The sequence below is a fragment of the Helicobacter pylori genome (genome assembly GCF_017594925.1).
GTDB lineage: Bacteria > Campylobacterota > Campylobacteria > Campylobacterales > Helicobacteraceae > Helicobacter > Helicobacter pylori_DP.
Map to the genome: position 1 here is coordinate 1 of NZ_JAALNT010000007.1, position 57,671 is coordinate 57,671.

Genomic DNA, 57,671 nt, shown 5'->3' on the forward strand with positions numbered 1-57,671 from the left:
CCTGTGTATATTTCAAACAAATCCCCTAATCTGAAGCTTTGCCATGTTAAGCCGCATGGGGTATTACCCCCCCCCCCCAGAATTGTTGTTATTGAAAACATTAAGGGCGTTTTCTTCATCGCTAGAAAGGGTGGTGTTTTCTAGCCCTGTAGCTTTTAAGTAAGCCTGAAGTTCGGCGAGCCGACACTGCTCAAGTTCGGCGAGCCGACACTGCTCAAGTTCGGCTATGAATGTTTCCATGAAATCAAAATCAATATCCTCAAGGGTTTGAGTTTTAGCGGTGGGTTTTAGGGGTAGAATGACTTTATCGTTTTTAATTTTTGCCCATGAACACATGTTTTCATAGCCGAATTTTTTAGGGTAATCAAAAAATAGCGTGGATAAAAACAAGCCGATTTTATGGTTGATTTCAAATTTAGGTTTGAGAGAAAACACCCTAGCGTGTGTTACCATTTTATAAGGAAAACTGCGATAAAACGCGCAACCAAACATGTCAATAGTAATGCTATGGCTTTCAAAAACTTTTGCTTTTATATCGCTTTGCCCTAAAACGCCATTATTGCTAAGCCCTGCGGTAATGACAAATTCGCCCTTATGATTGATATGGCGTTTTTGGATGTCAAAATCGCCGTTACTCGCTTCAAACAAATCCCCTAATCTGAACTCGCCCCACTTAATAGCGTTGAGTTGGCTACTAAGGGGGCCTATCACTTTGGGGGCGTTTGGTTTTTTAAAATCAAACCCACTTCATAAGAAAGGTAATCGGCTATCGTTCTTTTAAAATCCTCTAATTCGGGTTTGGTGTCGGTGGGTTTGTTTTGGTTCCAATCGCTCCCGTTTTTGGGGTCTATGGTGTTTTCATAATAGTCATCTTCGCTTAAAAATTTCAAACATGATTGGCCAATATGGACTAAATCCACGACTTCGTTGTAGCGCTCTTTGGCGTTATGCGTGTCTTTTAAATTGTGGCTGGCTTTGGCTTTTTTGCGATTCGCTCTAGCGTAGCCGTCGTTACTGAAATTAATGAATTTCACCCTTTGCTTAGCGTCATGCTTTTCATTGACCCTAAAAACATAGATGTGGGTTTGAACGCTGCTTTTGCCGATGAATAAATCTGAAGGCATTTTAATGCTCGCTAAAAGCGTGTGTTTTTCTAAAATCCTTACATTGTATTCTTTGGCTTTGCCGCTGCCGGCACTTGATCGGATGATCACGCTCGCATAACCGCTTTGCATTTTTGCTAAAGCCTGCTCCACAAACACCATGCCACTACCGCTAGCGGAATAAGGCGGGTTTAAAACAAAGGCGTTAGCTTTAAATTCTTTATTATTGACTTTGCCATCAAAACCGCTCAAGCTGTTTTGGTTTAAGATTTGACTGCTCCCATCGCCCATTAAAATCATGTTTAACACCGCTAAAATATAGATTTTTTGTAATTTTTCTATGCCTAAAAGTTGCTTGGCTTTAATATGGGCGATTTTTTGCTCTAATTCCTCTGGATTAGTGATACGCTTTTTAGCGTCTTCTATCATTAAATTCATGCTTGCGACTAATAACCCAGCGCTCCCGGTAGCAAAATCCCACACGAAACTATCCTTATTGACTTTGGAGAGTCTGGCTAAAAGCGTGGCGACATAAGGGGGTGTGAGCACCACATCGTTTAATTGGTCTTGCGTGAAACCCAGCCAGCGATACATTTCATTGAACAATTTACCGGTAAAATCCGTGCTAAGACCGATTTTATAATAAATGCCCAAATTATCCACGATTTCACTAAAACAGCGCTTCAAACGGCTTTCGCCATCAATGGCTTTGTTGTCGTTTTCGTTTTTTAATAAAGGCTCTAATAAAGAAATAATGCTTTGCTTTTTTTCTTGGGGCAAATGCTTATGCTCTAAAAAGGATTGGATTTTTCTGAGCATGATGTCGCCATCTCTTTGATGGACCTCATCGCTAGATTTTAAATCTTCTTTTTTTAGGGGGGCTACCAAATTAGAGATGCCTAAATTAGCGATAATGCTTGCAACAACTAAATACAAGCGATCTTCTTCGCTTAAAGAAAGCTTTTCTTTTTTATAAATATCATTATTGAGACGAGTCAAGCAGTCTTCTATTTCTTGGTTTTTCTTTTCTCTAATGCGTTCCAAATCTTCATCGCTTAAAGAAAGGGTGTCTAATCGTTTAATAAAGTCGTTAAAATGCTTAGGGCTTAAAAAAGATAGATCGCTATAAGTTTGCTCGCCTTTTGAAACATCTATCCCCATGCCCAAATTGCTTTTATTCACATAATAGACAGCGATTTGAGAGCATATGCCGCCTTTATTGTCTTTATAGCCTGTGATGCCTATGGCGATGCATTCAGTGTAGCTCGTGTGGTGTAAAATCGCATTAGCGTAATGCAAAGCCCCATTTAGGGCGTATTCTCTAATGTTTTTATAATGAGGCTCATGGTTTTTAAAGTTTTCTACCAGTTTGTTTTTGTCTAATTTAATAAGCTTGTCTTTTAATCCTTTGTATTCTATTAAAATAGGGATTCTTCTGTTAGGGTCTTGTGTGTTTAATAAAGATTTCACATCAGGGCGGTTACCCCCTAAACCCCCACTTTTAGAAGCGTAATTTTTTAAAGCTTCATCAATTTCTTTATTCAGGCTTTCTTGCTCTAGTTTATAGTCTAGGTTATAACTTCTTAACTCGTTGTTGAACTTATCAGCGATTAAAGGCTCAATGGATTGAACTTTATTCATGGGTATCCTTTTTAAAAAACAAAATTATAACTCATTCATCCGCGCTGCAAAGCGCGATCGCAAAGTGCGCTTTAATGTTTAAAGCTTTAAGGTATTTTAGGGCTTCTTTTAGGGTGGTGCCGGTGGTGATAATGTCATCTAATAAAAAATAATCTAAATTCTCATCGCCTTTGAAGGTGAAATCCCGTGGGTTATTGGCGCGAAATTCCAGGCTTTTCCCGGCATACGAAACAGCATTATTAGCCCTTAAACGCCCGTAAGTGGCTTTTAAATTGCCTTGACAAAAGCCTTTTAAAAGCGCGGCTGAATGCGAGTAAAAGGATTTGATTTTATCATCAATGGCGATGCCATAAAGGGGAATATTCAAGCCTTGTTCTTGCAGGATTTTCACAAATTCCGCGCCGGCTTTTTGAGAAAGCAAGGGCAAAATGCGAGAGCCAATCAGCGCGTATTTGCTTTTAATGAGCTCTTCTATTTCGCTATAAGCGTAAAAACTATACACGCTCACGCCCTCTAAAACCCTTACCTTTAAGCTTAAGGGCAAATCGTTTAGGCAATTTGGGCAAAGGGGCTTAAAAGAAAGCTTCAAACAAGTTAAACAACGCATTCAATAAAGGCGGCGATTTTTTCGTGCAAGTTTTTAGTGCTTTCTTTAGCGTTTAGTTCCAAAACTTCGCACCCGAATTTTTCTCTTAACGCGTAAGCGTGGGTTTTGAGCTTTTGCTGGATGGTGAGCAATTTTTCTATGCCTTGGTTTTCTATTTTGTCTAAACTTTTAAGGCTTAAGCGCTCTTTTAAGCCCTCTTTGTCTATGAGTAACAGAATGATTTTGTCAGGCAAGACGCTTTGAGTGGCGAGTAGGTTTAATTCCAAGCTTGAAAACTCGCTATAAGCCATGCCAGAAATCAAACTCCTGTCGCTAATGATGAGCTTTTTTTCTTTCAATGCCGGTTTTATCACGCTTTCTGCATGCTCAGCCCTATCGCTTAAAAATAAAAACGCTCTAGCCAACTCGCTGATATTTTCATTCAAAGCGATACGCCTTAAACTCTCGCCCATTCTTGTCCCCCCTGGCTCTTTGGTAAAAAGGGCGTTTTTAAACCTGGTTTTTAATAATTCCACTTGAGTGCTTTTGCCTGCGCCATCAACGCCTTCTAACGCCACATACATTTTAAGCCTTTGAAATCAAAGGATAAATTTCTTTAGGCACTAAATGGCTCGCATCGCCCTTATGCGCAATAATGGATCGCACGATAGAAGAGCTTATGAAAGCGTTTTGTAAAGTGGGCATGAAATACAAGGTTTCTAATTCGTGGTTTAAGGATTTGTTCGCATAACCCATTTGCAATTCGTATTCAAAATCGCTCACCACCCTTAAGCCCCTAACTAACACCTTACAATCGTATTCTTTAGCTAGATTGGCTAACAGCCCTTCAAACGCAACGCATTCTACATTTGTAAAACTTGTAGTGGCCAGTTGCATCATTTTTAAGCGCTCATCTAAACTAAACATGGGGTTTTTAGCGCTTGAATGCGCCACAGCGACAATGAGCTTTTCAAACAATTCGCTAGAGCGGTGGATGATGTCTATATGCCCGTTAGTGACCGGATCAAAAGTGCCCGGGTAAATGCCGATTTTTTGCATCAGTTCATTCCCCATCGTGGGTATAAGTCATTTTCTATCCCTAAGCTGTCAAACCATTTCCCCACTAAAAAATCTTGCATCGCTTCTAAAGTCTTGCTTTGGGTGTAATAAGTCATCACAGGCGGCGCAATGATCGCATTAGAATGGGCGAGTTTGAGCAAATTTTCTAACATGATAGCACTTAAAGGCATTTCTCTAGGGGCAATGAGTAAGGGGCGCTTTTCTTTAAGCATCACAGACGCGCTCCTAGAAATCAAATCCCCCCCAAAGCCATGCGCGATTTTAGCCACCATGTCCATGCTCGCTGGAATGATCGCCATTTTATGGATACCATAGCTCCCTGAGGCAATGCTCGCATGAATGTCTTGCTCGTTGAAAAAAGTAGCGCTAGGCCGTAAATCTTTCATGGCGTTTTTAAGGTTGATGTTAGATTCTTCTAACGCCACGACATGCGCATTTTTAGACGCCACGACAAAAACTTCAATTTCTTTGGGTAATTTTTCTAAAAACCGCAAGGCTAGGGGTATCCCGCTCGCCCCGCTGATGCCTAAAACTAATTTCATGAATATCCTTTATAAGATTTGCGCTTTAGAGCTGCTCAACACTTTTGCTTTGAGTATTTTATTGCTTTCTAAATTTTTCGCTTGAATGATTTGATTAAGCGCGCCATTTTCTAGGGCTTTTAGGCTTATTTCTATGCTGATTTGCCCCTCTTCATACACCCCGGTGATGATGTCGTTTTTACGCACGATGATTAAGGCTTGGGTTTTATCCGTGCTTAAAAGCGTGTCAGGGGGGATAAAATGTTTCGCGCTCACTTTATCGATCGCGCCCTCTAATAAAGGATTAGAAAGCGCGCCAAACAAAACGCGCTCTTTTTTAGTGTTGTTAGCGGTGATGTTTTCATCTTTTTTAATCGCGCTTATGCTTTTAAAAGCCTGCATGCTGCCTATCACGCTATAACGCACCGGTAGGCGTAAATTAGGCTCATTTTCCAACCTTAAAAACACAACCCCATCTTTTTTAAGCTTGTTAGAAGCGTTCAATTCATAGCTTAAAATGGAAGCGTGAGAAAAGCGCTCCGGGATTTCTAAGTTAATGGTTTCAATTTCTAATTTTAAGTCTTGGTATTCTTTGAGGTAAATTTCTTTAATTTCTGTTTTAAGCGCGTTTGAATCCAGAGCAAATAGCACACTTAAACAGAACAAAAAAAGGATTAAAATTTTCAAAACCCGTTATCCACTTTTTCTACAAATTTTTCTGAGATTTTATCATAGACATTCCCTCCGCAATTGATTTTCAAGCACAAACCGCTCAAGCCTTTTTCTACGCCTAAAACCCTCCCGGTGCCAAAAATCTTATGTTTGATCAAATCCCCCACTTTAATGGGTGCGTCTTTTTGGTGATTTTGTTTAGGGGGTTTTTCTTGCTTGAGCAACTGGGCTTCTTCTAAAAACACAGAGGGCGAGCAAGAAATTTTCCTCCCAAAATACGAACGCTCTTTCACATAAGAGAGCTGCAATCCTTCTTTAGCCCTAGTGATCGCTACGTAAGCCAAGCGCCTTTCTTCTTCCAAATCGCTTTCTTGATTGAACCCCCTATGCGGGAAAAACCCTTCTTCTAACCCGATCACAAACACATGCTTAAACTCCAATCCCTTACTCATATGCACGCTCATGCAACTCACTTTTTGCGCATTTTCTGTATTATGGGCATCCAGCGCGCTTTCATTCAAAAAATCCAGTAAAGAATGCGTGGGGTTAGTTTTAAAATGCTCTTTCACTAAACTTAAAAGCTCTTTAACAAAGCCCTCTCTTTCTTCGTAATTGTCTTCTTTTTCATAGCTTTTTAAAAGGTTGGTTTCTTCTAAAAACTGAGTGCAAAACTTCTCTACTGAAATTTCAAAAGCCTCCCTCAAACGCCCTATCATAGCGATAAATTTATTCAAAGCGTGTTCGTTTTTAGGGTTTAATTTGCCTTTAAACACCCCAAGTTTTAGCGCTTCTTCTAAATTCAAATCTTCATCATCTAAAAGAGAAAAAATCAACTCTTGAGTGATCTTGCCAAGGCCTCTTTGGGGCTTGTTTAAAACGCGCTTAATAAAAAAGCGATCGTCTTTTTTAGCCACTAAATGCATGAACGCCAAAGCGTCTTTAACCTCTGCTCTTTCATAGAAACTTACCGCCCCAATAAGCCTATAGGGGATATTCAAAGCGTTCAAGCTCTCTTCAATGCTGCGGCTAAGCCCGTTTAAGCGGTACAAAATAGCGATATTTTCTAAATTTTCGCCCTTCTTTAAAAGGGCTTTGATTTGATAAGCCACATCCAAGCTCTCTTCTTTTTGCGTCAAATATTCTTTACAAACCACGCTTTTATGCGAACCCTTAAAACTTTGAAGCGTTTTTTTGTGGCGGTGTTGGTTATGACTAATAAGGGAGTTAGCGCACGCTAAAATTTCAGCACTGGAGCGGTAGTTGGTTTCTAATTTCACCACCTTAGCCCCTTTAAAATGCTTGGAAAAATTTAAAATGTTAGAAATATCAGCCCCCCTAAAACCATAAATGCTCTGATCGTCATCGCCCACCACGCACAAATTATGGTGCGTGAAACTCAATTTTTTTAAAAATTCTAATTGCAAGGCGTTCGTGTCTTGATACTCATCTACCATAATGTAATGGTAGCGCTCGCTAGTCTCTTTGGCGATGGTTTCATGATCTTGCAAAATCTTAAGGCTTAAAAAAAGCAAATCGTCAAAATCCACTAAATTGTCTTTTTTAAGCGCGTTTTGATAAAGCTCATACGCTTTATGACATTCGCTATCTTGCATGCTTAAATCAATCATGCCGTTTTTGATTTGAGAAATACTGGCTCTAAAGCTTGAAATTTTGAGCTGTTTGCACAGCGTTTTTACTTCATCGCTATCTAACACCGAAAAATCGCACGCTCTTTTTAAAAGGCTCATGTGCTGCCTTAAAAACAGCAAACCAAAACGATGGAAAGTGCAAAGCAAGGGGGGGATAAGGGTTTGGTTTTTCAACAATTTCAAAGCCCTTTCTTGCATTTCTTTGCTCGCTTTATTGGTGAAAGTGAGCGTTAAAGTGTTCTCGCTAGGCACGCCACAAGCGCCAATCAAATACGCTAAACGGCTCGTTAAAGTCTTAGTCTTACCGCTCCCAGCTCCCGCTAAAATCAGCAAAGGCCCTTGAATGTGGCTTGCGGCGATTTTTTGCGCTTCGTTTAAATTGCCTAAAATGCTTTTTTCAAAATCCATTATTCTAAAAACTCGCCCTTTTTTTCTTGGTTCAAACGCTCTTTTAAAAGGTTAGCATCAATTTCAAAATCAAAAAAAGGCGAAGAAAAATCAGAGGTTTTAATGGCTAAAAAATGGTTTAATGCTGATTTCAAGTCCCCTTTTCTTTGATACAACAACCCTAAAGCGTAACGGATATTTTCATTATTCGGATCGTCTAATTTCCCAAGCTCTAGCCATAAAGCGGCGTTATTGTAATTGCTTTGCGCGATATAAGTCAAACCCGCTAGGATTTTTAAGCGCACTTCATTGTCCTTAAGCCCGCTAATTAGGTTTTGATACAACGCGCTCGCTTTTTCATACTGGCCTTGAAACAAACTCACTAGCGCTAAATTTTCTAACCAATCGTTAGGGGCTTCGCTCTCTTCTAAACTGGCGATTTTTTGCTCTAGTAATCTTTCTTGATGATCTAAATCATTGACCATAAATCCCATGTAGGTGTAGAAATGGCGCCCTAAAATTGGCCCTTGCATGGTTTGATCCCAACTGATTTTACGCGAATCTAAAAGGGTGTAAATGCTTAAAGTGTGGCGGATGCTCGCATCGTAATACGAAACGATTTCATAAAAGATATTAGAGATGAGATCTTTAGGGAGCATTTTTTTTAAATTCCCAAAAGATTGCACCATCAATTTTTTATCCTTGCTCTCTTTAGCGAACACCGCTTCTAGCGCGTAATAAAAAGGGAGTTTTTTAGGGGCGTTTTTAAGCCAGTCCATATCCCAATTGGTGCGGTAATTCAAATAAGCGATGAGCGAAGAGAGTAAAGCTTTTTGCGTGGGGCTAGAAAAATCATGACTATAAAAATTCTCTGTGATTTCTCTTAAAAACTCCGTGGTGTCTTCGTGGGTGAAATGCGAGGCTAAAATTGCAAAAACCGCGCTCAAATAATCCGCAGAGTTCAAATGAAAAGCCCTTAAAAAATGGAAATAAGCTTTGTGGTAATTTTCTAATTGCGCATAAATCAAGCCCGTATTATAATGGAGGAGCGCGTTATTGGGGCTATTTTTTAAAGACAAATCAAAAAAAGAAAGGGCTTTTTTTAACTGCTTGTTTTCTAACGCTTTCAGCCCTTTGAGTGCGTTTTTATCCGCTATCGCCATCAAACGCCCCCTTTTAAAAGCAAGGCTTGCCCCCTCTAAATCCTTTTGCGCTTCAGAATCCAAAAGAAACAGCCCCTCTTCAATCACGCCTAAGGTTTCTTTAGAGTCTAAAACCTTAAAAGGAGCGTAATAAAACAGCAAGCGGTAGATAAAATCCCTTTTGCCTTCAAAATATTGCGTGTTCCAAAAACGCTCTTTGGCTCTTTCTTTGTCCAAAAAAACAGGGTTGATAGTGGGCTTGATGGGGTAAAAAGAGTTGGTTAGCACGCTATCTTCTTTTGTGTGGCTGGCTAATTTTAAGGCTTCGCTCGCTTTAAGGGTGTCGCCTTTTTTCAAGCTCACCAATTCCAAAGCCATTAAAGCGTTTAAATCTTTAGGGTAGTTGTGCAAATAATGCTGCAAATGCTCCAAAGCCTGCTTGTAATGGCCCAAACGCGCCTGCAAAAGCCCTAAAGCAAGCTCATCTTGGGCGTTCGCGCTTTTTTGTAATTGCTTGTAAGCGTTCGTTTCATCTTTAAACATCAAAAACAATTTAGACGCTAAGCGCGCGTTAGGCTTTAAAAAGGCGTTGGAATTAGGGTGCATTAAAGGCGAAAGGGTTTCAAAATACTCTCCAGCGTAATAGGATTTGAGCGCGTAAGCGTAGGAATAAAAAGACTTTTTGTAATCTTTATACAGAGTGTCTCTCACAATTTTTAGATAATGATAATACAAATCCGCATCTTGCAAATGATAAGCCGTAACTAACGCATCAATCGCGCTCACGCTCGCGTTTTCTTTAGAAGCGATGCTAGAATCAAACAAATCCAACGCCCCATTAAAATCCTTTTCTTTAAACTTAATCACCCCTAAATTATGGCTCGCAATCCCTTGCGAAAAAGAAGCGGCTTTGTCAAACAAGTGTAAGGCTTCATCTTTTTGCCCTTGCTCATACAAAAGGCTCGCTTTTTTCATGATTGCATCCACTTGATTCTCATCGTTTCGTTTGAGGGAATCCTTGCCGATTAAATCAAGCAAGTCTAAATTTTCTATTTGCCCCTCGGCTTGTGTGTTGTTAGCGTTGTTGGTGTTATTAGGCGTTTCGTTATTGGTGGTGGCGGTATTAGTTTGTAAAGAAGTTTGTTTATTTTCTTTTTTATGCCCTAATAACAAGCTCAAAATTACAATGAGCGCGATGAGTGAAAGCAATATTCCAAGCGCGATATAAAGCTTTTTTTTATTGCGTGAAAGCTGTTTAAAAAACTCTTTAGAGCTTTTGATTTTATTGATCGTCTGCTCCAAAGCCTGCTTCAAAGAGGGGATTTTAGAATGAATGCCCTTTAAGGGGGTTTCTTTTTCGTTTTTGTTTTCGCCCCCTTTTTCTTCTAATGAATTTTGCTCTTCATTCAGCACAAACTAGCCTTAAAGGTATTTTTCTAACGCCTTAGGAATATGAATGCTCCCATCCGCTTGCTGGTGGTTTTCCATTAAAGCGACCATTGTCCTGCCTACCGCCAAAGAAGAGCCGTTTAAGGTGTGCGCTAATTGGTTTTTTTGATTTTCTTTGAAGCGGATTTTGGCGCGCCTGGCTTGGAAATCCCTCGTGTTAGACACGGAGCTGATTTCTCGGTAGCAATTTTGCCCGGGCAGCCACACTTCAATATCTATCGTGTTGCTCGCGCTAAAGCCTAAATCCCCACTGCACAATTGCACAAACCGGTGCGGTAATTCCAAAGCCTTTAAAATCCCGCTCGCGCTCTCTAGCATGCACTCTTGCATCGCATCGCTTTCTTTAGGGTGCGTGATAGCCACTAGCTCTACTTTATCAAACTGGTGCTGTCTTATCATCCCCCTTGTGTCCTTGCCCGCGCTCCCTGCTTCGCTCCTAAAACAAGGCGTGTGCGCAGTCATTTTAATGGGGAGGTTTTCAACGCTAATAATGGTGTCGTTGTAGAGATTAGTGAGCGTTACTTCAGCGGTGGGGATTAAATACAAATTTTCATTTTCTATTTTGAAAATGTCTTCTTTGAATTTGGGTAATTGCCCGGTCCCAAAAAGCATTTTTTCATTCACTAACGCCGGCGTGTAGATGATTTCAAAGCCATTTTTTTCATTAAAATCCAACATTAAATGAATGAGCGCGCGATAAATTTTCGCCCCAAAACCCCTAATGACCGAAAAACGGCTTTTGGCGAGTTTCACGCCGCTTTCAAAATCAATCCAGCCGTTTTGTTGAGCGAGTTCAAAATGCTCTTTGGGTTTGAAAGTAAAAACCCTTGGGGTTAAGATTTTTTTAATCTCTATATTATCCTCTTCGCTTGCACCTAAAGGGGTTTTTTCATCCACCAGATTAGGGATTATGGAAAGCTTTAAATCTATTTGTTGCTCCAATTCGCTCACGCTTTTGGAAAGCTCATTCAGTTTGATTTTATTGTTTTCTAGCTCTTTTTTGAGATCGCTTGTATCCGCTTTTTGAGCCATTTTGATACCAAATTCTTTAGAAACCTTGTTTTGAAAGGCTTGCAAGCCTTCTAATTCAATGAGTTGCTTTTTATAACGCGTGATGACTTCGCACAAACGCTCCAACTCATCATCCATCGCATGGTTACGCTTTTTTAAAGAAAGAGCCACCCTGTCAAAATCCTGCAATAAAAGTTTTCTATCAATCATTCAACCCTCTTTAATCGTTCTAAAATGCCATAATTTAGCCCATTCATCAATTTCATTTTTATCCATTTGAGCGCTCAAAGCCCCCATTTTACCCTCTAAAGAATCTTCAATAGTGCCATTAGGCAAAGCCACAAAACTATCCCCATAAAATTTCCACAAAAATTCGTTTTTTTGATTTTCTTCTACAATGATTTGGCGATACGCTCCGATCCTATTAGCCCTAACCACCACGCAAGAAGCACAAAAAGCGCGCATCTGGCACAAAAGCCGCCACCTTTCATTGGATTCAAAGGTGGCCACGCTGCTTAAAAGCACCACATCCACGCCCTGATTTTTAGTCTGAACCCATATTTCATCAAAATGCGCTTCAAAGCCAAACAAAGGGGCGATTTTTAAGCCGTCTCTTTCAAACACGAGCAATTCTTTAAAAGCGCTTTTCTCATTGTCAAAAAAGCTCTCTTCGTCCCAGTGAGGATAGGGGATTAGGCGTTGTTGCGTGTAATATTTCACGCTTTCTTTAGAAATGAGGGCGATTTTTTTATAGATTTTAGAATGTTCTTCTAAAAGCACCGGGGCTGAAACGATCAAATCCAATTCTTCGCATTTTTGAGACAAAAACTCCATCGCTCGCACAGACTGTGCGTTGATTTCATTCACATCTAATCCCATGTTATGGTGGAAAAAGGGGTTGATCACATATTCAGGCAACACCACCACGCTTTGCTTGGGTATGGAGTTGAATAAGGATTGCATGAGGTTTTCTTTAAAAGACTCTAATTGCAAAGCAAACACTCGCATGCTTTAAGCCTTTTTGTCTGGCGTTTGGAGTTTTTCATACTCCAAATAAGCGTTTTCTAAAAGCTTTTGAGCCAAAACCAACTCTTGCATGGCCGTTTTATACAAATCCATCCCGTCTTTTAAGGACAAGTTAGGATCATTCAAGCGATCTATGGCTTGCTCTAGGGAATGAACATGCTCTTCAAAGCTTTTTTTAGGGGCGTTTTTAGCGTTTTTAGTGTTCTTTGGGGGGGCTTTTTCGGTTTCAAATAATTCATCTTGCATAACATTCCTTTAGCTTTTTCTAACAAGCATGGTCGTTGAAATTTGAGCGACAGAATCTTCCGTTCTTAAAATCTCAAACCCTGCGTTTTTTAATTCATGCTTCAAACCCTCTAAACTCAAAAACCCCTCAATGGACTGCGGTAAATAAGAATAAGCGCCATAATTCTTACTGATAGCCCCTCCCACTAAAGGCAAAACCTTATTCGTGTAAAACCCTGAGATTTTATCCAGCCATGTGGGGTTGTCTTTTTTTAAAAATTCTAAAATCACTAAAACGCCCCTGGGTTTTAACACCCTAAAAAACTCTTTTAAAGCCTCTTGTCTTTCCACGATATTACGCAAGCCATACGCAATGGAGAGGATATCCACGCTGTTACTTTCAACGCCCTTTAAATCTTTGGCTTGAGCTTGGATGAAAGAAGCTTTGTTTTCAAGCTCTTCACATTTTTTAATGGCCAATTCAAGCATGTTATTAGAAGGGTCAATCCCCAAACATTCTTTAAACTCTATGCCACAATTGAGAGCGCTTTTTTGCCAAGCCACAAGCATATCCCCTGTCCCGCATGCCACATCCACAAGCCTTAACGCTTTCTTGTTTTCCAAAAACAAAAACGCATGCTCGCAAGCCCTTTGGCGCCATTTAACATCTAAGCCAAAACTCATCAAGCGGTTGGCTTGATCGTAAGAGCTGGCTATATCATCAAACATGTTGATGATTTTTTCTTGCTTGAGGTGCTTTTCTTTCTTCATGACTTTTCTTTTTTCATGGCTTGTCTTTAAAAAGGCTTGACAACCACTAAGATCACAATGAGAATCATTAAAATCGTGGGTATTTCATTAAACACACGATAGAATCTTGCGTTTCTTCTTGTGGGGTCTTTTTCCAACTCGCGCATGCATTTTTTGCAATAAAAATGATAGGCTAAAAGTAAGATCACTAAAGCCAATTTAGCATGCAACCAACCCCCACTTTTAAAGAGCGTGGGCTCTATCAACAACATTAAAATCCCTGTGATAAGCGTGAAACCCATAGCCGGTGAAGCGATAAAGGAATAAAGCTTTTTTTCTTGGATTTTAACCACTCCTACAAACTCTTTTTTATGCGCGTTTTCTGCATGATAGACAAAAAGGCGCGGCAAATAAAATAACGCCGCCATCCACGAAATGACCGCTATCACATGGAAAGCCTTAACCCATAAAAAATACCCATTCAAAAATCCCATACCACTCTCCCTAATTTATCTTATTTTGTTGTAAAAACGCTTGCAAATTTTCTCTTTCGCCGCTGATTTCCACTTCCACGCTTTGGTTTGAAAAATTCTTTTTGCTTAATTGTAAGCTAAATTTCTTAATTTCACGCTGAAGAGCGTCTAATTCTTTGTAAGAATAATGAGCGCTTAAAGTTTCCAACTCCACAAAATCCTCCAAAGCGTTTTCTTTTTGAGCGTTTTCTACGCACAATAGTGCACTAGTAACATAAGCTTTCATTAAGCCCCCCACCCCTAAAAGCGTGCCTCCAAAATAACGCACGCTCACTAATCCTATATTGATTAAATCCTTTCGCTTTAAAACGCTAAGCATAGGCATGCCTGAACTCCCTTTAGGCTCGCCATCATCGCTAAAACCCTCCGTGATTTTGCCCTCTAAAGAATAGCGAAACGCCGTTACAAAATGCACGGCTTTAAAATGCTCTTTTTTCAATTGCAAAAGGGTTTTTTCAAAATCATCAAAAGGCATAAGATACCCTAAAAAGCGGGACGCTTTAATCTGGTGCTTGGAGGTGATGAGGTTTTTAAGCGTTTTCACAAGCTTTCTTTAAAGAGCTGAGTTTAAAGACACTCCCTATAAAACTCGCAATAAAAATCGCAATAAGCGCATAAAAATGGATAGAAACATCTATAAATTCCGCATGCATTTGATTCAATCGCCCTAGCAAACTGATCCCATGATAAGCTGGCACTATTTGAACGAAAACCTGTAAATAAGAGGGCAAGGATTCAAAAGGCCACACAAAACCCATCATAAAAATCAAGGGCAAAGAAGAAATCAAAACGATTTGAGTGGTGTGGGCTTCATTTTTAATCCATGCGCCTAAAAACGACCCCAAACTCAAGGTCGCAAGCATGAAAATCAAACTATTCAAAAACACCATTAAAGCGCTTCCATGCCGTTCGATCCCATAAAAAGAAAACAACACCCCAAAATACAACAAAACAAAAACACTAAACGCCCCCATGAACACCAAGAGTCTTGCGCACAGCCTTAAAGCAATTTCTTTCTTGTCTAAAAGGGCCAATTCCAAACGCCTGGAGCTAGTAAACATGCTGCTTGCAATGAGCATCACCTGGTGTAAGATGAAAATAAACACGCTAGAGAGCGCGTAATTCAAATACCCCTCACTAGGGTTATACAAAGCGATAGGCTTAATCTTAATCCCATCTGTCCCTAATTCAGCTTCTTCCATTTGGGCGTTGCGTTTGAACCTTATTTCATCGTTTAAAGCATTGATGCTCCCCACCACCGCATTCGCTAACGTGCCATAAATCAAAAAGTAATTGGCGTTCGCATAAAAATCTATCGTTACAGGCACTTGTTTATGGATATTGGCTTCAAAATGCGAAGGGATATGCAAGATCCCATAAATTTTTTCTTCTTTTAAAAGCTTTTTAGCTTCCAGCATAGAGGGGCTAAAAAAAGCGATTTCTAACTCGTTGGAGCTTTGCACCATGAAAGCTAATTGCCTAGAAAGGAAGGAATTGTCTTCATCTGCAAGGGCGATTTTTTGCTGCGTTACGATGTCTTTCAAATAAGGCAAAGGGTATAATAAGCCATAGATTAAAGGAGCACCTATAAGGATTAATAAAACGCCCTTATGAGAAACAATGGCTCTTAATTCCATTAAAAGGATTTTAAAAAAATTCATGCGCTAGCCTTATCTTTTTTAAAAGAAAAATAAAAAATCAAAAGCCCTAAAGCTAAAAAAATCAAAAAGAACACAAGCGGCATTAACGAATTTAAAGACTCAGTAAAATCCGTCTTATAATAAGCCTCTTGTAAAAAGAACTTCATAAAATGGCTAATAGGCAAGCAATGGCTCCAAAAATCCCCAAAAATTTCCATGTTGTTTTGCGGGTAAGTAACCCCAGCAAACGCAAAGCTTGGAGCGGTATAGACCCCAATCGCACCCGCAGTTTCAATAACGCTTTTTGAAACGCCATAAACCAGCACCACAAACCCGCTCATAATAAGCGCCATTAAAACTACCGCCAAAAAGACCAATGACAAATGCGCATAATTCCCCTGCATGCCAATGAAATTAAAATAAAACGCCATACCCATCCCCCAAAAACTAAACACGCACACATTCGCTAAAATACTGATCAAAAGCTCGCGCATGTTAGAGGTTTTTTGAATGAAATTGAGCATGCCAATCGCAATGAAAATAAGCCACATGCAAGGCAGCATCACGCTTAAAAGGTATTGCGTGTAATTGTTTTCTTCATTGTATAGGGCATGCAATTGCAAAACAATAGGCATTGCTTGGGCTTTAGCAGAAATCAAATTGGAATCTCGCACTAAAGCTTTGGTGGCTAAGGTTTTAGCGTCTAAGGTCAAAGCGGTTTGTAAGAAGGCGTTTTTGAGCGTTTTCCCCACCAAAACATACTCAGCGTTATAATAAAAGGGCAAATCCACCTTTCGCCCCATTTTGATTTTTTTCTCTAAATCTCTAGGCAAAACTAACGCCCCATACGCTTCAGCGGAATTTAAAAAGCGTTTGGCTTCTAAAAGGCTAGCCACTTGGTGTTTGATTTGAAGCGCGCTCGTTGCACCTAATTCAAACGCTACCTGATGGCTTGTCGTGGTTTTATCCAAATCCACCACCACAATAGGGAGCTGTCTTGGGATTTCTTGTTTAAAGATTTGCGTGCCTAAAACCCCTAAACAAAAAGGCAATATAAAACACACGATAAACAAGAACTTGTCTTGTAAAACCCATGCGCTTATCAATCTGAACAAAACAATCCTTTTTAAGGTTTAATGGTAACCAACACGCTCATCCCCACCCTAAAGTTTTCCAACTCTTCTAAGGGTATGGCTTCCACTTCATAGCTTTTCATGTCGTAAGTGTTGGAGTTATTCGTCGCTTTCCAGGTCGCAAAATCCCCCATCACGCTCAAATATTTGACCCTGAATTTCGCGCTTTTTTTCAACGCCGGGATATAACCTTCAAATTCCTTGCCCACCTTAAACTCATTCAAATACTTTTCAGGCACGCTGATTTTTAACCAACTATCCTTTAAATCAATCATTAAAACCACAGGAAAGCCCTTAGGGCTAAGCTCGCCACCGCTTAAAAGCACATTACTCACTTCCCCATCAATTGGGGCTGTAGCTTTGACATCTTTTAAATAAGACTCCACTTCATTCACTTGCCCTAAAGCCGCACTCTCTTTAGCCTTAGCGGCAATCTTACTTTCAGAGCTCGCCCCCCCTAAAGCCATTTTATACTTTTGGTAAGCCGCGCTCTCGTTGTATTTAGTGCTTTCATAAGCCGCATAGGCTTCATCGCGTTTTTGCAAACTCGCCACGCCATTATCATACAAATCTTGAACGCGCTTATAAGTCTCTTTAGCCAAATTCGCTTGGGATTTTGCCGCTTGCCAAATGTCCCTCGCAGAATTGATCGTTTCATCTCTTGAGCCTCTTTTCACTTCATCGCTAAGCGCTTTAGCGGCTTTATGCCCAGCTTCAGCTTGAGCGAGCTTGGCTTCTAATTCAGGGCTAGAAATGCTAAAAACCAAATCGCCCTTTTTAATGTGATCGCCTTTTTTAACAAACACCTTTTCAATGCGGCCGGGGACTTTGGAACTCACGCTGTATTCTCTGGCTTCCAAAAACCCTTGCAGCACTTCAGCCTTAGGGCGATAAGCTAAATAAAAAAGCACGATTAGCCCTAATAATAAAGCCCCACCCCCTGTAAGAATCGCTTTATTTTTATCCAACATGCTATTTGACATGATTTTTTCCTTTAATAAACAAATTCATAAAATAAATCAATGTGATCGCTTAACGCCATTAAATTCGCTAATGAAACAATGTATTTATAAGCCACGCTTTTTTGCTCCACAATGATAGAAGAAAGCGTGTTCCTCGCATCAATGACTTGAGCGTTCGTACTTAAGCCTTGTAAAAAAGCCTGCTCTTGGAGTTTTAAGTTTTCCTTGGCTAATTCCACGCTAGAAAGCAAGCTTTTGTATTCTTTCAAATAAGAAAGCGTCTCTTTATAAGTCTTATTCACTAATAATTCCATGTTTTTTTTAGCTTGGATTTGCTCGCTACTCACTTGCAACTCCGCTAATTTGCTCGCTTGGTATTTTTGGATACGCCCTGTGGGAGAAAGAATAGGCATGCGCCCGGCTACGCCCACAAACCAACTAGGGATCATGTCTTCAAACACCGAATTGTTTTGTTTCATGAGATAAGAGCCAAAAAAACTCACTTGGGGCAAGAATTTAGCGATCTGTAGTTTCGTGTTTTCTTTAGAGATTTGAACCTGATTTTCTAAAGTCTTTAAAGCCGGGTAGGAATTGAGCGTGGAAGAGACAAAAAAGCTCAAATCGGGCAGATTTTTCTCGGTGTGGATCTCTAATTTGCTTGAAGGCGCTAGATCGTCCTTGCTAGATAAAATGGAATTGAACGAGAGCTGCGAAACTTCTAACACATCTTTAGCCTTAACGCTAGCGATATGGGCCTTATCATAAGCCACTTGAGCACCTAAGGTTTCTACCCTAGCGATTTGCCCTACTTTTTGCATTTTTAAAGCGTTTTGGAAATGCTTATAATGGCCTTTTTCTACCTCTTCTAAAGTTTCAGCCACTTCTGCGTTTAACACCATGCCGTAATACACGCTCACAAGCTCTTGGAAAGTGGAAAGCTTTTTCAAACGATACACTTCATTAGCGTCTTTTTGCATCAAATCCGCAATGCGCACCATCGTGAATCTTGCCCCACCCATATAAAGGGGGTAAATAATGCTCAACGCCCCAATCACGACATTTTGCTTAGAAAACAATAAGGGGGCTTCTAAAGTGCTGCTCAAAGCCCCAAAACCTTGCATCACCCCTTGCATGCCCGCTTGGATTTGAGGGGTTAATACTTGAGGGGGGATATTTTGCTGGATGTTTTGCAAGCCTTGATGGATCTGGTTGGTGGCTTTTTGCACGCCCGGTTGTTTTTGGCTGGCAAAATCCATTTTAATGGGGTTAGAGAGATATACGTAAAAAGCGCTCAAATCAATTTGAGGCAAAAAAGAAAGCTTAGCCGCTAATTTCATTTTACTCGCTCTTTTAATGGCGTATTCTTGCGCATGCAAGCCTTCATGGTTGGATAACACCCTATTCCATGCGTTTTTTAAAGAAAGTTTTTGAGCGTTAGGGTGGTTCAAAGGTAGGCTGTCTTCAGCCAAATTCAAAGAAGAAGGCTCGGTTTGAGAAATCCCATCAACAGCGCTTAAAGAGCTATTGAATAATAAGCCCAATATAAAGAGGGTTGTTTTTTTCATGCTTCATTTTCTCCCTGATCTTGTTTAACCGCTTTCAAGCGTTTTATCCTGGCCCCATCTACGCTTAAGACTTCAAAAGAATACCCATGCGAAACGATTGTATCTCCCTCCATAGGCATGCGCTCTAACAAGCTAAAAACATAGCCCCCAAGCGTTACCTGCTCGCATTCTTTATCAAATTCAATGTGAAGCACTTCTTCTACGCTCTCTAAATCCAGCATGCCCTCTAATTCAAACACGCCCTCTTCAAGCTTGTTCACGCCCTCTTGTTTCAAATCGTATTCGTCGCTAATCTCGCCCATGATCTCTTCAATAATGTCTTCCATAGTGAGCAACCCGGCCGTGCCGCCGTATTCATCAATCACCAAAGCGGTATGGATTTGCTCTTTTTTCATTTTAATAAGGATTTGAGAAATGGAAGCGCTCTCAGGGACGATGATCATTTTCCTGACGATTTGATTGAAATCATGCATTTTGGGGGTAAAAATAGAGCGAGAAAGCAAGTCCCTAATATGCACCATGCCGATAATGTTATCCTTAGAACCCTTACAATAAGGGTAGCGCGTGAAGCGGCTTTTTAAAACAATGTCTATATTTTCTTCATAGCTGTTTTCTTCGTCCAAACACACCATGTCTTTTCGTGGGGTCATGATTTCTTTAGCGCTCGTGTCAGAAAAATCCACCGCGTTTTTAATGATTTCGCCCTCCACCGAATCAATAATGCCCTCTCTCAAACTCTCGCCCACAATGATTTTCAACTCTTCTTCAGAATGCGTGCCATCATGCTCTTTAGGATTGATGCCCACTTTTTTTAAAAAGAAATGAGCGATCACATCAAACAAGCGCACCACCGGGTAAAACACGACCCAAAACACATGCAAAGGGCGTGCGGCAAAAAGAGCGGCTTTTTCAGATTTAGCGATCGCTAAAGACTTTGGCACAATCTCGCCCAACACGACATGCAAAAAAGTGATGCTTAAAAACGCTATGACCACGCTCATTGAATGGATAAAAATAGGATTTTCTCTCAAATCCATAGACTCAAACAGCGCGGCTAACAATTTTGCGATAGCGGGCTCACCCACCCAGCCTAAAGCTAATGAAGAAAGGGTGATGCCTAACTGCGTAGCGCTCAAATAAGTGTCTAGTCTTTGACTCATCTTTAAAGCGAGTTTAGCGTTGGAATTACCGATTTTAACCAGCTCTTCTAAGCGGGTTTTACGCACTTTCACAAGGGCAAACTCTGAAAGCACAAAAAAAGCGTTCAACAGCACCAATAAAAAAGCAACCATCAACATCAAAATCGACTCAGACGGATCCAAATAAGCTCCTTGATTCCTCCCCATGATTTAAACCTAAAACCTAACGATAAATATAAAATAATAAAATCTTAGAATTTTAACATAAAAGATTAAGCCTAACTTTAAAAATCAAGCCTTCAAAAACCCTAGAAATACTTTTCTATAAAACCAAGAGCCACAAACAAAAGCGCCCCCAAAAGCGCAGAAACCGGCACGGTTACCAACCAAGCGGTAACAATCTTTTTTAAAATGGAGCGTTTGATCACTTCTTCTTTATACACTTTTTTAAGCGACTTTTTTTCTTTCTTTTTCAATTCCAAAGCGATGGCGGTGTTCTTGCTTTTTTTCAAGCTCTCTAGCATGAGCGATTTTTCTTTCAAATTGGCTTTATCAAAGCGCTCTAAAAAGCCCTCAATTTCTTCTAAATCTTCCCCAAAGTGCGCCGCTACAATGTTGTCTCTGATTCTGGCAAAACGCCTTCTGGATTGCTCTCTTAAGCGCTCCCTTAAAAAGCCCACCCCAAACACCGCACCCACCACAATATGCGTAGAGCTTACCGGTAAGCCTAATTGAGAGGCTAAAAGCACGGTAATGACTGCTGAAAGCGCGATGCAAAAAGCTTGCATTTTGTCTAATTCTGTGATTTCAGACCCCACCGTTTTAATGAGCTTTGGCCCATACAAGCTCAAGCCTAAAGCGATCCCAGCTGCCCCCACTACCATAATCCACAACGGCACAGAGCTTAAAGTATTCCCCATAGGGCTATTTGCATCTTCTAAAGTTTGACTGATAGCCGCTAAAGGGCCTATAGCGTTAGCCACATCATTAGCCCCATGCGCAAAGCTTAAAAGCGCGGCGGCAAAAATCAAAGGGACATTAAAAAGCTCATTAATGCTTTCATGGCTATTTTCTAATTGCGGGGCTTTTTTTAACACAAATCTTTTAAAAAGAATAAAGATTAGAAGCGCAAGGATGCAACCGCAAGCGAGCTGGATTTCAAAACCCACCGCATAAAGGCGTTTTAAAACCTTAACCATCAAATACCAACTGAACGTTAAGCTCATCAACGCTACCAAATAAGGCACGACCTTTAAAGCCGCGCTCTTTTTATCTTCTTTATAAGCGATAGTCTTTTTAATGAGCATTAAAAAAAACATGGCTATCAAAGCCCCCATTAAAGGCGAGACTACCCAACTAGCCACAATGCCTGATAAAAAATGCCAATTAATAGCAGACATTCCAGCTGCTGCCATTCCAGCCCCCATAATCCCCCCCACTACAGAATGTGAAGTGGAAACAGGAGCGCCAATTAAAGTCGCTACATGCAACCATAACGCCCCACTCAAAAGGCTAGCCAACATGACATTAATGAAAACATGCGCATCATTAATAAATTCAGGCGAAACGATACGGCCCTTAATCGTAGAAACCACTTCCCCCCCAGCAATGATCGCTCCAAGCATTTCGCAAATCGCAGCAATCAAAATCGCCCCGCCCATGCTAATGGCTTTAGAGCCTACGGCAGGGCCGACATTATTAGACACATCGTTCGCGCCAATATTCATCGCCATATACCCCCCAATCACGGCCGCAAAGATGAGCAACAATCCCTTAGAATTAGCCTGCCCAAAAATGAGAGCGAGCAAAGCGGCACCGATGAGAAACAAAAGAGCGAGAGCGATCTTTAAAGTGTCTTTTTGGAGTTTTTTGGAAGCTTTTTCAAACTCTTTGATGTTTTTAATTTCCATACCGTCATCAAAACCTTATTCTAATAGTGGCTCTATTCTATCCAATTAGCCCTTGAGCCACTCTTAAAAAGCGTTGTTTGATAAAAATGGCTCATTATATGGTATCTTAAAGTAAAATTTTAAAAATAAGGTTTTTAAAAATGATAGAATTTAGCGATGAAGATTTACAAAAACCGGTGCGTATTGTGATAGAAAAAATCCGCCCTTACTTGCTCAAAGATGGCGGTAATATTGAAGTGCTAGGGGTAAAAAGCATGAAAATTTATGTGGCTTTAGAGGGAGCGTGCAAGACTTGCTCTAGCAGTAAGATCACTTTAAAAAATGTCATTGAAAGGCAGCTTAAAATGGATATTCACCCCAATTTAGAAGTGGTGTGCTTAGAAAGCGCTAAGGAGTTTGATAAGCTTTAAGGATTATAGGCATGCAGAAGTTTGATTATGAATTTAAAAAGCGTGCGTTGGTTAAAGATGGCTTTTTAGCGTTCAAGCAAGCCCATTACGCTGAAGCGTTACGCCTTTTTTCTGAAGTTTTGTTTTTGGATAAAGACAACCAAAAAGCCAAAGTAGGGGCGTTATTAAGCGACATCGCTAAGGATTTCCCTAAAGAAGCCCATAGCTTTTATGAATTGTATCAAAGCTTGATCGCTATGCAAAAACGGAGTTTAAAAAACCAGGCTGAAGAGCAAATCATCAATTTGATCGCTTCTTTTGATGAGGGATTGAACCAAATGACTGAAAAGATTGATGCGCAAATTTCTCAAAAAGGCGAGGAGTTGAACGGCATTTTGTATGCGGATTTCAAACGCTTGAGCTTGGAGCGCGGTTTTAAGGAAGCGTTTGAAGATTTGATGTTCAGCTCTAGGGTGATTTTTGACAATAAAGAGGATTTTTATGAATTTTTGAAAGAATTGAACCACTATGGCTATTATGAATTGGCGGTAAATTACATTGAAAACATGCATGAAGATTCTTTTATTTACGATAAATTTTTGCGTTCTCTTTTAGAAGACGCTCTCAAATCCAATAAGGCTTAAAGAATGAAGCTTAAAAAAACCCTGACTTATCAAAACCACACCTATTCTTTTTTAAGCGATAACACGAATGAAGTTTTAGAAAACCCTAAAGAAATCCTTTTTGTCAAAACGCCTCTAAATGAAAAATACTCTCCTTTAATTGCAGAAAAAAACCTGGCTATTTTAGATTTTAACGAGCTTAAAAACTACTTTGATTTTAAGATTAAAATTGTAGGGATTACTGGCACTAATGGTAAAACGACCACAGCGAGCTTGATGTATTCCTTGCTCTTAGATTTGAATAAAAAGACCGCTCTTTTAGGCACAAGGGGGTTTTTTATCAACGATGAACGCATCAAAGAAAAGGGCTTGACCACGCCCACTCTTTTAGAGCTTTATAGCGATTTAGAAGAAGCGATGCGCTTGGGGTGTGAATACTTTATTATGGAAGTGAGCTCCCATGCGATTGTCCAAAAGCGCATTGCCGGGCTTGATTTTGCTCTTAAAATCTTAACCAATATCACAAGCGATCATTTAGATTTCCATCAAAATATAGAAAATTACAGGGACGCTAAAAACAGCTTTTTTAAAGATGAGATCTTGAAAGTGATTAACAAAGATGAAGCAAACGCCCTTTTTAACCCCATTAACGCACACACTTACGCACTGGATAAAAAAGCACATTTAAATGTTCAAGCCTTTTCGCTCACCCCCTTTATTAGCGCGTCTTTATGCTACCAACAAGATTTAAGAGAACCTAATCTCAAAGAAATCGCCCTTATGCATTCCCCCCTTTTAGGGCGTTACAACCTTTATAATATTTTAGCGGGCGTTTTAGGGGTCAAATTACTCACTCAATTACCGCTAGAAGTAATCGCGCCGTTATTAGAAAACTTTTATGGGGTGAAGGGGCGTTTGGAAATTGTGCATTCTAAACCTTTGGTGGTTGTGGATTTTGCCCACACCACAGACGGCATGCAACAAGTCTTTGAAAGCTTTAAAAATCAAAAAATCACCGCTCTTTTTGGAGCAGGGGGCGATAGGGATAAAACCAAGCGCCCTAAAATGGGAGCGATAGCGAGTTGTTATGCGTATCAAATCATCTTAACTTCAGACAACCCCAGAAGCGAAAACGAAGAAGACATTATCAAGGATATTTTAAAAGGCATCAGCGATTCTTCTAAAGTCATTGTAGAAAAAGACCGAAAAAAAGCCATTTTAAACGCTTTAGAAAATTTAAAAGACGATGAGGTGTTATTGATTTTAGGCAAGGGTGATGAAAACATTCAAATCTTTAAAGACAAAACGATTTTTTTTAGCGACCAAGAAATCGTTAAAGATTATTATCTCAATTTAAACCAAGGATGAAACATGCAAGAATTCAGTTTGTGGTGCGATTTTATAGAAAGGGATTTTTTAGAAAACGACTTTTTAAAGCTCATCAATAAGGGGGCTATTTGCGGGGCGACGAGTAACCCTAGTTTGTTTTGTGAAGCGATCACCAAAAGCGCGTTTTATCAAGATGAAATCGCTAAACTCAAAGGCCAAAAAGCTAAAGAAATTTATGAAACTTTGGCGCTAAAGGATATTTTACAGGCCTCTAGCGCGTTAATGCCTTTGTATGAAAAAGACCCTAACAACGGCTACATTAGCCTAGAAATTGACCCCTTTTTAGAAGATGATGCTATTAAAAGCATTGATGAAGCCAAGCGGTTATTCAAAACATTAAACCGCCCCAATGTGATGATTAAAGTCCCGGCGAGCGAAAGCGCTCTTGAAGTCATTAGCGCTTTAACTAAAGCTTCTATTCCTATTAATGTAACTTTAGTCTTTTCGCCTAAAATCGCCGGTGGAATCGCTCAAATCTTAGCCAAAGAAGCGCAAAAAAGAGCGGTTATTAGCGTGTTTGTCTCACGATTTGACAAAGAAATAGACCCTTTAGCGCCAAAAAATTTGCAAGCTCAAAGCGGGATCATTAACGCTACCGAGTGCTATTATCAAATCCATCAGCATGCCAATAAGCTAATAAGCACCCTTTTTGCATCCACCGGCGTTAAATCCAACGCTTTAGCTAAAGATTATTACATTAAAGCGTTGTGTTTTAAAAACTCTATCAACACAGCCCCATTAGAGGCTTTAAACGCTTATTTGCTTGACCCAAACACCGAGTGTCAAACCCCTTTAAAGGTTACAGAAATTGAAGCGTTTAAAAGAGAACTGAAAAACCAAAACATTGATTTAGAAAACACCGCTCAAAAACTCCTTAAAGAAGGCTTGATAGCGTTCAAACAATCCTTTGAAAAGCTTTTAAGCAGTTTTTGATTTTTAAGGGTTTTTTGGATAGAATAAGCCCTTATTTTATTTTAAAGGATTGACATGTTAGAAGGCGTTATTAGAGAGAGTATTACTAAAGCTAACGCTAAAGCTTTAAAAAAAGATGGCTATCTAATCGCAAATGTTTATGGAAAGGGCATTGAAAATGTGAATGGCGCGTTCAAATTAAACCCTTTCATTAAATACCTTAAGGAAAAAAAGCATTTGATTTTTCCGGTGAAATTAGGGGATAAGACTTTTGAAGTCGTGGTTCAAGAATACCAAAAAAACCCTGTTACTAACGAGCTTATCCATGTGGATTTGCTCGCTGTTACTAAAGGCGTGAAGTCCAAGTTTAAAGTCCCTGTCAAACACCAAGGCACTCCGGTGGGCTTGAAAAATAAAGGGATTTTGATGCTCTCTAAAAAGCGTATCAGCGTGGAATGCGCTCCAGAGCATTTGCCCGATCACTATTTAGTGGATGTGGCCCCTTTAGATGTGAATGAGTCTATTTTGGTGCGCGATTTAGAAAAACACGAGAATGTTAAGATCTTAGATCATGATTCTATCGCTGTGATCGGTGTGATTAAGGCGAAGTGATTTTAGGCTATGACGCTTTTAGTAGGTTTAGGCAACCCTACTTTGCGTTACGCTCACACCAGACACAACGCTGGTTTTGATATTTTAGATTCGCTCGTTAGCGAATTGAATCTTTCTTTCGCTTTTTCTCCCAAACACAACGCTTATTTATGCGTTTATAAGGATTTTATCTTACTCAAGCCCCAAACTTACATGAATTTGAGCGGCGAGAGCGTTTTAAGCGCTAAAAATTTTTACAAAACTAAAGAGCTTTTAATTGTCCATGACGACTTGGATTTACCTTTAGGCGTTGTGAGGTTTAAAAATGGTGGGGGGAATGGAGGGCATAACGGCCTAAAATCCATTGATTTATTGTGTTCGAATTCTTATTACCGCTTGAGGGTGGGGATTTCTAAAGGGATTGGTGTGATTGAGCATGTGCTTTCAAGATTCCACAAAAACGAAGAGCCTTTAAAAAACGCTGCGTTTGAACATGCCAAAAACGCCTTAAAATTTTTTATAGAAAGCCATGATTTTAACGCTATGCAAAATCGTTTCACGCTTAAAAAACCTTTACAAATAGAAAGTTAGATGCGCTCTATCCAAAATTTTAAGTTTTTATCATGGTTTGAATAAGGGTTTAAAGTGCGTTTGTTTAGATTTGTGGGGTGGTATTATTTCAAATACTTTTTAATCGTGCTTTTGGCTTTGGAATTGTTTTTTGTAGGCATTGACAGCCTGAAATACGCCGATAAAATGCCTGATTCTGCGAACATGATCATTTTATTTTTCACCTATGATATTTTATTCGCGCTCAATTACACCTTGCCCATTTCCTTGCTTTTGGCGATGGTTTTATTTTACATCACCTTCATTAAATCCAACCAATACACCGCCCTGCTCTCCATTGGCTTTTCCAAACGCCAGATTTTAAACCCTATTTTTTTGATTAGCCTGTTTTTCACGGCTGTTTATGTGGGGTTGAACGCGACTCCTTTTGTGTATATGGAAGAAAAAACGCAAAATTTAATCTATAAAGACAATTCTTTGAGCGTTTCAGAGCATTTGTTAGTGAAATATAACGATGATTACGTGTATTTTGATAAGATTAATCCCTTATTGCAAAAAGCCCAAAATATCAAGGTTTTTCGCTTAAAAGACAGGACTTTAGAATCTTACGCTGAAGCTAAAGAAGCTTTTTTTGAAGACAAGTATTGGATCTTGCATGACACTACTATCTATGAGATGCCCTTGAGTTTTGAACTGGGCGCGAACGCTTTAAACACCACGCGTTTAGAAACCTTTAAAACGCTCAAAAATTTCCGCCCTAAAGTTTTAGACACCATTTACCAAAACAAGCCCGCGGTTTCTATCACAGACGCTCTTTTTTCCTTGCATGCTCTAGTGCGCCAAAACGCCGACACGAAAAAAGTGCGTTCGTTTTTGTATGTGTTTGCGATTTTGCCCTTTTTTGTGCCGTTTTTAAGCGTTTTAATCGCTTATTTTTCGCCCAGTCTCGCCCGCTATGAAAATTTGGCTCTTTTAGGGCTAAAGTTTATCATCATCACGCTCGTTGTTTGGGGGCTATTCTTTGCTTTGGGGAAGTTCAGCATTTCAGGGATACTCATTCCTGAAATAGGCGTGCTATCGCCCTTTTTCGTATTTTTAGCTCTTAGTCTTTGGTATTTTAAAAAGCTTAATAAGAGATTATGATTTTTAAATCTTACATATTACTAAGTGGTTTTATCCTCTTAGTTTAAAGGTGGCTAGTGGAAAGATTTAATCTAAAAAACCGCCGGTATATCGGCTCAAAAACCAAGCTTATAGAGTGGGTATTTGGGAATTTAATAAAAGACTCGTTTATTGCGATCATGTTGATTTTTATAGCATTTTTGCTATAGTATTTGCCAAGAAATCAAAATTTTATAGGAATACTTGTTTGTTAACTTATGCAGATTTATTTGCAGGTATCGGTGGCTTTAGACTTGCTTTAGATTCTTTGGGCTTAAAATGTGTTTTTAGTGCAGAGAACAACCCCCATGCTATAGCTGTGTATAAAGCGAATTTTAATGATGACTCCACTTGTGATATTACTATTTTAAATCCAAATACTATGCCAAATTTTGATATTTTATGTGCAGGGTTTCCTTGTCAAGCATTCTCAGTATGCGGCAAACAAAAAGGTTTTGAAGACACAACAAGAGGAACGCTGTTTTTTGATATTTGTAGAATTCTAGAAAATAAAAAGCCAAAAATTTTTATCTTAGAAAATGTAAAAAATCTCTTAAAACACAATAAAGGCAACACACTATTTGTAATGTTACAAGCCCTTAGTAATTTAGGTTATAGTGTTAGTTATAAAATTTTAAACGCTAAAGATTTTTCAGTCCCACAAAACAGAGAAAGAATTATCATTGTAGGATATTTGGGTTCTCAAGTATTTGATTTTAATCCTATCAAAAAAAATCCTATTATTAGCATGCAAAATTTTTTAGATAAGAGTGGTTATTTTAAAATTTTAAAACCCCATGAATACACATTGTTAGATAGCCAATTGCTCAAAAGACAAAATTCAGGACTCATTTTTTGTGGCTATCGTAATAAGAAAATCCGCACTAAGGGCACAAGAGAAAATACGGAACACTTAAGTAGGGTTCATAAACAGCCTAATAGAATTTATCATGCAGGGGGAATACACCCAACACTTGCCAGTCAAGAACAAAGCGGTCGCTACTTTATCTATGTTAATAATTTAGTGAGAAAATTAACCATAAATGAATGTTTTTCTTTTATGGGGTTTCCTAAAGATTTCAAAAAAATCGGTACAAATTCACAGCTTTATGAACGCATTGGTAACAGCATATGCGTTCCTATGGTTAAGGCTATTATAAAAGAAGTGTTAAATCAATTTTACAAACAACCCCTTAAGGAAAATAACATGCAAAATAAAACTTTGGAATTTTTAGAAAAAATTTATAAAGAATGCGTGAGCTTAAAAAATTTAGACAGCTTGGGTTTAAGCGAAATACAACTCCAAAAAACCCAAACGATTGTTGAAAAAGAAGAAACATTTAAAGGTGTTTATACGGTTTTAATTACGAGTTTAGTTTATAAGAGCAACTACCCCAATCAAGATATTAGATTTCATCAAGCAAATATGGATAATGGGTATAGTGGTAGAAGTTTTGATACTAAATTTATCACACCTTTTTTAAAACAAAAACAATTTCTAGGGGCTATGAAAGAGAGTGGATGGCTCACAAGAAGTTTGGAACAAAATTTGCCATATACACTAGACTATCCAGGAAAAATTTCAAATATTGCTGTTAAAAAAGCGTTTTTAGAAATCTTAGATGATATAGAAAAAAATCCAAACTTATCTATACCATACTTAAAAGCCTTATTCTATTTGAGTATTAGAGAAAAAACTAAAAAAGCCATTATTCTTGTTAAACCTACCATAAAGGAATCTAGCTATACTATAGACTTTATTATCAATACACTGCAAAAACATTTTAACTTCACTTATAAAAGTAGGGGAGCTTCTATACTGCCTGTGGTAGCTTTGTTTAGTCTATATGAATGTCTAATTTTGGAATTAGAGCGTTTTACTAATAAAAGCTTAAAACCTTTAGATTCTCATTATAGTTGTGATAAAAGCAGTGGCAATGCCGGAGATATTGTAATTTTAGATGAACAAAAACAATTGTTTGAAGTTATAGAGATTAAATTTAATATTGCTATAGACAGCATTATATTACAAGATTCTTATAAGAAAATTGCTCAAACACCTATTAAAAGATATTATATATTAAGCACTTTACCTATTCAAAATAAAGCAGAATTACAAAAAATTACAAATAAAATTGAACATGAACATGGTTGTCAAGTAATTGTTAATGGGGTTTATGATACTTTAAAATACTATTTAAGACTGATTAAAAACACGGAAAATTTTATAAATAATTATCTTAAAAATATCTCACAAAATACGGAAATCAATGAAGAACACAAGCTTGCATGGAATAGTGTTATTGACTTAAATAAATAATTTTTTAACAAGTCCAACAACGAACTTTTAAAAAATAAAATAGTTGGGGCTATATTTTTAAACGCTCTGTCTAAATATGAAGTAGGAAACCCTTACAAAAAGAATTTAAACCATAACAACCCTTTCAAACTATTGCTCTCGCTTTTAAAACGACTCAAAAATGCCCATCTAACTCCCCTATCTGTCAAAGAAATCCCTATTTTACTTTGTTGGAAAGACGATAACGCTAAAGGGCTTTATAACTACATTATTCGTTTAAGACAAGAAATTGTTACTATCAATAAAACAGAATTCAGTTACTCAGATGAATTTATCTATGAAAAATGCCTAAAACTTTTAGAAAGTGTTAATAAAACACGATTCAAAATGAGCCAAATCACTAACGAAGCCGTTGATGAATACATTAGAAAAATGCGTATTACAGGACTTATTTCATTGCGTGGTAATGGTAGGTTTATTGATATTAATACTAATGAAAATAATAAAATAGATTACATTTTACAAACTCATAAGGCTTTTAAAGGGGATTATTTAAACGACACTCAAGCTAACAAACTCGCCTTTTTTAACTACATGTCAATCGTGGATAGCTTTCTTGTTAGCGTTACTCCAATCAGCGCTAATGAGAGCGTTAAATCAAGCAAATTGAATGAACTAGCAACCACTTATACTAAAGATTTTATCAAGCAAGAATTACTCATTACTTGCAACAAGCAAGAATCAAGAGATAGTTTTTTAAGACTCATTGATAAACCTTTACGCTTGGAATTTTTAAGTGCTATTTTCTTGAAACAACATTTTGAAAATTTAAGCGTGATACCCAATTATAAAAGCGACGATGAAGGCTTGCCCATATACACAGCAAGCGGTAACAAACCTGATATTGTAGCTATGGACACAAAAGCCCAAAGTTATATAGAAGTGAGCTTGATTAGAGATAGAAGTCAAAGCGAAATGATACCTATTGCCAGACATTTAAAAGAATTGATTAAAAATAGCACTGATATTAGAGAAAAATTTAGTGTTTTTGTGGCTCCAAATATCCATGATGACGCCAAAGAATAGGCGGGATTTGCCCATTTCAAAGACAATATTAACATACGCTGTTATGCCATTAATGATTTTATCAAAAAAGTAGAAAATAGTGCAGAATGGTTACAGATCAATGACCATTTGAAAGCTTAAGCATCAAGCTTTCATATCCAAGCCTTGCCTAAAAACCCTACCAAACTTAAAAAGTATAAACATAGCGCAAATACATAGAATACTGACGGCGCAAGGTTTGGGTTAAGCTGAAATTGGTTTCTGCTCCTGTGATAGTGGTTGGTTTGCCGTCTTTTAGCGGGCCTTGGCTTTGTTCTTTGATAGTGGTAGAGCCTTTAAAAAAGTGATTAGGGAGCGTGGGGATTTTGATGCCAAACTCAATGCCATGGTGTTCAAAAATATTAGTTCTAACGCCCACATTCACTAAAAATTGGAAAATCGTGTGATTCACCTTAGCGTTTAATTTTCCTGTGGTATAGACGCTATTAGGGTTAATCCCCACATTGCAACTCGCCGGCGTCGTGTCCCCGCAAGTGATTGTGCCATCAGCGTTAGTCATGTAAGCGTCAGCGTCCGTATTGACGCCATAAACATACCCGTCCTTAAAATACCCCACACGATTATTAGTCCAAGTGTTACCCGCAAAATTCACGCCTAGAAAAAACCCGGCCGTGGCTTTAGGCTTGTCTATAATATTAAAAAGCATGTCTGTGCCAAAACCATAAGTATACATGTCTGCTTTTTGATCGCTCAAATAAAAGGGCGATATGGCGTTAGCGGCCCTAGAGTTAGAGAAATTGGTATGCCCGTAATCAAAAAAGCCATAATAACGCAGCCCAAACCACCTTTTTTTACCCACAAAATGCTTATACCCTGTTATCACGCCTAGCCCATACATCGGCTGGTTACGGCCAGGAATGTCCTTATTGGTGCTAAGCATGGTGCGAGAAGTCCAATTGACCACGCAGTTAGCTTTAGTATAGCCTGGCGTTCCTGGCGTCCCTGAAGCTGGCTGACAGCCACCGGTCTGCCCATTAGGGACTTTACCATTATCATTGGCTGAAACATCGCCAAAAGGCACTTGAAACAATTCGCCGTTTTTATAAGCGTTTGTCTTTTGATCAGCCCTACCCACTTCCAAGCTGATCCCCACAAACGCGCCATTCTTTTCATGGGCATTTAAAGGGTTTGTCAGCCATAACGAACTCAAAAGAGCGCCTAAAATTACCGAGCCTTTTTTAGAAATTTCTAAAGATTGAGCTATCAAAACAGATTCCTTACGATTAAAATTTTTACAAACCATTTTGCAATCTTGCCTTCTATTTTTCTTCTTTGTCATAAAATTGAGCATCACTCTCTAGGGTCTCCGCTTAAGTGTTACTTTTTTAATTATTTTATTATAGCTAATTGCAATCTTAAAAGTCAAACAAAAACCACCCCTAAAATTCCCATAATAATGGGCTACTTGACAATAAAATCCTTTTATAGTAGATTAAAAACTCTTTAATTTTCCCATGAATAAAGGATTTTAAATGGATGCGATTTATCCTTATGTGTTGGTTGTTCATTTATTGTGCGCTATTATTTTTATTGGCTACTTGTTTTTTGATGGGGTAATTTTCCCCAATGTGAAGAAAATGTTTGGCGAAGAGTTTGCCAATAAAGCGAATACAGGAATCACTCAAAGAGCGATCAAGATCATGCCCTTATGCGTTTTAGGGCTTGTTTTAACAGGGGGCATGATGCTTAGCCAATACATGGGGGGCGATAAAGGCTGGTGTGAAACCCCTTTTCAAAAGATACTCATGCTTAAAGTGATCTTAGCGTTAAGCATTTTTCTTTTAGTGCTTTTTTCTTTATCGTGTAAGTTTTTGGGTAAGAAAAACCCTATTGGCAAATATATCCACCCTATCGCTCTAACTTTTGGCTTTTTAATCGCCATTTTAGCCAAAACGATGTGGTTTGTTTAAGAGCGTTTCAACCTCAAAGAATTTAAGACCACTAAGAGCGAGCTAGCACTCATGCTCAAACTCGCTATTAAAGGGTTAATGTATCCTAGCATAGCGACCGGGATTAAAATAGCGTTATAAATCAAGCTCAAAACAATGTTTTGCAACACCACTTGATAGACTTTTTGAGCGTTATCAAACGCTTTTTTTAGCAAACTCAAATCCTCTTCTAAAAGCAAAATATCGCATGCGCTTTTACTCAAAGCGCTTTTTTCAAACCCCAAAGAAACGCTCGCTTGTTTTAAGGCTAGCGCGTCATTATTGCCATCGCCTATCATTGCGCATACGCCCTTATAAGAGCTGATGATTTGAGCCTTATCTTCAGGGGTCAAATGGGCATGATACTTAGAAATCCCTAATTTTTTCGCGCACTCTTTAACCGAGCTTTCATTATCCCCGCTTAAAATTTCTAATTCTAAGCCTTGATTTTGTAAAGCCTGAATGACTTCTTTAGCGTTAGCTTTCAAACGCTCTTCTAAAATGAATAACGCGCATAAGGTCTTGTTTTTCGCAAAACCTACCATGATATTAGCGCCCTCTTTGACCTTTAAATCAACCCCCATAGCGTTTAAAAATTTCAAACTCCCCACTAGCAAAGTTTCGTTTTGATAGCTCGCTTTTAAGCCATGAGCGAAAAACTCTATCTTTTCTAAATTAACCTCATCGCCATCTAATGATTTAAGAATCGCGCTATGGGCTAAATGCTCCCTGGTTTTTAAAAGGCTCTTCAAAAGCCTTCCATCAAATTCTTCATAAATGATTTTTTCTTTTAAAAGGACTTCTTTTTGCGTGAGGGTGCCGGTTTTGTCTATAAAGATTTTTTTCACTTTAGCCAGAGTTTCTAAAAACAACGCTTCCTTAAACACGATCAAAGGGTTTTTAAACACCCCTATCACTAACGCAATGGGCGTAGCTAAAGCGAACGCGCAAGGGCAGCTTATGACTAACACGCTAATACACACCATTAAAGCTTTTTCAAAATTACCCCCCAAACCAAATTGCCACAATAAAAAGCTCACAAAGGCTAAAAACAACACCGCTTTAGAAAAAATATCCGCAATTTTATTCGCGCTGCTCTCAATTAAGGGCTTTTCTAAAAAACTCTTTTTTAAAGTTTCTAACAAACTAGAAAGGCGTGAGTTTTGGAAATTAGCGCTCACTTGATAGCTAAAAGGCACGCCCACATTCACATAACCCCCTAAAATTGGATCATTAACCCCCAATTCCAAAGGCTTAAACTCCCCGCTAATCAAAGACGCATCCACGCTCGCATGATTTAAAAGCACGCCATCTAGTGCGATTTTAGCCCCGCTTGGCACCCAAACAACAGAGCCTATCGCCACATCTTTAGGGTGTTTTTCTATCTGTTTGCCATTTTCTACAACAATCACGCTATGGATTTCATGCGATTCTAGGGCCAAACATTTTTCATTCGCAAACAGCCTGGCTTTTAATTCCAAAAACTTAGAGCCAAAAACAAGCGTTAAAATCGTGCTGCTCGCTTCAAAATAAGTTTCTTGAGACACCAACATGGCATAAACGGAATAAACAAACGCCGACAACGCCCCAAAAGACACGCTCAAATCCATGCCCAAAACGCCATTTTTTAGCCCATAAAACGCCCCCTTAATGAAAAAACGCCCCACCACCACTAGCACCAACAAGCTTAAAAAGAGCGATACGAGTTCCAAATTCCTTTGCATGAGCTTATCCATGCCGCTACCATAACTCGCAGCACCATAACTTGCGTATTTGGCAATGGCAATAAACATCAAATTCATGGTGGCAAAAAACCCCACGCTCAAAGTGAGCAAATAGGAGCGTTGCTCTTTTTGCGCTTTTAGGGTGTAATTTTTTGCATTATAGATTTTAGCCCCATAGCCCAAACTCTCAATTTTTTGAATAATCTCTTTAGGGTCTAAGGACTTCTCAAACACGATTTGTAAATGGTGGGTGGTGAAATTCACGCTCACTTTTTTAACCCCACTTAAACGCTCTAAAACCTTTTGATTGAGCCACAAGCAAGCGTTACAATGCGTTTTTTCTAGCAAAAGATTGAGGATTAATTCGCCCTTATTGTTTTCTTCAAGGGCTTGTTCTAATTCCAAAGCGCTCATTGAATCTTGGGGCGTTACGGGGGCTAAAGTGGAATCGTTTAATTTGTCATAAAAACTCTCTAAATTCAAATCTAACAATAACGCATACACCCTAGCGCACCCCGTGCAGCAAAAATACAATTCCTTATGATGGATCACCTCTTTAAAAAGCTCACTTTCTTTAAACTCCAACTGGCAATGCGAACATTTCATTTTTTAATCCTTAATTGATGAGGCGCTAATTGAGAAGCGCTTTGATAGAATAAGTGTTACAGATTTGATAGATGATTAGAACTTCTTTGGTGTTGTCGCTTTGGTTTTTGGAGTTGTGCGTGATTAAGGGGGGCAAAACTTTTAGAGCGCTTTTGGAATTATTCCTAGCCGCTCCAAGCATCAAATGGGCGTTTTTGTCTTTAAAACTTTGGACAAACCTTAAAGTCTCTAGCGTGAGTTTAACGCTTTTTAAACTCTCTATGACCAAGCAAAGCGACAAGGCTTCATAGCAAAAAATAAAATACCCTTTAGGTTTCAGGCATTTTTTCACTTTAGCCACTAAAGAAGCGAAGTCTAATTCGCTCTGGTGCCTCGCATGCCCTTTAATTTGAGATTTAATAGAGCCTAAAGCATAAAAAGGAGGGTTACACACAATCGCATCATACAAAATCGGGGGGTTGAAATCTAAAAAATCGCCCTCAAACACTTGAGCGTTAGGGAATTTAAGGGCGTTTTTTTGGGAGCAAAACGCCATTTTGCTATCCTTTTCCACTAAATGAACGCTCGCTAGCGGGTTGTCTCTAGCGCAGAGCAAGCCTAGAACCCCACACCCTGAGCCTATGTCTAAAATCGCGCCGCTATTTTTGATAAAAGGGCGTGAAAAATCGTATAAAAAAAGCGAATCGCTATTGTAAGAATAAGCGTTTAAGGGCTGGTATAATCTTAAGAGTTTTCTATCCATAAAAGGGCTTCAGTTTCTAAGATCTGCGCATGCAACAACCGCCCCTTAAAAGGGGTTTTTAAAGCGAATGCACTAAACGCTTCGCTAATCATAGACGCATGCGAATGCAAAAGTAACGCATCAATTTTATCCCTCAAGCTCTCAAACAATCCCCACCCCCCTTCAATGAAATTAAACCCTTTCTCTAGGGGTAAATCTTTAGGGTTGTTGAAAGTATTAACTAAGCGATTAGGCGCAGAAAAAACTTTTGAATGGGGGCTAATTGAGCGCTTGGATAAAATAGCGATATTGGGGTTTTTATTGTGATAAAAGCTATCGCAAAAGCGAGCGTCCAATAAGGGGTTATCCGTTCTTATGGTTTTCCCAGAAATGATGAGAGTGTCGCATACCGCTCGCTGGTTGTGCGTGAAAATAACGCTTTTTTGCCCGGTGATCTTGCCATGGTAATAATCCCCATTCATCCTTAAAGCGAGTTTGAACAAATTAAAACGCCCCTTTTGTTCCATTATCCTAAAAGGCAAGAGCAAGTCCTTAGCCTTGTTTTCTAAATTGCGACAAATCATTGTTTCAATACGAGCCTTTTTTAGCCTTGCTAAGCCCCCTTTTTTAGCTTCGTTTTCTTCTGTGGCAATGACCACTCTTTTAGGCCTTAAAATTTCTAACAATCCGCTGCATGCCGGGGTTTTGCCATAAGAATTGCATGGCTCTAGGGTGATTAAAAAAACGCAGTCTGTAAAAGCGTTATCGTGGTGCGTTTTTAAAAAATCGCTTAAAATTTTAGGGTCTTCTAATTTTTCTAAATCGCTTTTTAAATGGGGGCGTAAAATCTTTAGCGCTGATTTAGCGGCTAAGACTTCTGCATGCGGGGTTTTGGCTTTTTTGTGGGTTTCTAAACTCAAGATTTCATGGTTTTTATCTAGCACCATGCAAGCCACGCTCGGATTTTCTAAGGCTAGGGTTTGATACTCCCATGCCTTATTCAAGCACATTTCTAATAAACTTTCATAAAGTCTCATGACGGGAAAAAAGGCAAGAGCAAAAAGCCTTTAATCGCTAAAGCGTTAATAATATCAACAAAAAACGCTCCCACTAAAGGCACGACAATAAACGCTACATGCGATGGCCCGTAGTGGTTGGTGATGGTTTGCATATTCACCATAGCCGTTGGAGTCGCTCCAAGCCCAAAACCGCAATGCCCCGCGCACAACACCGCCGCATCATAATCCTTCCCGCATACCCTAAAGGTTACAAGCATCACATAAAGGATCATAACCACCACTTGAACGCTCAAAATAACCGCTAATGGCACAGCGAGTTTTAACAATTCCAATAAATTCACGCTCATTAAAGCGTAGGCTAAAAACAAGCTCAAACTCACATTCCCTATGACTGAAACCTCTCTGTCAAACACGCTATGGATTTTAAAAAACGACAAGGCATTTCTTAAAATAACCCCCACAAACAAGCACCACACAAAAGTCGGCAAGGTGAAACTTTTAGGCATCAAGTGCGATAAAAAAGTCCCCACCAATAAAGCGATCGCAATTAGAGCTAAAGTTTCTACAAAACTGGATGCGGTGATTAGGCGCTGCTCTTTAGGGGTTTCAAAGCCTTTAGACACCACGCCCTCTAAAGTGTCTTTTTCTTTAGTGTCTTTAGGCTCTAGTTTGTATTTAGAAATCAAATATTTAGCGACAGGCCCTCCAATAATCCCCCCACTCACCAAGCCAAAAGTCGCGCATGCCATGCCCACTTCTAAACTGGAGCTAAAATTATAAGGCGCTTGGGTGAAAAAATTAGCCCATGCCGCGCTAGTGCCATGCCCTCCCACTAAAGCGATAGACCCCCCCAAAAGCCCCATTAAAGGATTGACCCCTAAAAGGCTAGCGATAGAAATCCCCACTGCATTTTGACACACCACAAACCCCGCCACAGCCAGCAAAAAAACCGCAAGCATTTTCCCACCTTTTTGTAAAGATTTGAAATCCGCGCTCAAACCAATGGTGATAAAAAAAGTCAGCATTAAAGGATCTTTTAAAGAAGAATCAAACTGCAAGCCAAAATTGTAAAACTGACGCGCTAACATGATAAAAAAAGCGACTAAAACCCCGCCCACAACAGGCTCTGGAATATCATAATCGCGCAAAAACTTGACTTTAGAAATCACATAACGCCCCAAGAGTAACACTAAAACCATGCACACCAAAGTGGCATAAATATCCAACTTAATTTCTTGCAAGCCTGCATCCTTATTAATCAAATTTATCTTATTATAATATAATACCCCCCTAAAAGAACGAGATTAGTTAGAAAGTAGGTGTTCCTTGCATACAGTATTACAAATTGGAGCTGGTGGCGTAGGCAGTGTGGTAGCACACAAAATGGGCATGAACAGAGATGTGTTTAAAAATATCATTTTAGCGAGCAGGAGCTTAGACAAATGCCATGCAATTAAAGAAAGCATGCTCAAAAAGGGTTTGGGGGAAATTGGCGTTGAGCAAGTGGATGCCGATGATACGCAAGCCTTAGTCGCTTTAATCCAAAAACACAAGCCTAAAGTCGTTGTTAATGTGGCTTTACCCTATCAAGATTTAACGATCATGCAAGCATGTTTAGAGACTAAAACGCATTACATTGATACCGCCAATTACGAGCATCCGGATTTAGCGAAGTTTGAATACAAAGAGCAATGGGCGTTTGATAAGGCCTATAAAGAAGTGGGGATTTTAGGGATTTTAGGGGCTGGGTTTGATCCGGGCGTGACTAACGCTTATGTCGCTCACGCTCAAAAACACCATTTTGACACTATCCACACTTTAGATATTTTAGATTGCAACGCTGGGGATCACAAACGCCCTTTTGCCACGAATTTTAACCCTGAAATCAATTTGAGAGAAGTCAGCTCTAAAGGGCGTTATTATGAAAATGGCAAATGGATTGAAACCAAGCCTTTAGAAATCAAGCAGGTGTGGGCTTATCCGCAGATTGGCGAAATGGATTCGTATCTTTTATACCATGAAGAATTGGAATCGTTAGTCAAAAACATTAAGGGCTTAAGGAGGGCGAGATTTTTTATGACTTTCTCTCAAAATTATTTAACCCACATGAAATGCTTAGAAAATGTCGGCATGCTAGGCATTAAAGAAATAGAACATCAAGGCGTAAAAATCGTGCCGATACAATTTTTAAAAACCTTGCTTCCTGATCCGGCCACTCTGGCTAAAGACACCACCGGTAAAACCAACATCGGGTGCTATATGACCGGCATTAAAAACAACCAAGACAAAACGCTCTACATTTACAACGTGTGCGATCACAAAAAATGCTATGAAGAAGTGGGTTCGCAAGCCATAAGCTACACCACCGGCGTGCCAGCGATGTGCGCGGCTAAAATGATTTGTAATGACACTTGGAGCACGGATCATTTTAGGGCCGGGGTGTTTAACATAGAAGAATTAAACACCGATCCTTTCATGGAAGAATTGATCAAACAAGGCTTGCCTTATGAAGTGATTGAGCGCTAGTTTTAGGCTTCAATCTTCACTGGGTGCAATAAACACCGATTCCCTTTCTATCGTAATATTCTTATCATCCGCGCTATAAGCTTGTATGGTAATAGGGATTAGAGCGTCTTTAGCGCGTTTGTATTCTATGGCGTTACTTTTTAGGGGTTTTCTTAAGATCACTACCGCTTTGATCTTTTGTCCGGCTTTAATGGCGATAGGATTTAAAGGCTTTTTGATTTGAATGTCTTTTTGCCCTAAAATTTTGAAATAAAACTCATGGTCTTTATTATCCGTGTTGTGGAATAAAAACACGTAATCGTTATCCACATACCCGCTAGATCGCAATTCATACAGATCGCTGTTGCGGTTAATGTCTAAAAGCATGCGTTCTTTTTTAAACGAAGTGATGGCTAAAAGAGCGATCACAACAGCGATAACCCCCATGTAAGCGATCGTTTTTAAACGCACCAGGTGCACTTTTTGGCGCGTGTTAATGGCGTTGGTTGAAGACCATTGGATGAGTGAAGGGCGGTTGTATTTGGCCATGGTAATGGTGCATGCATCCACGCATTCTAAGCAATTGATGCATTCTAATTGCAAGCCCTTTCTAATATCAATATGCGTGGGGCAAACCTGCACGCAATGCAAGCAATTCACGCATTCGTTTTCTGGGTTGCGTTTTTTGGGGGGTAAGGGGAAGAGATGGCCTTGCTTGTCATAAAGCGCTCCGCCGCGCTTTTCATCATAAATAGGGTTTAAGGTGTCATTATCATACAACACCGATTGCACCCTAGCGTAAGGGCATAAATAGATGCAAAAACGCTCCGCAACCACCACTATATCAAATAGCACCACAGCCGTGCTAAAAAGCCAAAAACCCATAGCAATAGGGTGATCGCTAGGGTTTTTAAGATACATAAAAAAATCTTCTGGGGCGATGAAATAAAAGAAAAACAACATCATTAGCCCCGCCACAACAGGAGCGAACAACAAAACGCTCAATGCTTTACGGATCTTATAGCTTGGGGTGTTTTTAGGGCTTTCTTGTTTGTTGCTGATCTTTTTATGGAGTTTGAAAATCTTGGTTTCAATCACATCTCTATAAAGCACCCTTAAAAAGGTTTGCGGGCAAGCCCACCCGCACCACACACGCCCAAGGCTAGTGGTGATGAAAAAAATCCCTATAAAAAGCAAAATAACCATAAAAGGCATGACTTGCAATTCTTCAGCGCTGAAGATCTTGCCTAAAAAATGCAATTGCTTATGCTCAAAAGAGATCAAAAACAAATGCGCCCCATCAATACGAACAAATGGCGTGATTAATAGCGCTAAAGAAATCAATAAAAACCCTATATAACGCTTCAAGCGAAACGATTTTAAAAAATGGCTAGAAGTTTCAAGCATTCTCAATATCCTAAAATTTTTAAGCCACTATACCCTAACAACTTAACGCTTTCACTTAAAAAGCAACATGTTATAATGATCGCTATTTTATTTGAAAGGGTATTTATGGAAAGCGTTTTAAATTTCCTAACCAATATCAATGTGATTTTCACCCTTTTGGGCTATTTGATTGGGGGGATTCCTTTTGGCTATGCGTTAATGAAAGTCTTTTATGGCATGGATATTACTAAAATCGGATCGGGCGGTATTGGCGCGACGAATGTCTTACGCGCTTTACAAAGTAAGGGCGTGAGCAACGCCAAACAAATGGCCTTATTAGTCTTAATCTTGGATCTATTCAAAGGCATGTTTGCGGTTTTTTTAAGCAAATTGTTTGGGTTGGATTATAGTTTGCAATGGATGGTCGCTATTGCGAGCATTTTAGGGCATTGTTATTCGCCTTTTTTGAATTTCAATGGAGGCAAGGGCGTTTCTACGATCATGGGCTCTGTGGTGTTGCTCATTCCTATTGAAAGCCTCATCGGTTTAACGGTGTGGTTTTTTGTGGGTAAGGTGCTTAAAATCTCTTCACTCGCTAGCATTCTAGGGGTAGGCACAGCGACTGTTCTTATCTTTTTTGTGCCTTATATGCATATCCCAGATAGCGTCAATATCCTTAAAGAAGTCGGCACGCAAACGCCAATGGTGCTTATTTTTATTTTTACCCTTATCAAGCATGCGGGCAATATTTTTAATTTATTGACCGGCAAAGAAAAGAAAGTCTTATGAAAACTAAACAAGGCGTCCATATCCATAACTTCGTGTTTGAAACGATTTTGGGGATTTTAGAGTTTGAACGCTTAAAACCCCAAAAAATAAGCGTGGATTTGGATCTTTTCTACACGGAATTACCCAATAAGGCTTATTTAGACTACATGGAAATCCAAGAGCTTATTCAAAAGATGATGCAAGAAAAACAATATCTTCTCATTGAAGACGCCCTAAAAGATTTAAGCCAAATTTTAAAAACGCGCTACGAGGAGATCTCTGAGCTTTATTTGAAAATCAGCAAGTTAGAAATTTCTCCCAATTCTCAAGTGGGGGCGAGCGTGAAAATTTGCTATGAAACCAATCTTTAGCCTCTTTTTCCTCCTTATGGTTTTAAAAGCACACCCCATAAACCCTTTATTAGAGCCGTTATATTTCCCCAGTTACGCGCAATTTTTAAATCTAGAACCTCATTTTGTTATTAAAAAAAAGCACGCTTATAGACCCTTTCAATGGGGGAATACCATTATCATCAAACGCCATGATTTAGAAGAACGCCAGAGCAACCAGCCAAGCGATATTTTCCGCCAAAACGCTGAAATCAATGTGTCTTCTCAAACTTTTTTAAGAGGGATCAGCAGCACTTCTTCACGCATAGTGATCGATTCGGCCGCTCAGTAATCAACCGCTCAGTAAAATGCTAAAACTTTTTTTAATCACATTTTTCTTGGTATTTTCTTAATCCTAAAACAAATTTAAGGTATTATTAAATAGAATAATGTAATAATAACCTTAGGTTTAAAACTTGACTAAATTTTTAGAAAAAAGTAAATAAAAAGGCTAAAAGAAATGCTTAGAAATCAATTTCGTATCGTGTTTGTCTCTTGTATTGTCGCTAGCAATTTGCAAGCTCAAGAAACAACCCACACTTTGGGTAAGGTAACCACTAAGGGTGAAAGGACTTTTGAATACAACAATAAAATGTATATTAACAGGAAAGAGCTCCAACAACGCCAGAGTAACCAAATCCGTGATATTTTTAGGACTAGAGCGGATGTGAATGTGGCCAGTGGGGGCTTGATGGCGCAAAAGATCTATGTTAGGGGGATTGAGAGCCGTCTCTTAAGGGTAACAATAGATGGCGTCGCTCAAAATGGTAACATTTTCCACCATGACGCTAACACCGTAATCGATCCCAACATGATTAAAGAAGTGGAAGTGATTAAGGGGGCAGCGAACGCTTCAGCAGGTCCAGGTGCGGTGGCGGGTAAATTGTCTTTCACCACGATTGACGCTAACGACTTCTTAAGAAAGAATCAAACTTATGGGGCTAAAGCGGAAGCGGGCTTTTACACTAACTTTGGATACCGCATGAACGCCACTGCAGCCTATCGGGGGAAAAACTGGGACATCCTCGCTTATTACAACCATCAAAATATTTTTTACTATAGAGACGGGAACAACGCCTTTAGGAATGTCTTCCACCCTAACTACGATTTACAAGATCCGAGCAATAGCGACATTGGCATAGGGACTCCAAGCGAAGTTAATAGCGTTTTAGGTAAAGTCAATGGCTATATCAACGACACAGATACCATCAGCTTAAGCTACAACATGACAAGGGAAAATTCCACTAGGCTTTTACGCCCTAACACCACTTCAGCCCTCTCCAAAGCCAACGACCCAGGAAGCCAGCCAGCCCCCTTTGTGATTGACTTTGGGAAAGAATTAGCCCATACCATTAACTTCAACCACAATTTGAGCTTGAAATACAAGCATGATGGAGGCACTAGTTTTAGTCAGCCGCGCGTTGAATCCACTGCCTTTTTAGGGGTAAGGGGGGGCAATTATAACCCTGTGGTAAATCCTTTCGCTTACAATTCTAACGAGCCGGCTAACCCGGATTATATCCCTGAAGTGAGAGAGTGGTGTAACAACCCGGATAATATCAGCCAATGCACGCAAGGGGCTATCAGACCTTCTGATGGAGGTTATCAAATAGGCTATGGGCAGCCGGGATCGATCAATTGGCAAGGCGCTTCTGCAATTTCCACAGGATCTAATATTTATCATGGGCTTGTCCCTAAAAATCCTGATTATGACATGACCCCCCCTAACGCTCAAAACCCTAGCGCAAACGATTGGACTTTAGGGAATGCGGACGCTGAGGGGACTTTAGCCAGAAGGATTTTTTTAATCAACTCAGGCGTTAATTTTAAAGTCACCCACCCCATTAGCGAAGATTATGGGAACGTGTTTGAATACGGCATGATTTATCAAAACCTGAGCGTTTTCTCTGGATTGGATAAAGGCAAAAACGGCTATTATAAAAACAACATTGACCCTAACGACCCTAATGGGCCGGGCTTGCCTTACCGCCATTATTACACCGATCAAAGCTCTCAATACCCTCAAAATCTAAACGCGCCTAACCCGCTCTATCGTAACATGCCCCAAAATTCGCATGCGATCGGTAATATCATCGGAGGGTTTATGCAAGCGAACTACAATCTCTTGAAAAATCTCATCGTGGGTGCGGGAACTCGTTATGATATTTACACCTTGCTAGACAAAAACGGCCGCACGCATGTAACTTCTGGCTTTTCGCCTTCTGCAACCGTGCTTTATAACCCCATTGAAAGCATTGGCTTGAAAGTGAGCTATGCGTATGTAACTAAAGGGGCTTTGCCTGGCGATGGCGTTTTGATGCGCGATCCTACGGTGATTTATCAAAGGAATTTACGCCCATCAATCGGTCAAAATGTGGAATTCAATGTGGATTACAACAGCAAGTATTTCAATGTGCGCGGGGCAGCGTTCTATCAAGTGATCAATAACTTCATCAACAGCTACGGGCAAGACACTTCTAAAAATGGTGGGGGTAACGCGACTGCAAAAAACATGTCAGGGAATTTACCCGAAACCATTAATATTTATGGTTATGAAGTTTCAGGGAATGTGCAATATAAAAATTTCGTAGGGACTTTCTCAGTAGCTCGCTCTTGGCCGACAGCTAGGGGGCATTTATTAGCCGATACTTACGCTTTAGCCGCCACGACTGGGAATGTGTTTATCTTAAAAGCCGATTACAATATCCACAAATGGGGGCTTACTTTAACTTGGCTCTCACGCTTTGTAACCAATATGTTCTATGAAGGCTATTCTATCTACTACCCCCAATACGGCTTGATGAAAATCCATAAACCCGGGTATGGCGTGCATAATGTCTTTATCAACTGGACCCCCACTTCTAAAAAATGGCAGGGTTTAAGGATTTCAGCCGTGTTTAACAATATCTTAAATAAGCAATATGTCAGCCAGGCTTCCGTGTGGCAAGCGAGCGCGGACGCTCCAGCGAGCGATATGATCCCTAAAAATAAACGCATGGCGCTCCCAGCCCCTGGATTTAACGCGCGTTTTGAGGTATCCTATCAGTTCTAAAATTAAAGAAATCTTAGGATTTCTTTTTGAATTTTGAACATGGAAACAAACATGAAAAAGCCCTATAGAAACCGCCAAACTCTATGGAAAAAGTTCCGCTCGCTCAATAAACTCATTCAAACGCTCTTAAGGATTTTAAAAAAGTAGTTTTATCAAAAATTTAGCGGGTTTAGATTAAAATAACGCTTTATTTTAGCTCTCAAAAAGGAATCAAACGCACTCATCATGGCTAAAGAAACGCCCCCAACAACCCCGGATCTTTTGAAAAACCCTTATCAAAAAATCATCAATGCGAGCGCGAGCGTTTTTGATGAAACTCATGGGCGATCGTTTTTTAGCCCGCAATTTTATGAAAAGATTGAACCTTATTTAAGAGAAGTTTTAACCCAACCCATTGATTTAGAATGCGATCTCAACACCGCTAAAAAAAAGAACCGCTTAACCCCTTTAAAACAGCTTTTTAAGGCGTGCTTTGGCACTGAAGAAATTTTGATTGTGAATAATAACACCAGCGCAATATTCCTCATCGCTAACGCTTTAGCGCAAGAAAAAGAAATCGTTGTTTCTTATGGCGAATTAGTGGGGGGGGATTTTAACCTTAAAGATATTTTGTTAAATAGTGGGGCTAGGTTGCATTTAGTGGGGAATACCAATCGCGCTTATTTAAGGGATTACCGCTTAGCCTTGAATGAAAACAGCAAAATGCTCTTTAAAACCCACAACCCCACTTTCAAAAAAGACACGCCCTTTAAAGATTTACAAGCTCTGGCTAAAGAGCATGATTTGATAGATTATTACAATTTAGGGGATGTGGATTTGTTAAATAAAACGGCTTTAGAAGAGGTTTTAGCCCTAAAACCATCGCTTGTAAGTTTTAGCGCGGATAAATCCTTTAATGGCACGCAAGCGGGCATTATTATGGGGCAAAAAGAATGGGTTAAAATGTTAAAAAACCACCCCCTTTATAGAGCCTTAAGAGCGGATAAAATCACGCTCACCTTGCTTTTTCACAGCCTAAACGCATGGGTCAATCATCAAGAAGAAACCACCATTCATGCGCTACTAAACCAAACTAAAGACGCCTTATTGCAAAAAGCTCTCAAACTCTACGCCCTTTTAAAGCCTTTAGAATTGAACGTGAGCATAGCCTCTAGCTTTTCTAAAATAGGGAATTTGTTTGGTAGGGAATTAGAATCCTTTTGCGTGAAAGTCCAGCCCAAAAACACCCAGAATTTAGATTGCGAGAAACTTTATTTAAAGCTTTTTCAAAAAGGCGTTATTACAAGAATTTCATGCACATTTGTGTGCTTTGAAGTCTTTAGCTTGAATGAAAAAGATTTGGAAAAAATCGCTCTGGTTTTAGAAGAAATTCTTAATAAAGCTTAAAAATTCGCTATAATAAAATTTCTTTTAAACGCGCCGCTCCCCCACAATAGAGAATGACAGAAAACGATAGAACATCAATTTAAAGGAACTCAAGAATGGAAAAAATCAGCGACCTTATAGAATGCATTGCGTATGAAAAAAATTTGCCTAAAGAGATGATTTCAAAAGTGATTCAAGGCTGTTTGTTAAAAATGGCGCAAAATGAGTTAGACCCCCTAGCGCGCTACTTGGTGGTTGAAGAAAACAAGCAGCTCCAGCTTATCCAGTTGGTAGAAGTTTTAGAAGATGATGATGAAAGATTGATTAACGACCCTTCTAAATACATCAGCTTGTCTAAAGCCAAAGAAATGGATCCAAGCGTTAAGATTAAAGACGAATTGTCCTATAGTTTGAGTTTGGAGAGCATGAAACAAGGAGCGATCAACCGCCTTTTTAAAGATTTGCAATACCAGCTAGAAAAAGCGTTAGAAGACAGCCACTTTGAAGCGTTTCAAAAGCGTCTTAACAGCGTTTTAATGGGGCAAGTGATTTTAGTGGATAAAAATCAAAACACTTTTATTGAAATCGAGCAGCAATTCCAGGGCGTTCTTTCCATGCGCCATCGCATTAAAGGCGAGAGTTTTAAAATAGGCGATAGCATTAAAGCGGTTTTAACGCAAGTCAAACGCACGAAAAAAGGCTTACTATTAGAGCTGAGCCGCACCACCCCTAAAATGCTTGAAGCTTTGTTGGAATTAGAAGTCCCTGAAATTAAAGATAAGGAAATTGAAATCATCCATTGTGCACGAATCCCAGGCAACAGAGCGAAAGTGAGCTTTTTTTCCCATAACGCTAGGATTGATCCCATAGGCGCGGCTGTGGGGGTTAAGGGTGTGCGCATTAATGCGATCAGTAACGAATTGAATAAAGAAAATATTGATTGCATAGAGTATTCTAATGTGCCTGAAATTTATATCACTTTAGCGCTCGCTCCAGCCAAAATTTTAAGCGTTGAAATTAAAAAAATCCCTATAGAAGAATTGAGTGCTGAAGAAAAAGAATCCATTCAAGAGCGTTTTATTGTCAATAACCATTTGCAAAAGGCTAAAGTGCGCTTGTTAGACATTGAAAAATCTAAGGCTATCGGTAAAGGCGGGGTGAATGTGTGCTTAGCGTCCATGCTTACAGGCTATCACATAGAGTTTGAAACCATTCCTAGCGTCAAAGAAAACGCAGAAAATGAAAACGAAAAAGAAACGCCAAAAGTAGGGGTAGAAGCTTTAGAGTCTTTGTTTAAGAATTAAAATGATTTCTGTGAAACTTATTGAGTCTTTAATCAAAAGGACTTTAAGCTAAAAGGCTTGCGGTGTTAAATAAGTGCGTGATTGGATTTCTTAGGACTAAATTTGAAAGAAATAATTTAGGTTTTTCAATGAGTGAGTATTGAAATTTTCAAATCAAGTTTTATTGGAATGGACACAAAAAATGGGTTGGGTTGAATTAAAAATATTTAGAAACTAATCTCTGTATTATATGCAATTCTCCCACAAAACCAATCACAAATAGAATTGTAACCATCAGATTAAACCAAAACATGGGTTTTTTGCAAAAATTTTCTTGTTTATCTTTTTTCTCTTTTGATAAGGATATTTTTGATAAAAAAGAAAAAAGCAGATATAAAATATTCCCAAAAAAATAAAACTATAAAAGCCATAACAAAAACCAAACGATAGGCGTTCGCTTTGTCAATATTTGATAAAACAGAAGTGGAAAACGCCAATCCCCCAACAAATGTTAAAACAATAGAAGCAAAAATACCTAAAATGGTTATGTATTGCGTTTGTTGCTTATTCAATTCTTCGCTTAATTTTTTATAGTTTTTATTTAGATCATCTTCTAGCTTATTAGAAACATCTTTAACTTTACTCATTTTCTCATCAAAATCTTGCAGTCTGATACACTCTAAATTCATGTGATCATAAAGCTTTTCTAGTTTTGGTTTAATGCTTTCAACTTCTTTATTATCTTGAATCTCTTTGAGTGTCCTTATATTTTGTGTGAGCGTCATAAAGGCTTGCTCTTTATCCCTTGTAGAATTTAAAATAATAGTTGTAATTTTTGAGTATTTATGCTTGTATTCTCCTTCATAGATTTCTTTGAGATCTTTGATGATTTGATCTGTTTAGCTAGACAAATCCCCCTTTTCACACAGCGATACAATCATTTCTTCTAGCTTTTTATCTTTATCTTCTTCTTTAGTTTCCATTTGCTTGTTTGGCTTCTTATTTGATCAAATCTTTGCTAATGATTTCTTTTCTGTCTTCTTTGAAGCTTTTATGCCAAGCGCCATCTTCTTTATGACTCTCTTTCACTAAATCCCAATAAGATTTTTTGCTGCATTTTTCTATGGAGCAATTGATGGTTTCAAGTTCATCTTTTCTAAGATTTTGTGAGAGCGTTTCTTCTTTAGGTTTGTCAATGGAATTGGCACCATAATTGCGATATTCATAATACACCTCTCTTGCAACAGGCCCGTATTTCCAAGCTTCAAAATCATCAGAAACTAGGTGTTTGTCAAACTTTTTGATATAATCAAGCTCTGTGAAATACAAAGTTTTTTGCAATTCTAAGTTACTCAATTCTTTGTTTGAATGCTTAAGAATATATTTTGCTAGTTCCAAAGTATTGACCATTAATACCTCCTAGTCAGTTTTTGCTGATTTTAACTAAATATTGTTAACTTTTCTAACCATTTCTTCTTCAATGATTTTAATCTCTTTATTTATAAAGATATTTTTCAAGAAAAAAGTAAGGCCAATAACTTAAGCTCTAAAAACAAGCTTTAAGTTAAAAATTTGCGGTATTGAACAAATATTTAATGGAATTTCAAAAATTTGGAAGAAAAGTTTTTCAATACGATTTTAAATTAGTGGTTTGCAGCTTTTATAAAAATCATTTTTGTGAGATTAGGATAAAATAACGCTCACCCCCTAATTTTTATTCCACTAGAGATTAGGGGGTAAAGTTTGTCTAGGAGACTTCTATGAGAAAAAATCATAGTAAATACTCTTGGGAAACATTATACCTTAAAATTAGTTTTTTAGGGTTTTGTTTGGAATTAAAAATCAAACGATAGTTTTTCAAGAGTCCCCCTTTTTTAAAGGGGGTGTTTCTTAGACAAAGAACAAGTGCTTTTTATTCACTGCCCGTTTTCAATGATCTTAATTTCTTCATCGGTGAGATTGTAGAGCTGATAGACTAAAGCGTCAATTTCTTTTTCTAATTCTTGGGTGTTGGCTTTGGGGTCTTTTTCTTTTGATTTTAAAATCCGCTCCGCGCAATCGGTGATTTTTTGGGCTAATTCTTGGTTTTTAGGGGTGATTTTAGGAATGGGTATTTTTTCTAAAGCATGCTTATTATATTGATAACCACTCTTACCTAAAATACAACCTCCGCAAAAATTTTTAAAATAGAATGTAATCAGTTTAGAATTGAGCAAAGCAGTCAAAAGTTTAAGATTGTAAGCATCACTAACAATCATAAATGCGGTTTTTTCTAAAAATATTCCGCTGTTTTCATATACAAAATACGCCTCCTGTAAAGTCTCTGGATACACAATTTTCTCTTTTTCAAAATCCTCTAAATACGCGCAATTCCTTAAGTGATAGGGGGTGTCTCCTTGATCGCATCGTGTTGCAATAGTGTCGTAATGAGCATCTAAATGCGCTTTTGTTGCGGGGTATTTTTCTATATCAATGGGAGGGATTTTAGATTTGAAGGCAGAAGTGTAGCCGTTATGGGTGTTAATCACCCACAAATGCGCCCACTCATAAGAATACCTTTTAATGTCTTTCCCTCTTAAAATGGGTTTGATAAGCTCTTTAGTCCTTTCTCTTTCGCTCATTCCCCTTTCGTCTTTTTGCAAATCATCGCAGTTTTTTAAGATTTCGTCTCTTTTTTCAGTGGGAATGATAAAGGCTTCGTTACAGCCGGTTTTAATCCCGTAATTGATTTGAATACCCCAGTCTTTGAGCGGGGTGCCAACACTCTCTATTTTGTCCCTCAAGTCTAAAAGCGTGGCGTTGGCAAAAATAAAGCTTTCTGTTGAAAGTGCGTTTTGTTTCATGGAAAGGTGGGGGGTGCTTTTCAAATCGTCTTTATCGTTTTGGGTGGGTTCGTAATATTTAAAAACGCTCTCTTTAAGGGGCGTTTGTTTGATGAAATTCATGATGCTGGTATCCACTGCAGCACTTTCAAAGACTTTTAAGGCGTTTAATTCCATGTAGCTAGCAAGGGTGGTTTTTTTGAGTAATAATTCTCTCAATTTGGCGCCGTATTTGGCTCGCGCGTATTTGTTGGAAGTGATGAAAGCGTTAAACCCCTTTTCTTTTAAAAGGTGGTAAGATAGGGCAAAAAAGTAGGTGTAAATGTCAGCGGTGCTGTTATAAAAATCTTGGTATTGCTTTTCTAATAAAGGCTTTAAGTCTTTGATGTGTTCTTGGCGGATATAAGGCGGGTTGCCTATGATGCAATCAAAGCCTAAAAAATCCCCCTCATCATCTAAAACTTCAGGGAATTCAAAACGCCATTCAAAAGCTTTGGAATTTTTTAGATTTTCTAGCGTTTCATAGCATTCTTTGATTTTAATGAGCAGTCTATTCGCTTCAACGCCTATGGGGCTTGGTTGCTTTTTTGTCAGTGTAGGATTAAATCTATAGTTATTTTCCTTGAGCCTTGCGATCTTTAGCATTTCCATACCAAAAGCTGTGCCAATATCAAAAATCCCATCGCCGTATTCACTTATAAAAGCCTTGAGCGATTCTTTAAGGTGTTTTTTTGCTTGGTGTTGCTCGATAAAATAGTTGATGATAAGGGATTTGAGTTTAGCGATATTTTGTAAGATTTTAGCTTTTTCTCCTAAACCTTCTTTATAGAGCATTACAGAATTTTTGTATTCTTTGATTTCGGCTTTGAGATTTTTAGAAAACTCTAGCGTCTGTCCTATGGTGAGCTTAGAATTTAAGGGGAAGTTAAAAATCAAGCTGTTAGCGCACTTGATGTTAATATCAATGTTGGGGAGGGTTTCAAGATTGTTAGTGTTCTTGCCCTTTTCAAAAATATAATAGCTGTATTTTAAAAGCTCTATCCATAGCCTGAGCTTGGTGATTTCGCAAGAATTGGGGTTAATATCCACGCCAAAAAGGCAGTTTTCAATGATGGATTTTTTAAGATTAAAAAGTTCTTTTTGGATATGGTGGTGGGGGTCGTTTTCGCTATGCGGTTTTTTGTAGTTAAAGATTTCACCCGTTTGTGCGTGGTGAATGATGATTTCATCGTTTTCTAATCTAAGCTCGTGGCGATACAAGGAAGCAATAAGCCCTAGCTCATAAGCAATTAACACCATTTCATTGAGTGCTGAAACCAAGAAATGCCCGCTCCCCACCGCCGGATCGCAAACGCGTAAAGTGAGAAGGAGTTGCAAGTATTCTTTAGCTTTTTCATTTGAAAAATTTCTGTCTATTTTTCCTTTCAACGCTTCTAAATCTTTGCAGTCCCACTGATAAGTGGCGTTGAATTTATCCCGCACAATCGGCGTGATACTCTCTTTGCACATGTAGCTTGTGATGAAGCTTGGGGTATAAAAGCTCCCCTCTTTATAGCCGTTGAGTTTTTCAAAAACAAGCCCTAAAACACTAGGGTTAATCAAACAGCTTTCGCTGTTATTTTTCTTTAATGTCTTAGGGGTGGTGGTGAAATCATAAAGACGCAAAAATGCAAAAAAGTATTCCAGCAAGGGCAAAGCTTTTTTTTCTTGGTAATCTTCGTGTTTTTTGAGAACGGAATTTTTATAGATTTCTAGCTTTTTATTGTCTAAAAGCTTGATTTCATACCCCTTTAATTCCAAAGGCGTTTTATCAAACAAACTGGAATTCAAATAAGGGATTTTCTCTAAAATCTTGTTTTCTTTAATTTCTGATAAACGCTCGCTGTTTTTCTTGGCTAGGACTTCAAAAAAGAGGGTGTTTAGGGCGTTGAAATCGTTAAAGTTTCCTGTGGTTAAGAAAGATTTTTCTTTTTCAAAATGCTCAAACGAGATCAAAAGGCTTTCTAAAAGCCGTAAAAACAAGATGCGGTTATTCCAAGCGATGAGTAACGCCATGACTTCTTCATCATCTAAATCTTTGTATTGTTTTTTTAAAGCATCGCTTAGGGAGTTTTGGGTGCGGCTGGGTTTGATTAAAGTTTTCCCTTTGTCATTTTTCTCTTCTAATCCTAAAATATAGAGCAATTCTTCATAAAAATCTTTGTTAAGCGTGTTAGCGTCAAGGGTTTTCCTTTGTTTTAAAAGGACTTCGTGGCTTAAAACTTGATAAATCAAAGGGAGTTCTTTAAAATCATCGCTCAAATTAAAGTGAGTGTAGCGGAGTTCGCCTTTAAAATCCTTTTTTAAATATTCCTCTAAATCGCTGTAGAATCTTTTGGTGCTATGGTCTGTGCCTTCTTTTGAAGCGCAATTTTTATGGAGTTTTGTAATGCGTTTATGATTTTGGAAAAGGGTGCAAAAATCCTTACAATCAAAGAGGAAAAATTCATGCGCGTTGCAAATAATGGCGTGTTTTAGGAAGTTATTGTTTTCTATCTCTTTTAAAAAATAAAAAACCATTTGACAAAAGGCTTTACTGAGCGGGTTTTCTCTGTCTTTGGGGAATTCGTTCCTATTGTTTAGGGCTTTGACTTCAATAAGCACCCGAACTTCTCCATCCACATAGATCGTGCTATCCACTTTTTCGTAGGTGTTGCAGTCATAGCCATAGGCATTTTTTAAAAACTTATTGATTTCATTTTTTTGAAATTCTTCATCATCTTGTCTTGGCGCGTTTTCTAATAAGCTGTTTATTTCTTTTTCAAAATTTTCTATAGTTTCTTTTGTGGGTGTTTGGGGATTGTGTTTTTTAATAAAATCTTTGAGCGGGATGCGAGTGAAAATCATAAAAACGCCTTTGAAATGGGATAAAAGCGATTATAACAAAAGCACCATGAATTTTAAATAAAACGCTTTTCTTTGAAATTGTTCCATGTGAAACATTAGAGTAATTGAGCTTATTAACTCTAATCTTTACGATTTAAAACTTCATTGATCAACGCGCTTAATTGATCATTACTCAACTTGGTTTTGTATTCAATATTCACGCCTTGCTTTTTTAAAGCTTCAAAAAATTTCTTAGCGGTTGAAATTTTCCGCTCTTCTTCAGGGCGTAATTCGCTTTTTTTATCAACCCCCTTAGTTTCCACCACTAACAACACTTTTTTATCGTTATTTTCAACCACATACCCAAAATCAGGGCTATAAGTTTGATTTAACCCTATCGGGATTTTAACCCTAGGGAGCTTGCCAAAAACAATGATTTTAGTGTCGTTAGATTCTTCAATCGTGTCTTTTTCAATCTCGCTATCCACTTGCATGAAATTTTCATACAGGCATTTTTCTCGCGTGCTTGAATTTTTAATCTCATATTTATCCGCCCCCAAACTCCCGTCTAAAAACTCTCTAATTTCTCCTTTTTCATCATAAAACGCATCGTTTTTTCTGTTTTTAATCGTCGTTTCGCGCATTTGATAGGAAATTTTATCTTTAATATTTTGATAAATGATTTCCAAAAACAGCTCTTCTAAGCGCTTTAAGCTCTCTTGTTCGTTTTTTTTAATTTCATTAAACTTGTTTTCATCAATTTTTTCTAACACTTTAGCCACGCTTTTAAAACTCAATTTCACCTTGTTGGACAAGGCGCTGATAAATTCATGCAGACTCCACACGCATACTCTTTCTCTATCAAAAATCTCTGTTTTGGCGTTATTTCCCATCGTTTCTACTTTTTTATGCATCGTAACCGAAACCATTTTTGAACTGACCTTAAAAGAAGAATTAATATTTTTGACAATCTCATCAATCAAGCTCTCGCTATCAATGGCATAAGCGATCCGGGCTTGATGGTTCAAACCCGCCCATAAGGTTTCAAATTTTTTAAAATTTTCTTTATTGATTTTGATTTTTTCAGTTTTTCGCTCGTTTTTGTTCCTCACCCTAGAATTACCAACCAAGCGATCTTTTAAAAAATCTTTTAATTTTTCAAAATCCAGGTATTTTTCATCTTTTAATCTTTCTAGTTCCGGCTCTTTTTTTAAAAATTCGTTTTGATTGAGGGTGAGTTTAAAGTTTTCATCACCTGTTTTTTCTCCAAAACCCAAATTCTCTAACTTTTCAAATAAAGCCCCGTAATACCCTTTTTTAACCATGCCGCTTTTTTCTAACTCTCCCCCACTGAATGATTGTTTGATCAAGCTGTGTTCGCTTATCTCTTGCTGGATCGCTCCCACAAAATCCCCCTCAACTTGCGGCACAATCACCACCAATTCATTGACAAAATCAAAATCAGCATGCTCTTTAGTGATGCGTTCGCCCTTATCATTCACAGCGAGCCTTAACCCCCTACCGATTTGTTGCAATTTAGTGATATTGGAATGGCTGGGGGCTAATTTGCAAATCGTCATCACATTAGGGTTATCCCACCCCTCTTGCAACGCCCATTGCGAAAAAATAAACCTGAGATCGGAATCAAAACTCAGCAATTTTTCTTTTTCTTTTAAAATGAGCGCGATCACTTGGGCTTCATCGCTCTCTTTCTTGCTTTTAGCAAAATACCCTCCATGCACTTTTAAAATAGCGTCTTTGGTACGCTCTAAATACGCTCTATAATTTTCATCTAAAGGCTTTTTTAAGACTTCTTCAAGCTTTTGCTGATAAAGTTTTTCAAATAAAAGGGCCAATTTAGCCGGCTGTTCATTCTCGCTTAAATAGCTATTCACCCCGCTAATAAACACCATGCACAAGGCTTTAATCCCCTTTTTAAAAAGCCCTTCTTCTCTTTCAAAATGGCTTTTTATCGCTTCTTTCAGCATCACTTCTTGCTCGCCCTCTAAAAGATGAGAAAAAGGCTCTTTTTGATCCAGTAACAAATTAAAGCCATTGAGAAAACGAATCTCAGTTTTAGTGATTTTTTCTACAATGTAATCTTCTAAAGCGCTGATTTGAGTTACTACCCCTAAATTATCATGCGTTTTGACTTTGACGCTTTTAGTTTTATTTGCTAAATCCGTGTAGTTGATTGCAGCTTCATATCCATTTCTTTTTTCAATCCCTTTAAGCTCTAAAAAACACTCCTTACTCTCCCCCACAGACGCCACGCTAATGCTTTTCACTAGGGAGCAATCAAACGCTTTTTTGCTGTCTAGCGCGTAAATCAAATTATGATAATCATCTTTAAAAGTCGCCCCAAACCTGAGCGTGATTAAAGCGTTTAATTGTTCCAAATATTTTTTTGTTTTATCGCCTAAAAATCGGTGCGGTTCGTCCATGATCACTACCGGGTGGATACTCGCTAAAGCTTGCATGTAACTTTTTGCACCATTGAATAGATTCATGTCTTCTAAACATGATTTATTGATAACATTACCCTCTTTGTTGAAGGCAGAAAAAGTCATCACCAACACGCAGCATTTATGATTGCTCGCTAAAATAAAGCTCCTTATATCTTCATAGCTTTCCAAATGCGTAGAATACTCGCTTTTAAAAAATTCTCTAGTGATTTCAATACTCTTTAAAACCCCTAATTTAATGGCGTTGCTTGGCACTAAAACGATGAATTTTGACAAATGGTAGTTTTGGTGCAAGGCATAAACGCATTCCAAAAAGCAAAAGGTCTTCCCGGTGCCTGTTTCCATTAAAATATCGCAGTTTAACGACTTCTCAATCCCCACGATTCCCTGGGTTATTTTTTGTTTCGATCGCAAATCCTCAATATTTTCTAATAAAAGATCCTTGACTTTTTCTGTTTCAAAAACAGGGTTAGCAATCCTTTGAATATCTTCTTTTGACTCTTCAAAATAGACCCCCTTAAACACCCCTAAAATTTGATTCAAGCATTTTTCTTGATAATCCAATCGTTTGAATTTGATTTTCACCTCTACCCCCTAATCTTTAAATCGCCGCTCTCTAATTTCAAATCCAACAAATTACTGCCCAATTCCAAACACAGCCTATCATTACTGATAGCGGGCATATACATGCTAATTTTTTCCACCCCTTTATCTTTCAAGTTTTCTAAAACTTCGCTCATTTCTATATCCCCCACAATGAAAGCCGTATTTAAAGCCAGATACAAGGCGTTTTCAATCAAGCAAATTATAGGGGTGGTGAGTTCCAAACCCTCGCAGCCTAAAAGCTTGATTAAAATCGTTTGAGTTTCTCTTTTTTTTGGGTTAGAATAAGCGAATAAATCCTTTTGATGGGCTTGACTGAGATTTTTATCGTTAGCATGCGTTTCATCATCAATGATTTCAAACGCTCTAAACCCCACGTCTAAATTGGGGCAAGCTTCTTTGATTTTAGCCCCCGCTCTTTTAATCCTTTCTTCGGTGATGTCAAAAATGCTCGGGGAGGTGGAATTTAAAGTGTTTAAACAAAAATCATGCGCGCTTTTGTTTTTCTTGGGATCAATTTTTTCATCTAATTGGACGAGAATGAAGCGCCTTTCTTTAAATGCGGCGTTCAAGCCATTAAATAACCCCCCCCCCCTCACTTAATTTTTGATAATCGCTCTTATTACTCTCTAACACGGCATGCGCAGTCGTCCCGCTCCCGGCGAAAAAGTCTAAGATGATGTCGCCCTCGTTTGTGTTATTGCTACATATAGAAATTAAATATTTGATTAAGCTCACAGGTTTATTAAAATTAAAAATTTTGTTATCATCAAATAGTTTTAATAACTCCTTTGAAGCAGTTTCATTTGTTCCTACATTATCTTTTTTTGATATTTCATTTGTAGGCATAACAATTCTTTCACCCTCTCTACAATAACGAATAGAAAATTTTTCGCTTTTTACGACTAAAAATACATTATTAATTATTTCTTCGTTCAATGTTTCTTGCTTCCAACGAAAATGCCCTTTTAATCTAAAACTATTTGT

48 protein-coding genes and 4 pseudogenes (1 of these 52 running past the window's edge) are annotated in these 57,671 nt (G+C 38.6%); 18 read left to right on the plus strand and 34 right to left on the minus strand.

The features are described from left to right. The 22 genes and pseudogenes from G6069_RS08105 to G6069_RS03910 all read right to left on the minus strand — a co-directional run. Positions 1 to 92: pseudogene (locus tag G6069_RS08105) on the minus strand (type II restriction endonuclease); the annotation flags it as partial. Then, on the minus strand, positions 64 to 711 hold the full coding sequence (locus G6069_RS03810) for a restriction endonuclease subunit S (protein ID WP_331459014.1): 648 nt from the start codon (positions 709 to 711) through the stop codon (positions 64 to 66). The pseudogene G6069_RS08105 and the gene G6069_RS03810, both read right to left, overlap by 29 nt. Next, positions 708 to 2,744, minus strand: a complete 2,037-nt coding sequence (locus tag G6069_RS03815) for an N-6 DNA methylase (RefSeq protein ID WP_197293430.1) — start codon at positions 2,742 to 2,744, stop codon at positions 708 to 710. Before G6069_RS03815 ends, G6069_RS03810 begins: the two co-directional genes overlap by 4 nt. Positions 2,745 to 2,775: 31 nt before the next feature. Further along, positions 2,776 to 3,351 carry a ComF family protein gene (locus G6069_RS03820; RefSeq protein ID WP_079375577.1) on the minus strand — a complete coding sequence of 192 codons (576 nt, stop codon included), beginning with the start codon at positions 3,349 to 3,351 and terminating at the stop codon, positions 2,776 to 2,778. After that, positions 3,339 to 3,914 (minus strand): dTMP kinase, encoded by a 576-nt coding sequence (gene tmk / locus G6069_RS03825; protein ID WP_197293431.1) that lies wholly within the window; start codon positions 3,912 to 3,914, stop codon positions 3,339 to 3,341. The genes G6069_RS03820 and tmk overlap by 13 nt, the downstream gene beginning before the upstream one ends. Position 3,915: 1 nt before the next feature. After that, a complete protein-coding gene (gene coaD / locus G6069_RS03830; RefSeq protein ID WP_128011882.1) occupies positions 3,916 to 4,389 on the minus strand; it encodes a pantetheine-phosphate adenylyltransferase in 474 nt (157 codons plus the stop codon). Next, the gene (locus G6069_RS03835; protein WP_000780113.1) at positions 4,389 to 4,952 is read right to left on the minus strand and encodes a UbiX family flavin prenyltransferase; all 564 of its coding nucleotides are present in this window, start codon (positions 4,950 to 4,952) and stop codon (positions 4,389 to 4,391) included. The genes coaD and G6069_RS03835 overlap by 1 nt, the downstream gene beginning before the upstream one ends. 9 nt (positions 4,953 to 4,961) lie before the next feature. Beyond that, positions 4,962 to 5,618 (minus strand): flagellar basal body P-ring formation chaperone FlgA, encoded by a 657-nt coding sequence (flgA, locus tag G6069_RS03840; protein ID WP_197293432.1) that lies wholly within the window; start codon positions 5,616 to 5,618, stop codon positions 4,962 to 4,964. Further along, entirely contained in the window at positions 5,615 to 7,660 is a 2,046-nt protein-coding gene (gene uvrD, locus G6069_RS03845; RefSeq protein WP_197293433.1) for a DNA helicase UvrD, read from the minus strand. Before uvrD ends, flgA begins: the two co-directional genes overlap by 4 nt. Then, positions 7,660 to 10,194 carry a tetratricopeptide repeat protein gene (locus G6069_RS03850; RefSeq protein WP_197293434.1) on the minus strand — a complete coding sequence of 845 codons (2,535 nt, stop codon included), beginning with the start codon at positions 10,192 to 10,194 and terminating at the stop codon, positions 7,660 to 7,662. Before G6069_RS03850 ends, uvrD begins: the two co-directional genes overlap by 1 nt. A 9-nt stretch (positions 10,195 to 10,203) precedes the next feature. Then, positions 10,204 to 11,451, minus strand: a complete 1,248-nt coding sequence (gene serS, locus G6069_RS03855; protein ID WP_197293435.1) for a serine--tRNA ligase — start codon at positions 11,449 to 11,451, stop codon at positions 10,204 to 10,206. Beyond that, the gene (locus G6069_RS03860) at positions 11,452 to 12,249 is read right to left on the minus strand and encodes a carbon-nitrogen hydrolase family protein (protein WP_079334510.1); all 798 of its coding nucleotides are present in this window, start codon (positions 12,247 to 12,249) and stop codon (positions 11,452 to 11,454) included. A gap of 3 nt (positions 12,250 to 12,252) precedes the next feature. Beyond that, positions 12,253 to 12,513, minus strand: coding sequence for an exodeoxyribonuclease VII small subunit (locus tag G6069_RS03865; RefSeq protein ID WP_001150253.1), 261 nt, complete (start codon positions 12,511 to 12,513; stop codon positions 12,253 to 12,255). Positions 12,514 to 12,522: 9 nt separating this feature from the next. Then, positions 12,523 to 13,263: a bifunctional demethylmenaquinone methyltransferase/2-methoxy-6-polyprenyl-1,4-benzoquinol methylase UbiE gene (gene ubiE / locus G6069_RS03870; protein ID WP_197293436.1), complete on the minus strand. Its 741-nt coding sequence runs from the start codon at positions 13,261 to 13,263 to the stop codon at positions 12,523 to 12,525. A 26-nt stretch (positions 13,264 to 13,289) separates the two neighbouring features. Next, positions 13,290 to 13,736 carry a protoporphyrinogen oxidase HemJ gene (gene hemJ / locus G6069_RS03875; protein WP_000506448.1) on the minus strand — a complete coding sequence of 149 codons (447 nt, stop codon included), beginning with the start codon at positions 13,734 to 13,736 and terminating at the stop codon, positions 13,290 to 13,292. Positions 13,737 to 13,746: 10 nt separating this feature from the next. Continuing rightward, complete coding sequence (locus G6069_RS03880; protein ID WP_197293437.1) at positions 13,747 to 14,319, minus strand: YigZ family protein; 573 nt, start codon at positions 14,317 to 14,319, stop codon at positions 13,747 to 13,749. Beyond that, positions 14,306 to 15,436, minus strand: coding sequence for an ABC transporter permease (locus G6069_RS03885; RefSeq protein WP_197293438.1), 1,131 nt, complete (start codon positions 15,434 to 15,436; stop codon positions 14,306 to 14,308). The genes G6069_RS03880 and G6069_RS03885 overlap by 14 nt, the downstream gene beginning before the upstream one ends. Then, positions 15,433 to 16,530 (minus strand): ABC transporter permease, encoded by a 1,098-nt coding sequence (locus tag G6069_RS03890; RefSeq protein WP_000489054.1) that lies wholly within the window; start codon positions 16,528 to 16,530, stop codon positions 15,433 to 15,435. Before G6069_RS03890 ends, G6069_RS03885 begins: the two co-directional genes overlap by 4 nt. 11 nt (positions 16,531 to 16,541) lie before the next feature. Then, on the minus strand, positions 16,542 to 17,531 hold the full coding sequence (locus G6069_RS03895; RefSeq protein WP_097696824.1) for an HlyD family secretion protein: 990 nt from the start codon (positions 17,529 to 17,531) through the stop codon (positions 16,542 to 16,544). An 11-nt stretch (positions 17,532 to 17,542) separates the two neighbouring features. Next, positions 17,543 to 19,075, minus strand: coding sequence for a TolC family protein (locus G6069_RS03900; protein WP_197293439.1), 1,533 nt, complete (start codon positions 19,073 to 19,075; stop codon positions 17,543 to 17,545). Beyond that, on the minus strand, positions 19,072 to 20,421 hold the full coding sequence (locus G6069_RS03905) for a hemolysin family protein (protein ID WP_000533328.1): 1,350 nt from the start codon (positions 20,419 to 20,421) through the stop codon (positions 19,072 to 19,074). Before G6069_RS03905 ends, G6069_RS03900 begins: the two co-directional genes overlap by 4 nt. Positions 20,422 to 20,522: 101 nt before the next feature. Continuing rightward, positions 20,523 to 22,124 (minus strand): inorganic phosphate transporter, encoded by a 1,602-nt coding sequence (locus tag G6069_RS03910; RefSeq protein WP_197293440.1) that lies wholly within the window; start codon positions 22,122 to 22,124, stop codon positions 20,523 to 20,525. Positions 22,125 to 22,264: 140 nt separating this feature from the next. On the opposite strand from G6069_RS03910, the gene G6069_RS03915 reads away from it, so the two are divergent. The 10 genes and pseudogenes from G6069_RS03915 to G6069_RS03960 form a co-directional block, all read left to right on the plus strand. Then, a complete protein-coding gene (locus G6069_RS03915) occupies positions 22,265 to 22,534 on the plus strand; it encodes a NifU family protein (protein ID WP_039089339.1) in 270 nt (89 codons plus the stop codon). A gap of 11 nt (positions 22,535 to 22,545) precedes the next feature. Next, positions 22,546 to 23,157: a histidine kinase gene (locus G6069_RS03920; protein WP_187867758.1), complete on the plus strand. Its 612-nt coding sequence runs from the start codon at positions 22,546 to 22,548 to the stop codon at positions 23,155 to 23,157. A gap of 3 nt (positions 23,158 to 23,160) precedes the next feature. Then, positions 23,161 to 24,504 (plus strand): UDP-N-acetylmuramoyl-L-alanyl-D-glutamate--2,6-diaminopimelate ligase, encoded by a 1,344-nt coding sequence (locus G6069_RS03925; protein WP_197293441.1) that lies wholly within the window; start codon positions 23,161 to 23,163, stop codon positions 24,502 to 24,504. Positions 24,505 to 24,507: 3 nt separating this feature from the next. After that, positions 24,508 to 25,458, plus strand: a complete 951-nt coding sequence (gene tal / locus G6069_RS03930; RefSeq protein WP_197293442.1) for a transaldolase — start codon at positions 24,508 to 24,510, stop codon at positions 25,456 to 25,458. A gap of 54 nt (positions 25,459 to 25,512) precedes the next feature. Then, complete coding sequence (locus tag G6069_RS03935; RefSeq protein ID WP_000889333.1) at positions 25,513 to 26,049, plus strand: 50S ribosomal protein L25/general stress protein Ctc; 537 nt, start codon at positions 25,513 to 25,515, stop codon at positions 26,047 to 26,049. Positions 26,050 to 26,058: 9 nt separating this feature from the next. After that, complete coding sequence (pth, locus tag G6069_RS03940) at positions 26,059 to 26,619, plus strand: aminoacyl-tRNA hydrolase (protein WP_197293443.1); 561 nt, start codon at positions 26,059 to 26,061, stop codon at positions 26,617 to 26,619. A 54-nt stretch (positions 26,620 to 26,673) separates the two neighbouring features. After that, a complete protein-coding gene (locus G6069_RS03945; RefSeq protein WP_197293444.1) occupies positions 26,674 to 27,741 on the plus strand; it encodes an LptF/LptG family permease in 1,068 nt (355 codons plus the stop codon). Between the two features lie 56 nt (positions 27,742 to 27,797). Continuing rightward, a pseudogene (locus G6069_RS03950) lies at positions 27,798 to 27,876 on the plus strand (type II methylase); the annotation flags it as partial. Beyond that, positions 27,857 to 30,079, plus strand: coding sequence for a DNA cytosine methyltransferase (locus tag G6069_RS03955; protein WP_331459015.1), 2,223 nt, complete (start codon positions 27,857 to 27,859; stop codon positions 30,077 to 30,079). The pseudogene G6069_RS03950 and the gene G6069_RS03955, both read left to right, overlap by 20 nt. Before the next feature lie 33 nt (positions 30,080 to 30,112). Then, a pseudogene (locus G6069_RS03960) lies at positions 30,113 to 31,264 on the plus strand (AlwI family type II restriction endonuclease); the annotation flags it as partial. Between the two features lie 46 nt (positions 31,265 to 31,310). Here G6069_RS03960 and G6069_RS03965 read toward each other — a convergent pair. Continuing rightward, positions 31,311 to 32,474 carry an outer membrane protein gene (locus G6069_RS03965; protein WP_197293446.1) on the minus strand — a complete coding sequence of 388 codons (1,164 nt, stop codon included), beginning with the start codon at positions 32,472 to 32,474 and terminating at the stop codon, positions 31,311 to 31,313. Between the two features lie 181 nt (positions 32,475 to 32,655). Here G6069_RS03965 and G6069_RS03970 point away from each other — a divergent pair, with 181 nt between their 5' ends. After that, a complete protein-coding gene (locus tag G6069_RS03970; protein WP_000338876.1) occupies positions 32,656 to 33,093 on the plus strand; it encodes a CopD family copper resistance protein in 438 nt (145 codons plus the stop codon). On the opposite strand, the gene G6069_RS03975 is transcribed toward G6069_RS03970, so the two are convergent. Genes G6069_RS03975 through gltS form a run of 4 tightly spaced genes read right to left on the minus strand, consistent with a single transcriptional unit; the run spans position 33,090 to position 38,422 of the window. After that, entirely contained in the window at positions 33,090 to 35,441 is a 2,352-nt protein-coding gene (locus G6069_RS03975) for a heavy metal translocating P-type ATPase (RefSeq protein WP_197293447.1), read from the minus strand. The genes G6069_RS03970 and G6069_RS03975 overlap by 4 nt on opposite strands. A gap of 25 nt (positions 35,442 to 35,466) precedes the next feature. Further along, positions 35,467 to 36,183, minus strand: a complete 717-nt coding sequence (locus tag G6069_RS03980) for a tRNA1(Val) (adenine(37)-N6)-methyltransferase (protein WP_197293448.1) — start codon at positions 36,181 to 36,183, stop codon at positions 35,467 to 35,469. Further along, a complete protein-coding gene (locus G6069_RS03985; protein WP_197293449.1) occupies positions 36,165 to 37,199 on the minus strand; it encodes a dihydrofolate reductase family protein in 1,035 nt (344 codons plus the stop codon). Before G6069_RS03985 ends, G6069_RS03980 begins: the two co-directional genes overlap by 19 nt. Next, the gene (gene gltS, locus G6069_RS03990; RefSeq protein WP_079373694.1) at positions 37,196 to 38,422 is read right to left on the minus strand and encodes a sodium/glutamate symporter; all 1,227 of its coding nucleotides are present in this window, start codon (positions 38,420 to 38,422) and stop codon (positions 37,196 to 37,198) included. The genes G6069_RS03985 and gltS overlap by 4 nt, the downstream gene beginning before the upstream one ends. 85 nt (positions 38,423 to 38,507) lie before the next feature. Here gltS and G6069_RS03995 point away from each other — a divergent pair, with 85 nt between their 5' ends. Then, entirely contained in the window at positions 38,508 to 39,707 is a 1,200-nt protein-coding gene (locus G6069_RS03995; RefSeq protein ID WP_197293450.1) for a saccharopine dehydrogenase family protein, read from the plus strand. A gap of 9 nt (positions 39,708 to 39,716) precedes the next feature. Here the strand turns inward: G6069_RS03995 and ccoG are convergent, their stop codons facing one another. Beyond that, entirely contained in the window at positions 39,717 to 41,093 is a 1,377-nt protein-coding gene (ccoG, locus tag G6069_RS04000) for a cytochrome c oxidase accessory protein CcoG (protein ID WP_197293451.1), read from the minus strand. A 105-nt stretch (positions 41,094 to 41,198) separates the two neighbouring features. Between ccoG and plsY the strand changes: the two genes are divergently transcribed. The 6 genes from plsY to nusA all read left to right on the plus strand — a co-directional run bounded on the left by plsY (position 41,199) and on the right by nusA (position 47,950). Further along, a complete protein-coding gene (plsY, locus tag G6069_RS04005; RefSeq protein ID WP_213085598.1) occupies positions 41,199 to 41,861 on the plus strand; it encodes a glycerol-3-phosphate 1-O-acyltransferase PlsY in 663 nt (220 codons plus the stop codon). Next, entirely contained in the window at positions 41,858 to 42,211 is a 354-nt protein-coding gene (locus tag G6069_RS04010; RefSeq protein WP_197293452.1) for a dihydroneopterin aldolase, read from the plus strand. The genes plsY and G6069_RS04010 overlap by 4 nt, the downstream gene beginning before the upstream one ends. Continuing rightward, on the plus strand, positions 42,195 to 42,521 hold the full coding sequence (locus tag G6069_RS04015) for a Plug domain-containing protein (RefSeq protein WP_197293453.1): 327 nt from the start codon (positions 42,195 to 42,197) through the stop codon (positions 42,519 to 42,521). Before G6069_RS04010 ends, G6069_RS04015 begins: the two co-directional genes overlap by 17 nt. 168 nt (positions 42,522 to 42,689) lie before the next feature. Continuing rightward, entirely contained in the window at positions 42,690 to 45,281 is a 2,592-nt protein-coding gene (locus tag G6069_RS04020) for a TonB-dependent receptor (RefSeq protein ID WP_197293454.1), read from the plus strand. Positions 45,282 to 45,506: 225 nt separating this feature from the next. Continuing rightward, entirely contained in the window at positions 45,507 to 46,667 is a 1,161-nt protein-coding gene (locus G6069_RS04025) for an L-seryl-tRNA(Sec) selenium transferase (RefSeq protein WP_197293455.1), read from the plus strand. A 95-nt stretch (positions 46,668 to 46,762) separates the two neighbouring features. Then, on the plus strand, positions 46,763 to 47,950 hold the full coding sequence (nusA, locus tag G6069_RS04030; protein ID WP_197293456.1) for a transcription termination factor NusA: 1,188 nt from the start codon (positions 46,763 to 46,765) through the stop codon (positions 47,948 to 47,950). 196 nt (positions 47,951 to 48,146) lie between these two features. Here nusA and G6069_RS04035 read toward each other — a convergent pair. From G6069_RS04035 to G6069_RS04055, 6 genes and pseudogenes are all read right to left on the minus strand, one after another. Further along, positions 48,147 to 48,819: pseudogene (locus G6069_RS04035) on the minus strand (hypothetical protein). 109 nt (positions 48,820 to 48,928) lie between these two features. Then, entirely contained in the window at positions 48,929 to 49,339 is a 411-nt protein-coding gene (locus G6069_RS04040) for a Panacea domain-containing protein (protein WP_197293457.1), read from the minus strand. A gap of 506 nt (positions 49,340 to 49,845) precedes the next feature. Further along, complete coding sequence (locus G6069_RS04045; protein ID WP_197293458.1) at positions 49,846 to 53,637, minus strand: class I SAM-dependent DNA methyltransferase; 3,792 nt, start codon at positions 53,635 to 53,637, stop codon at positions 49,846 to 49,848. A gap of 119 nt (positions 53,638 to 53,756) precedes the next feature. After that, positions 53,757 to 56,666 (minus strand): restriction endonuclease, encoded by a 2,910-nt coding sequence (locus G6069_RS04050; protein ID WP_197293459.1) that lies wholly within the window; start codon positions 56,664 to 56,666, stop codon positions 53,757 to 53,759. Positions 56,667 to 56,668: 2 nt separating this feature from the next. Beyond that, positions 56,669 to 57,256: a site-specific DNA-methyltransferase gene (locus G6069_RS08110; RefSeq protein WP_331459016.1), complete on the minus strand. Its 588-nt coding sequence runs from the start codon at positions 57,254 to 57,256 to the stop codon at positions 56,669 to 56,671. 4 nt (positions 57,257 to 57,260) lie between these two features. Beyond that, on the minus strand, positions 57,261 to 57,671 hold the 3' end of the coding sequence (locus tag G6069_RS04055) for a site-specific DNA-methyltransferase (protein ID WP_331459017.1). 930 nt of this gene lie beyond the right edge of the window; only the last 411 of its 1,341 coding nucleotides appear in the window; the start codon falls outside the window, past its right edge; the stop codon is at positions 57,261 to 57,263.

Excerpts from the sequence above, each read along its gene's own strand:
- uvrD (WP_197293433.1), bottom strand. The coding sequence starts at position 7,660 with ATGGATTTTGAAAAAAGCATTTTAGGCAATTTAAACGAAGCGCAAAAA.
- tal (WP_197293442.1), top strand. The coding sequence starts at position 24,508 with ATGCAAGAATTCAGTTTGTGGTGCGATTTTATAGAAAGGGATTTTTTA.
- G6069_RS03920 (WP_187867758.1), top strand. The coding sequence starts at position 22,546 with ATGCAGAAGTTTGATTATGAATTTAAAAAGCGTGCGTTGGTTAAAGAT.
- G6069_RS04015 (WP_197293453.1), top strand. The coding sequence starts at position 42,195 with ATGAAACCAATCTTTAGCCTCTTTTTCCTCCTTATGGTTTTAAAAGCA.
- G6069_RS03980 (WP_197293448.1), bottom strand. The coding sequence starts at position 36,183 with ATGGATAGAAAACTCTTAAGATTATACCAGCCCTTAAACGCTTATTCT.
- coaD (WP_128011882.1), bottom strand. The coding sequence starts at position 4,389 with ATGCAAAAAATCGGCATTTACCCGGGCACTTTTGATCCGGTCACTAAC.
- G6069_RS03815 (WP_197293430.1), bottom strand. The coding sequence starts at position 2,744 with ATGAATAAAGTTCAATCCATTGAGCCTTTAATCGCTGATAAGTTCAAC.
- G6069_RS03835 (WP_000780113.1), bottom strand. The coding sequence starts at position 4,952 with ATGAAATTAGTTTTAGGCATCAGCGGGGCGAGCGGGATACCCCTAGCC.
- G6069_RS04040 (WP_197293457.1), bottom strand. The coding sequence starts at position 49,339 with ATGGTCAATACTTTGGAACTAGCAAAATATATTCTTAAGCATTCAAAC.
- plsY (WP_213085598.1), top strand. The coding sequence starts at position 41,199 with ATGGAAAGCGTTTTAAATTTCCTAACCAATATCAATGTGATTTTCACC.
- G6069_RS03865 (WP_001150253.1), bottom strand. The coding sequence starts at position 12,513 with ATGCAAGATGAATTATTTGAAACCGAAAAAGCCCCCCCAAAGAACACT.
- hemJ (WP_000506448.1), bottom strand. The coding sequence starts at position 13,736 with ATGGGATTTTTGAATGGGTATTTTTTATGGGTTAAGGCTTTCCATGTG.
- serS (WP_197293435.1), bottom strand. The coding sequence starts at position 11,451 with ATGATTGATAGAAAACTTTTATTGCAGGATTTTGACAGGGTGGCTCTT.
- G6069_RS04045 (WP_197293458.1), bottom strand. The coding sequence starts at position 53,637 with ATGATTTTCACTCGCATCCCGCTCAAAGATTTTATTAAAAAACACAAT.
- G6069_RS03905 (WP_000533328.1), bottom strand. The coding sequence starts at position 20,421 with ATGGGGAGGAATCAAGGAGCTTATTTGGATCCGTCTGAGTCGATTTTG.
- G6069_RS03925 (WP_197293441.1), top strand. The coding sequence starts at position 23,161 with ATGAAGCTTAAAAAAACCCTGACTTATCAAAACCACACCTATTCTTTT.
- nusA (WP_197293456.1), top strand. The coding sequence starts at position 46,763 with ATGGAAAAAATCAGCGACCTTATAGAATGCATTGCGTATGAAAAAAAT.
- G6069_RS03895 (WP_097696824.1), bottom strand. The coding sequence starts at position 17,531 with ATGTCAAATAGCATGTTGGATAAAAATAAAGCGATTCTTACAGGGGGT.
- G6069_RS04020 (WP_197293454.1), top strand. The coding sequence starts at position 42,690 with ATGCTTAGAAATCAATTTCGTATCGTGTTTGTCTCTTGTATTGTCGCT.
- G6069_RS04025 (WP_197293455.1), top strand. The coding sequence starts at position 45,507 with ATGGCTAAAGAAACGCCCCCAACAACCCCGGATCTTTTGAAAAACCCT.
- G6069_RS03965 (WP_197293446.1), bottom strand. The coding sequence starts at position 32,474 with ATGCTCAATTTTATGACAAAGAAGAAAAATAGAAGGCAAGATTGCAAA.
- G6069_RS03970 (WP_000338876.1), top strand. The coding sequence starts at position 32,656 with ATGGATGCGATTTATCCTTATGTGTTGGTTGTTCATTTATTGTGCGCT.
- G6069_RS03860 (WP_079334510.1), bottom strand. The coding sequence starts at position 12,249 with ATGCGAGTGTTTGCTTTGCAATTAGAGTCTTTTAAAGAAAACCTCATG.
- G6069_RS04010 (WP_197293452.1), top strand. The coding sequence starts at position 41,858 with ATGAAAACTAAACAAGGCGTCCATATCCATAACTTCGTGTTTGAAACG.
- G6069_RS03935 (WP_000889333.1), top strand. The coding sequence starts at position 25,513 with ATGTTAGAAGGCGTTATTAGAGAGAGTATTACTAAAGCTAACGCTAAA.
- ubiE (WP_197293436.1), bottom strand. The coding sequence starts at position 13,263 with ATGAAGAAAGAAAAGCACCTCAAGCAAGAAAAAATCATCAACATGTTT.
- G6069_RS03900 (WP_197293439.1), bottom strand. The coding sequence starts at position 19,075 with ATGAAAAAAACAACCCTCTTTATATTGGGCTTATTATTCAATAGCTCT.
- G6069_RS03885 (WP_197293438.1), bottom strand. The coding sequence starts at position 15,436 with ATGAATTTTTTTAAAATCCTTTTAATGGAATTAAGAGCCATTGTTTCT.
- G6069_RS03820 (WP_079375577.1), bottom strand. The coding sequence starts at position 3,351 with ATGCGTTGTTTAACTTGTTTGAAGCTTTCTTTTAAGCCCCTTTGCCCA.
- pth (WP_197293443.1), top strand. The coding sequence starts at position 26,059 with ATGACGCTTTTAGTAGGTTTAGGCAACCCTACTTTGCGTTACGCTCAC.
- G6069_RS03985 (WP_197293449.1), bottom strand. The coding sequence starts at position 37,199 with ATGAGACTTTATGAAAGTTTATTAGAAATGTGCTTGAATAAGGCATGG.
- G6069_RS03910 (WP_197293440.1), bottom strand. The coding sequence starts at position 22,124 with ATGGAAATTAAAAACATCAAAGAGTTTGAAAAAGCTTCCAAAAAACTC.
- G6069_RS03975 (WP_197293447.1), bottom strand. The coding sequence starts at position 35,441 with ATGAAATGTTCGCATTGCCAGTTGGAGTTTAAAGAAAGTGAGCTTTTT.
- G6069_RS03915 (WP_039089339.1), top strand. The coding sequence starts at position 22,265 with ATGATAGAATTTAGCGATGAAGATTTACAAAAACCGGTGCGTATTGTG.
- tmk (WP_197293431.1), bottom strand. The coding sequence starts at position 3,914 with ATGTATGTGGCGTTAGAAGGCGTTGATGGCGCAGGCAAAAGCACTCAA.
- ccoG (WP_197293451.1), bottom strand. The coding sequence starts at position 41,093 with ATGCTTGAAACTTCTAGCCATTTTTTAAAATCGTTTCGCTTGAAGCGT.